We start from the raw sequence: 57,671 nt of genomic DNA, 5'->3' as shown, positions 1-57,671 counted from the left end.
GGTATCGCTTTTTATCTGATATATGTCACCAACTTTAGGCTTGTTAACATAACGACCAGTTTTATTAAACGCTGTAGCTACAACGATGAAAAGAATGAACAGGCCGATTATAATAAGCCCGGCAAAATATTTTAAGGGTGTCCTGATCGCACTTTTCTGAGTGTTCAAATAATTTCGGCTTTCGGGGGCAAGCTCATTACTTGTCAGAACCTGCTTGCAATGCGGGCATTGGGTCATTGCTCGTTTTTCAAGAGGAAACATGGGGATCCAAAATATATGAAAATACCTTATGGTATATACTAAATTTAACTTACCAGTATCACAGTGCCCGCAAGTTTGTCCGCTAACAGAGGCGGTTAAGAACTTAGTTCTTGCTCCAAAAATAATCATGTTGTTTTTCTAGATAGACATTTGCATTATACTTCTTTGGATATACATTTATAATCAATATCACAAATTATGCTTTTTATTATATTTGTTTCACTAAAATAGGAAATAAAATCATTATTCCTAATATTTGAGAGAATTTCATCCAAATTTATCGGCATTGTAATTTACCTATCTCGAATTGGAGTCCGCTTAACTAACGATAAAACCCATCCTTATTGTCCATGAATTGCAACTGGGTTCTGGATTCAGTTACCTGCCCTAAACGTTCTTATTTGGAATCAAGGGAAGAGGTGACGTCATCGAAAATCTCTAAGCACTTAAACCGCAGGTATTCGTTCTTTCCTCATTTACCATCTTATTTAGCGTCGCAAGGTTTATGCAATCTTTTAAAAATGACTCAATGGTATAGGAAATTTATGGAGATCATCTATTCTAAAGGCGGAAAAAACTTCTTAACATCAGAATTCGCAATACTATAAGCAAGTTGAATAGGACTGACACCATAATTATTTTTATGGTGAATATCAGCACCACAGTCTATTAATTTTTGAACAAAGCAATCATCCTCATTTCTATATCCCATCACTGCTGTTGACAAAATTGAATTCCCGTATCCATCGGTGGAATTTACATCCGCTCCCAATGCGATTAAATAGGTGGCTACATCTCGTAATTTCATTACTAAGGCAAGGTGTAATGGACATCTTCTGAAGTTTCCTTTTAATTGTTTTTGATTAATATCAAGATGCTTGCTTAAGATCAAATCAATTACCTCCTTGTAGTCAAATGACCAACCCCTCCGCATGTTTAATATAGTAATGTAAGATGGTATTACCGAAATTACCCTGCTCTTCAATATTAAAATCGGACAGCGCTTTACTAAACGCCATGATATCCGAATCGAGCAAAATTATTTTGAGGGCTTCTATATTGATCATAATGTTTTAAATTTACTGATATGCCGCCATAACGGAATTTATTTCAGGTAACTATTTACTATGGGAAGAATATCATCGTCATATTGGTGCTGAAAGACAAAGGGAAAATCATGTGCATCATAAAAATCAATTCCTATAAATTGTTTTTTAGCTTCCTCCAGAACTTTCTGTCCTTTAATTATGAATACTCTTTCATAGGCAGACTCTACCAAAACAAAAACAGCCTTATCTATGTCTTGCTTCAATTCCAGATCCTGATACAAATATTGCGTACTCCCATTAACTTTCGTTCTTATTTTAGATTCTTTATGAAAGTCGAAATGATCATTATCAAATTTTCCGAACCTTAAAGCATAGTAAGTTCTGTTGGATAATTTACTTCTGTCTTTATCTACCAAATCCAATTTAGACTTTTCATAGCTATTCTTATCCAAGCCATGTTTACAAAGAAAATCATAAAATTCTTTAGAAACTATCTTTATATGAAATCCATAATCAAGGTAGTCAAATAAAATTTCCTTCTCCTTCTTTTTAAGCAGGAGATACAATTTGGAGGGCATTTTAAATTTAGCCTCGATGGGCGGAAATGGAGAAGAAGAATGATGATAAGTCCGCCATTCTGATTCATTAAAAAACTTAGATCGTTTATTCGGATCATATGAATCAAAGAATACGATATCATCCGTCAATGGTGTTCCTTTTCTTTTTAGGTAATGCCGGTTAAAGGCTATATAGAGTTGTTGTTCCATTCGTGATTATTTCTCAGGAAGATTCAAACTTCTTCGAATCCGATGACCATTTGTCTCTTTCATTCAACAGTGCATAGATAGATTTTCTTTCATGGGCTTTTTCTATTATTGATTGATTATAATCATTTTGAACATCACCTGAACCTCTCATTATATAAAAGTGGCAATTCATAATAATAGATAATATCAAACCCGTACATCTTTCTGTTCAGCAATTCGGCTTTTACCTGCTCTGTACAAAAAACGTACCGGGCAAATGTGTTATCCAGTGGGATGAAAACTTCATTTGTGACATTTTTAAGAACAATCTTCTCAAACTTCTCAATCCCAAAACCTGCTTTCATCACTAAATCATTATTTGCAGACCTCTGAACAGTAAACTCAGATTCCTCATAATTGATCAAGTCATCTCTTTCAACAAACCGCAGGTAGAAATATTCTTTATCCGTTATTTTCTTCCCCTTAGCTGAGCAAACTTTTAAAGGAACATATTGAACTGTACCCGGCAAAATATACTTTTCAATTATTGATAAAAAACTGTCGGAAACCAGGAAACCTCCATCAAATGGATAATAATCAAATAAAAGAAGTCTTTCCTTACATATAAGCCAAAGGTGTTCCGGATAATCTACATATTTTTTTCCTCTCGTCCTTGCCCATTCATAGACACCACCAGCCATCGGGTCTTTGGCATCAAATTTCTCAGCCAATATTCCCTCCAGAAAGACTGGAACTCCTTTTTGTGGTTTGGGCCATAAACAAAATAAATCCTCCATGTTGATATCAAAAATTAACGTAATTGCTTAATCCCCTCTTCTATTGTTAATAATTTCATATTCGAGGATCAATCTATATTACACTTCATCTAAAAATGCATCAAAAGCACCATTTTCAGTAACTCCAATCAAAGGGCCATGTCAAAGACAAAAAATCTTTCATAAATGTTTATGAATATTGCCAAAAACCAGCAATCACTTCTCCCGTTGAATTATGTTTATACAAATACAAAGCGCCATAGGAAAATACATAATCGATGTCCAATGTGTCTCTATAACCTTCTTCCTCTATTTGCAAAAAAAACGAATAGTTGTCCTTTTCCAGTTCTTCATAATAATATTTTTTGAGCTGAATCAAGCGAGGTTCGCCACCAACTTTTATAAATAAAAACTCACTTTCCTGTTTGTTGCCATAATTACTTATAGAACTCAGTCCTAATGATAAAATTCGCTTATCAGTATTGTTTCCTGCCTCAGAATATTCGTGTTCTTTAACTTTGACTTCTATCAATGGATAAATGTTATTTTCCAGGAGGGTGTCAAAATCTTCATGAATAAGTATAGAAAGCATCATATTATCCTTTTCAGGATGAGTAATAGTTGCATAAAACCTATAGTTATCAGGTATTAATTCTTCAATTAAGATTGGAGGATTACCACCCATCCTACCTTTCAGGTTATTATCGAATGGGATACATAAAGCAAATTGTTCTTTCATCTTTTATTTCAATGACATTGACACGTGATCATTTAGTTTATCATGTTATTCTATTTACCAAATTACAAAAAAACACTTGCTATGCAAGAAACGAAATTAAGCAAGTAAAACAGCATATTTTATTCTATCGTAAAAAAAGAGAAATTCACAAACACAATCCGATCTAAATACCACATCACAATGTTGTTACCCTATAAATCAGCACTTGACAAATGCAATAAATTAACTTAATTTTAATATAACTATAATTAACCAAATATATCACACTTAAAATTAAATCATCCCATGAACACTAAACATTATCTCAAGAAAGTAAGCCTGCTCTCCTGCATCTTACTACTCTCCTCCATTGTCTCTTCCTGTAAAAAAGAGGAAGCCACTACAATACCAAATGCACAAGATGAAATTGCATCTTCAATAGCTTACTTTGTTAAACAAGGCTTCAAAGCTGAAGATGTAGTTTTTAAGGACGGGAAATTTATTCTTGACAAAGACATTGTAATCAGTGCCGAGGAAGTTGCCACAAGAATAAAAAATGAAACTGCTCCTGGCTCTCCACAGACAGAGCATTGGAGACACAATTACATTGTCAAAAACCCTTATCACAAGAATATCAGGTTGTATATCGAACCAAATGTACCGCTTGACTGGAAAACTGCTGTTCAGGGTGCAATTTCGAACTGGAACAATATGGATGGTAATGGTTTGAATATTGAACTCGGAATGTCTATATCAGGTTCTGCCTCTGCATCAGACACCCGGGTATTTATGGGCTACGAAAATGCAGATTGGATTGCACGCGCTTATCTTCCAACATCAAATGGCAGACCAGGTGTAAGTATTGAGATTAACAGCAAGTACAACGGTCTGATCAGCAGCGAAAAACTTTTTGCAATCACGCATGAACTTGGTCATACAATCGGATTTAACCATACTGATCAGAATGTTGGCATATTTATTCAAGGAACATATCCATGGCAAACCACTCCCCCTCTTGTAGATCCTAATTCCGTTATGAATTCTGTTGTACTATCATGGAATGGCTTTACTACAGGAGACGTACAGGCTACAAAAATTTTGTATCCACGTATACTGTAATTTCGTTCTATCTGCATTGCAGATAGAAACATATGTTTCGACTATAAAGAGAACAAAACAAACTGCTGATATTATCTATCAGCAGTTTGTTTAATAAGTTCCATCTCAGTATTAGCGGATGCTATCTTATTTTAAGAATCCCCTAAATTATATAATTCAAAAGACCGCAAAACAGTAGTAATAAAGACATCCTTTTGAAAGGATATTTTAACTGAGTTCAGTTTATTTTCCACGAAATCACTTAAGTCCAATAAAGATTGTTTCAAAAACTCAACAAACTGTAAATCTGCTTGATTCACTGAACCCTTATTCCAAAAATCCCGTGTTATACAAAACTCAGTTGATATCTCATTTTTAGCTTTCAGATATTTGCTCTTACTTATCCCTATTTTATCACAATATTCGGAAATGTCCCCGCTTATATATAGGTTGATTTTTATCTTCTGAAGACCAGCAATCTCAATTCCCTTAAAATTTTCTTTCAAAATTTTAGATATACCTATTTGGATATCCTTTAACCATTTATTGGACTCAACATCACTTAATACTTGCCCTCCAATTGCAGTACTTATTACAAAATCCATTTCTTATTTTAATATTAGCATTAATCTTTTTATTCTTGGTTTTACACCAAATTTGACTCCAAACAAAAATTAAATTGTTCTTTTTTACAAATTCATTTAAAATATCTTTAAAAGCAAGCATATCTTCTGACCAATAGAACTTCTCCAGATGCGGGATTAAATTTTGGTACTCACCCCATCCCCAATTAAATCGTCCTCAAACAGATTGTTGAATTCATCCAATGGATCTATTTGGTTATATTCAATTACTTCATCAACTTTTTTTAACAGCTCAATATGAATGTAAACATGAAGTCCTTCAAACTCCCGTAATCCAGATCTTCCGCCAGCTACATAAAAAGTAGTTAAATATCCTTGATGTTCTCCATTTTTAAATTGGCTTATAGAATGATCCAAACTATTATTTAGGCTTTCAAATATTCCACCAGGAATAATGTCATAGATCGAGCTAATTTCACTAAATCTGAATTGCCCTGTCTCATAGACTTTCTTTCCCACTGGCAATTGATAGTCCAGCTTTTCGGTGACAATAATCTTATAATACCATGGTCGAAAACCCCAAAAAATAGATAAAATGCCTTTTATTGGCAAATCATCTGCTTTATCTCCATTTTCAAGTTCAAGCAATAAATTATCAGCCAATTTGTTCTTTTTCACATATTCTTTAAGGCTATCCTTCTGTAATATAAAAAATCCCATTTCATCATAAAATCTAAATGACGTGTATGTTGGATATATTAGAATATTCTTCGATGGATTATCAGTTCTAATAAAAATATGCGTTGAGAGATAAGGCTCTTCATCAGTTCTATTCTCAATACCATACCTAGCTTTTTCAGCAAATCTGATTATTTCAACCCGGTTTACCACGACCGCCTCATCTTTAAAAATACTTTTAAAAGTATTCACCTTTGGATGGACGATTTTTAAGTCAGTGATTTTTTTATCCAGATCTATAATCTTCCTTGAAATCTCCTTTCCAAATGAAATTGGCAAATATTCTTCATTTACAGCGATATCAATATAGACGAACAACTGATTCCTTTTTACATCATTTTCTTCAGTATACTGTACGGGAAATTTTTCGTTATTGATTTCAATGACAAGATCATTAAAACCTTCTCCCCAGTAACAATATGTTATTAGATTCAATTTAGCTTGATGTGGTTTTATTGTTACTAATGTGTCTATATTAACCATTCTAGTTCACCTCAACTCAGACTTTCAACGGAAACACCTTCTCCAACAAATCTCGCAGAGCCATTTGCCGCCATAAACCCCGTTTTTCCATCGTATTTCTGAATAGCATCAGGTAATGCCACTAGCCCGTTTTCTGCTTTTACTTTGATTTCAGGTTTGCCTTCAAGATTAGTATAATACCAAAACACTTTATTGCTGACTTTTTTTAAATGACTATAAACAATACTCTTCCATTTCTTTTCTTCTTCATTCTCTGAATCATAAGAATCCGCAACTCTACCGTCTAATAAATTCTGAGGATTGAAAGGATCAGGTTTAGATCGCAAAAACTGAATTTGAGCTCTACCAATTTGCTCAAAATGGTAGAACTCACCATGCTTTTCGTAACTTTTTTCTAAGGTTGCTTTATCTATCAAATCAAAATTAACAATAGAAAAAAAAGGACTTTTTGATTCTACAACAGATGAAAATAAACGTTTTTCGATATTTGACTCTAATGAAGGACAGGTATCAAAAAAATAAACGTTAGGTAATTTGTCTCTTAAAGTTTCGCAAAAAAACTCCTCATCCTCAATCGTCATAAAAAATTGCAACTGTCTTGTCTTTTCCATATTTAAAACGTCAACTACTTCTCTTTTACTAAAGGTACAACTTGAATAACTCCTCCAGATTTATATAACCTATCTTTAAAAGCAAGTATGTCTTCTGACCAATAAAACTTCTCCAGATACTGGTCATAAGCGTGGTATTCTTCATTAACAACTTTCAATCCTTTATGGAAGTCGTTAACAATTACTTTTTTTTAAAAGACTGCCTATAGCATTGGCATCCTTATAAGTTGTTTTCCAAGTAATCAAAGAATTGACAATTTTAGATGAATCAGGAAGAGTTTCGTAATAGACGTCAACTAGCCCCATTGAATCTAATGGCTCTATATTCTCATTCGGAGATTCTATTATATCCTGTTTACCCAACCCAATTAAAAAATCCGTTACGTTTATCAATTCATCGGTAAGTTGTGAATAATATTGAAATTGATTCCCTTTCAATCGTTTTATAAAAATCAAATTATTTTTTTTACAAATTCATCTAAATAATTCCTTAGAGACTTCTTGGTTATAAACAATTCTATCTGCATATTAATGATGTTTTTTACATTCTGTTCAGAATATATGTAAATAATCACTGATAATGCTAAATGGTTCTTCTCCAACAGTTTTAATACAAGGTTCTAAGTTTCTTTATTTACAAAGCCTAGTTATTACATGTCGCTCATTTAACAGAAGCCAAAACCTGCATTGGATGAGAAAATTTGCAGCGGTACCAATAAAAAAACAGTCTACAAAGAACTATTGTAGAGACCAATGTAAATTAATCCATTGTAAGAATTTTTATATGGCTCTGATATTACAACAGATGAATCAGAAAGATAGAATACCGCATTAGCAAACTCCATACTTAGTTCATTGCATCTTTGCAATGCTTTCGGTATATCTTCTTCATCGATTGGCACTTCATCTTCCAATATTTGGAGTATCGGTAATTCTTGTTCAAAAAGTGGCAACATTCCTATAAAATCTTCATCATATTCCTCTTCGGTTCCGATATCTTTTGAAAACTCACTACTGCCATCTTCCTGATTAAAGTACTCAAAGTAGTCTTCCTCTTCTTTTTGAACCTGTCCAAGCCATATGTGGACTTTCTTCATTCTTTCAACCGCTTAAATACATATTTTTATTTTTTAATGATGACTAATTTTCATTAGAGCATCATGGAAGTCACATCTTTCATATTATTTTTAATATCAGCTACTGAAGCTTGATTAAACCATACATTAAAATTCATGTTTAAATCTTCCCAAGCTGTACCAATCATAACATTTAAGTTTAACTTACCCAATTCCAATATTCAAGAGAAAGTTCATTATCAATATTTTCCCCAACTAATTGAACTTTGTCAACATCATCATGAATTGACAAATCAAAGGAGTATTTACTTACTCCGCTTTCAACAGTGCTTATCAATTTGAAAAGTGACAGTTCTATACAGTATTTTATTCCTTTTTGTAATTGCTGAAATTGTTCACTATCTAATGTCTTTACCAATTCCATCAATGCACTTTGTTCTTCATCAGGAGTTTTTGGGATTTCAATATTATTTTTATAATTCGAAACAATATCTAATCCTGTATCCCTACTTGTTTCTACAATTTTCCCAAATATTTCAATTAAGTTATTTTCCATTCTATTTCTTTTTAATGACAATTTATACCGTACTTCTGTTGATTCATATCCTTTAGCTTTTCAATTGATGTTTCAGGTGCTTTAGTGTGTGTGCGCAACATATCAATGTCATCCTGCAGCAATTGGGAAGCCGTCATTTGAGAGCGTGAGACTTTATTTTGTGATTGTATTTTTGTTATAGTCGCGTGTTCAGCATCTGGCAACCTTATAGCTGGAGCATCTCCCGCCATTGCAGTTTGAGGATAACCTACAACTTGTGTTTTTGCCATTGCCTTTTGTGGTACGTGATGATTACCTAATTTGTCTCCAACTACATCCTTCGCTTTTAAGTTATCATAAGTATCTACCTCATATGCTGAAGATAAGCCAAAAATATCTACCCAAGCATTTGGGTCATGCACATAAGCATACACATTCAATCCTCCTACAATTGAAATGGGGTCTTGACTCAAATAGGCACCAGAGTCAGCATCATAATACCTAAACCTATTATAAGCCAACCCTGTCTCTTCATCAATATAATGCCCCTGATATAGCTGTGGCACCAACCCCTTAATCCCTGTCTCTTTCCTTAACGCACCATAACAATCCAACTCTCTTTCCCAAACCAAAGAACCTTTCTCATCATAAGCTCTTGTAGGAGTGCCCAGATGGTCAGCTAAAATACTGTATTTCTGATCTCCTTCCAAACGGGCAGTCGGCACAAAACTACCTTCTTCATAAACCCAGGTAACCGGGTTTTCCACCAACTCTTTCTCTTCTCTCAACTCACCAGAACCATCTACAGAACTTCCCGGAGGGAAATCTCCTTCATATTCCCATTCATGTAATGGCACATTGCCATCCCATACCCAACGGCGCGTACGACCTTTACAAGTCTTCGCAATGCGCCTTCCTAAAGCATCGTAAGCAAAAGAAACCACGTTTCCTGAAGGACTGCTGATTTTCTCTAACATTCCATTCCCTGCCCATTTGTACACCCAGCCGGTCTGACTTGCCTTTAGGGTTAACCCATAAGCTTTTGCCTGTTCTATTCTGTTAACCGCATGAAGGTTTACATTCTGTTTAAATTCCTTAAAGATCAGATTTCCTTCTGCATCATAATGGAAATGATATTTATCATCTTCCAGCAGCCTTCCTCCTTTTCCATAAACACGGTCTGATTTCCTCGGTGTTTTGTATAGATTCCCGATCTTATCCGGAACCCGGTATATCGTTTCCTCGATCGACTGTCCTTTTGTTTTATAGGAAGCGCTGATCAGGTTATCAAAAAGATCATATTTAAATAACGACTGCGCGCCAGAAATTTCATTTTCAATCAGCTTCAGTTTATTCAGGCTATCCCATTCATACCTCGTCCTACTCTGTTCAGCATTTCCTACTCCAATGCGCTGGCGAATTACCCTTCCCTGTATATCACGTTCCGTAAATTGTGATACCCCACCACTCATCACCTGTTGCAGCTCCAATCCTTCCTTATCACGCTTCCAGCTTGCACTCCAGGCATTTTTATCTTCTGTACTCCCCAGAGCCTCAACTCCCGTTAAATACCCCATTTTATCATGCTGCAAAGCAATAGAAGCACCTAAGCTACTTCCAATATGTTCACAATTCCCCTGTTCATCATAACTCCGGGTAATCTGGTGTTGCCCTTGTTGTTGTTCAACAATTCTCCCTGCCCTGTCTCTCTTCAAAAAGATGTGCGACTGGTCATTCAATGCTTCTTTCAGCAGTCCATCCTTAGTATATCCATAAGCCGCACCGGTTCCATCGCTATGGTCTTCTTTAACCACACTGCCAACACTATCATATTGATAAGTGGTCCAGCGTTCTGCCGGACGTAAAACCTTACGGACTCTTCCTACCGCATCACGTTCATACCGTTTCTGCAACCCATCAAAGCCCCACTCTCCAACCACGTCTCCTAATGGATCTAAAGCAAATCGATAGGCTTCGTCCCCCTCATTCGTAATTCCTTTCAGCTGAAGCTCTGTATCGTAGTGAAAACTGACTTTACGGTCTTCCTGTCTACGGGAAAGAAGCGTACCTAAAGCGCCATAACTAAAGTCCACCTCTCTCTTACCATCAAATGCCCGGATCATATTACCCATCCCGTCATAACTGAAACTATGGACATTCCCATTGGCTTCAGCCAAACTGATCAAATGATCTGCTGCATCGTAGGTATATTTTCTCCAGTATCCTTTTGAATCAATCTCTTCTATTAATCTTCCCAGGTCATCATACATCCAACGCTGCACTGCATCATTTGGCAGGCGCAACTGCGTAAGATTGTGCGACAAATCATAGAGGAAAGAATATTCATTCCCTTCCTGATCAACAATGCCGGTCAGCTCCTGATCACTATAGTGATAAGTTAAAACAGTTCCGTCTACATTCTTTTTGGAAACCAAGCGATCCTTTTCATCATATCCCCACTCTACTTGTGCTCCTTCCGGACTTCGTACCTGTTCCAACAATCCATTCGGACTATAAGTATAATTCGTATTCTCCCCGTTTCCATTTGTATATTTTACTAAAAGGCCATCTTCATTATAGCTCATTTTAGTGCTATTTCCCTCCGGATCTACCACCAGTTCCAGTTCCTGAACATCATTATAATGCTGATGGGTTACCCCTCCTTTTGCATCAATGACCTGATAGATCAGATGATCTTCATCATAGAGATAAGTGGTACTATGTCCAAGACTATCTGTAGCCGTCGTTTTTCCAGGTTCATATCGCGTCCAGTATTCCAGGATCCCACCATCTCCCCAGGTATGAATACAACGCGCATCATCCCCGCTTCCTTCATATTCCCAGTAAAAACTCATTCCTGTAGGACCAGTCAATTGTATCAACAAATGTCCGTTGTACAGGAAGTGTTTCGTATTACCTAAAGCATCACTCGTCTGGTTCATATTCCCCAGCTCATCGTAACCATAACTTACCAGGTTAACCTCTTCACCATTATGATGAGTATATACCCTGGTCACATATCCTTTTTGATTGGTATCCACCTGGATGGTCCGCTCTCCGCTATCTATGATCCTGCTCAGATCTCCACGGTTATCATAACTAAACCTGATCTGATGATCAAGGTTATCCACTATGCGCGAGACCATTCTGAAACCTTCCCTGTTCTTCGGCGAATTAAAATAATAGTAAAGTCCGCTGCTATCCTGTAAACAATATCCCTCCTCCGTATTAGACCATCGAAGTTGTTCTGTACGTGCAAAGAAAGTATCACCAATATCAAGTTTAGGCAAAGCCGTTTCCCGGCCATCACCCATCCGTAAAGTAAAGAACCCATCTTCCATATCATAGATTCCGATATGGTAACTATGGTGCCAGTTGTATCCCAGAGATCCTTCAACCTCCGCATTACTATAATACGTACGTTCCCAAACCAAAGGAATCGGGCCCGCTAAATCAAAATCCATATTATTGGCATATACTCTGCCTGTAGCTGCATCCACTGGTTCACCAAAAAGCCTGCACTTGGCTTTTTGCATAATCTTGCCCAACTTTGGGTTTTTCTTTTTGACTTTATTTACGAGTTTCTGAACGCCTTTCCCTCCCTTTTTCCATAATTTCCCCAGCCCCTTCAACCCAAGCTTAAACATCAATTGAAAAAGGTCTATCGTTGGAGGCCCTCCTACCAATACCGGTTTCCCGCCAGAGGTAAGAATAGACAATAACGAAGTCGGCAACATCAAAGAAACCTTTGCTTTCGGTTTGGTCATCCTGACCGGTGCCGGCATTCCCACCAGATTACAAGACAATGCCGGATGAAACTGACTGGAAAAAGGACTGGAATCTGCCAATACGGTAGAGCTTCCCATAAACATCTCTGAAGAGGCCATGGGCGATACCGAAGGTAACGCATGTAAAATAACCCCTGGTAAATGCTGTATACTTGTCCCCGCATTTGAAATCCATCTGCCATGAACCTGTACCGATGGCTTCATGGAATTTACAATCGCCGTTGCCACGCTCGCCAATGTAACCGGCGCTGGTGGAGGCGGTTCATCCCCTTCCGGTTCCGGCGGAGCCGGAGGCACAGGAAGGGCCGTTGCAATCGCAGCCATGATCATCCCCATAATATCAAACACCATCCCAATATGCGGTACGGGTAATAACGGACTCGGTGGAAATAGGGTTGGATGGGCATCAATTCCTATCCCCAGATCAAAAAACTTTGCCGAAGGCATCCCCGGAAATGCGGGAATAATACTCGCCAGCTTTTTCTGAAAATTATCAAGCTCACTTTTTTTCTCTGCAAACAAGTCCCCAAACCCCTTCGATGCTACTGCCATGATACTAGTTTATGTGGTTTCAAATAATGTTTTTTTTCTTCTGACCGTTGCTTTTTCCATCCCGTCCGACTGCAGTAATTCCTGCCAGTCGTCTCCAATCCATAAAGCCAACTGCTCTTCCAACACCAGCAACTCTTTCTTGCTTTTGATCTGTTTCCCGATATACAAAGCCAGCGCAGCAATCTGCATAAAGCTGGATTGACGGATCATTTCTTTGTCCAGATAGCTCCCACAAACCAATCCCAGTAATAGAGTTTCAAAAGCAAGGGGTAATTTGTCCAGCTCATAATACAGCTGTCCGCTAAAGCGGTTACCTTCCATAGCAGTGTAGGGGTCTTCATGAGCCGCAGCGGTAACTGCCAAACCATCATAAAGTACAATTCCTTCTTTCCTTTTCTTTTGGGCAACTAAGATTGCTCCCTTCTGCATGACACAGGTTTTCCATAGGTTATACCCCATAGACTTGTCCTTTTCCATCAGCACCGCAGCGCGGTTTACCGCCTCATCAGCATAACCCTCACTTGTTTTAAAATCCACAATCATGTAATAGGCCTGAGCGGCAACCATATATCCGGAAAGCACATGAGACTCTCCTCCCATCTGTCTTGACAATACAAAAAGTTTTTCTACTTCTTTACCCAGCAGATCGCTGTCTTTTTTAAGCGTCACATCCATCACCACACGAATCTGTTTGGTAAAACGGGCATCGATACTTGTCGTATCAGAATTGCCACTTCCTTTATCCATCTCGTTACTGATCGCGGCAAGCATGTTCAGCTTAGGAAACAACTCCTTCACTTTACCACTTGTCGCTTTTGTGGCAAGGTCAACCTTTCTGCTTTGCGCATAATCTATCGTGGCCAGCCTGATCCCTTTTGGAAGCTTACCCAAAATCGCATTGAACCATCCCCCCATCTTCGGCCCAGTGGGCAAGCTTGGTGGGAAATAAATACAGAAATTGGTTTTCTCCAGGTCCTTAATACATTTTTTGAAGGCCAGCATTTCCAGCCAAAGGCGATCGATGCTCTCCTCTATTCCCTCTGGAGGCGTATAATCTTCCAACAGAAGATCATCGTTTTTTAAAGCTTTAATAATGTCGTGTTTTTCTTGCGGAGCAGGCATAAACCAGGCGCGGAATTCCTGCCAGAGGTCTTTTACAAACTCTTTATCGTCTCCGGAATAGATCGTGTCAAAACGAAAGAATATATCGTCAAAGACACCCACCGGAGAACGTTCTGTTTCCATGAATTTATCCAGGACATCTACGTCCTGATACTCAGCAACCCATATCATCAGTTTCCATCCCGGTTGCTGATCTATGCTACGCCAGTACTCACGAATTTTATAAAATTCCTGAGCTATTGATGCGGATTCTGACATAACCTAGGAGTTTAACTTAATAATTCCACCCGTTACGCCAACTTCAAGGCTACCATCGATCTTCATCGTCGTGGCATTTAAAATCGCATTTGTAGCATCAGATTTTAGGTCTTTAGTTTTCAGGGTCAGGGCATCGGTTCCGTTTATTCCCACGGTCTTACTGGCAACTTCCACCTTTGTCGAACCTCTTACAGCAATATCTTCACCGTCGGTAATGATTTTCTTTCCTTTAATCACGATGTCACCGTTCTTGCTCAGTTTGATACTGCTCTCACCGCATTCTATCAGGATCGTTTCTTTAGTATTCATTTTTGCATTTCCGGCACCATCTAAAAACAACACGTTTTCATCTTTATCTTTTACCGTAATCCCACCTGCATCATCCAGCTGAACCGTATGCCCACTTTTTGAAGTCAGGCTTTTGCTGTTGTTACTGCTGCTGCCACCGCTTCCACTTTTGCCATGGAATACACTTCCCATCACCAGCGGACGGGCAATATTACCTTCCTCAAAAGCCACCACTACCTGGTCGCCAATTTCCGGAATAAACACAAATCCCCTGTTCTTACTTACTTTATCACTTGTCCCTGCATCAGGTGTAACCACCCTTAACCATTCCGTATCATCGTTCGTCTGACATTGCCATTTAAACTTCACCTTAATCCGGCCCTGTCCTTGCGGATCATTGTTGTCTACCACATCTGCAAGCTGCATATCCGGATTCGGGCGCTCAAAACCTTTAAAAGCAATACGTTCCGTAGTCGATACAATTCCTTCAAAAGTATTGTTGTAATGACCGCGTTCATCTATAAAATGATATACCGAAGTAATCAGAAATTTTCCCAGACTTTGGGTAGAGAAAGCAGTCTCTTCCTTTAAACTCATACTGACCTCAGCGATGCTGCCAATCCCGACCTCAGGATTGTCGCCATTCGCATTTATTTTCAGTAATCCACTCACATTTGCTTTTTCCTCGTTATCTACCAGCGATTTGATGTCACTTCCATTATCTACACGGATCAGTGAGGGCTGATTGAAGGTCTTGCTATACATCGAATTGGAAGCATTGATCGCATGAACCAGATCGGGCCTTCCATTGGCCTTTCCTGTGCTTTCGCTTTCCAGCATCTGATCCTGTTTCGGGTTATAAGCAAAACGTTTATTTTTTATCGGAGCCACTTCCATCGCATACTGCAGACTTTGAACATCTCTTCCGTAAAACAAAGCCACCTCTTTCTGTTCATCAGGTTTTCCGAAGTTGAGGTTCTCGCCATCATAGTAAAACCATTCATGGTATTCTCCGCTCAAGCGGTTTAGAAAATCGAAATCACTCTCCCTGTACTGAATCACATAGTCGATGGAGCTGCTTCGGGAGGCATTTGCCACGATCCTCAGGTCGTTGGCCGGAGTATCTTTAGTGGCCAGTTTTACGATGGAGTTCAAATCTTTATCCAGGTAAGAACCCAAATCTGGTCCCCTGTCTATTAAAATAGTCGGACTGTACCCGCTAACGATCAAAACACCATGGTATCCATTGCTCTGAGCCAGCTCTACTTTGGTTACCATCCCCGAAAAGCGCTGCATCTTTGAGTCCTCGTATCCAAATGATGCCGTGAGGGTTTGTCCTACAAAATCCCGGCTGGAATCCAAACTGATCAATCCGGGTTCTCCCATCTGATCGTGTTTAAATCTCAATTCAAAATAATGATGTGCATTAAAGCGCTGTTGAAGCGTAAAAGAGCTGAAATGTAATATAGGTTTATCACCTATACTGATTTCCTTAGTTAAGTTGTTTCCCATGATGATCGTTAATTACTGTTTTACAGACAATTGTCATAAGACAGCTGTAATTCTCCAGCCCAACAATCATTCCAATCGCCGACAAAAACGATAAATTATTATAATATTAATAAAAAATATACAGAAAATATACGTCAATGCCTGAAATCGGCATATTTTACAAAAAATAATTTTCCGACAAATACATCACCCGGAACTTTAGCAACCACGCAACAGCTACTTTAATTGATTTGCAATAAATATCCTTGCCAAGTTAATCTGCCATTTATTAGATACACTCAATTACAAAAACAGACCATAAGAAAAATACCTTGGACAGCTCGCTCCTTTTTTCTAATTTGTGTTCATGAAAAAGCCCAGCCGAAGAAAGTTTCTTGGAACAGCCGCATTAATTGCAGCTGGAACTGCCGTATCCGCGATGCCATTGTCAGATAAAAACAAACCTTATCCGGTGGTACACCATGTATTCTTCTGGCTAAAAAACCCCGATTCCCAAACTGATCGTGATCAATTGATCAAGGGCATAAAAACTTTAAAAAAGATAGAAACTGTTCAGGACATTCATGTAGGTGTGGTGGCCAGCACGGAAAAACGTGAGGTGATAGACAGCAGCTGGAGCGTATCAGAATTGTTGTTCTTTAATGACCTTGAAGGACAAGCCACCTATCAGACGCACCCTATCCATCTGGAATTTATAAAAAACTGCAGCCATCTGTGGAGCAAAGTATTGGTTTACGACATCTTGGAGGCCTGACCACACTAAATTCCATCTAAAACCACCTCAATATTATAAAAAGCCTTATAATACTGCTCAATAAGCCTGGAAATTCTGAGTCTTTCTTTTTTACCTATTTTTTCTCCGGTATTGTCCCAGACCTTAATACTTTTAGTATAAATAACACTGTGGACTGCATCAATTGAGCAGATTAAGCCCCTATTGTTTTCTTTGAAAAACAGGTGTTCTCCTCTTCCCCAGATCCTGAGACCAAATTCGTTTCCTTCCCCATCTTTAGCGAAATGAAGATCCGTAGCATTCATTAATTCTTCTATTAAATCCATCAACGTGTTTAATGAGTGTTTCCTGTTTAACGAGTAATTTAATATTTAATGATGATTTATCCGTTTTTACAAAACAACAAATAGCTGATCATGAGAAAGCGGATATCTTCATCCCATGCTAAACCGATCCTGGATCTGATCATCGCACCGGAAAAAGATATCCGCCTCCTCATTATATCATTTATCAAGGGTGTTAAGTATCCCCTAAAGGTCTCATTTATACCCCAAGGCTCCAGCCCTGCCGGTATTCTCTTTTCACAAACTGGTTTACCTCGTCGAAGTTAGTTACCCTCAGGTTTTGCTTGTCCCAAAGTAATTTAATGTCTCTTCCAGGATAGTCAAAACCATTGCCATCCGCTTTAGTTCTTCTGACATCCGTTCCCCTGATCGCCAGGTTTGCGATTAACAGCGTTTCTGTAAGCGGACCTGCGGTTTCAAATGGCGAACTCAGGTTGATCTTGCCATAACCTGCAATTGCCGCTTCTGCCCATTGTCTGTAATGGCCATCAACACCACCTTCTACCAAGGGCGTTTTCACTTTGGTCTGGTCTTCCGCATTGCGCGATAACGGCAATAACCTTGGATTAGCGCCATAAGTATCACACATCATTTTACCTTTTGTTCCAATAAACAAGACCCCATTTGAACCAAAAGCCTCATTGGCTTCGAGCTCTTCCGGACGTTCGGGTTTAATCCCCCCATCCATCCAATGGATCTCCAGGTTCCCTTTAGTTTTTTTCGTTTTTTCAAAGGTCATGATCACATGACTTGAAGGAGGGCAACTTTCAGGGAAATATCCTCTTTTAAATTCATCCACATATACGCTACCAACGCTGCACTGTACATCGATTGGCGTATCCAGTCCCAGGATTCTAAAAGGCGGCTCTACAAGGTGGCAGCCCATATCGCCCAGCGCTCCCGTACCATAATCCCACCAACCTCTCCAGTTAAAAGGAACCATTTTATCGATATAAGGCTTAAATGGCGCACAACCTAACCACAAGTCCCAATCCAGTTCCGCAGGAACAGCAGCTCCTGTAGTTGGCCAGGAAATTCCCTGAGGCCATACCGGACGATCCGTCCAGCAATATACCGTTTCTACTTTGCCAATGCGGCCGGCATCAAGCCAGTCCTGTAGTTTTCTCACTCCATCTCCCGATGCACCCTGGTTTCCCATTTGGGTAACCACCTTATAACGATTGGCTGCTTCAGTTAACTTACGTGCTTCGAAAATATCATGGGTTAAAGGTTTTTGAACATACACATGTTTACCAAGCTGCATTGCTGCCATGGCAATCATCGCATGGGTATGATCTGGTGTGGAGATCACCACGCCATCTATATTTTTAGCCTCTTTATCCAGCATCTGCCGGTAATCTTTATAGTATTTAGCTTTAGGGAATCTCTTCACCGATCCCGCAGCTCTTCTGTCATCTACATCACAGAGAAACGCAATTTCAGATTTACCACCGCTATAGATTCTTTCCAGATCACTCTCCCCTTTTCCACCTACGCCAACACCAGCAACCATCAGGCGATCACTGGGTGCTAAAAATCCTTTTCCGCCCAATACATGACGCGGCACAATCATAAATCCGGCCGCTGCCAGTGCGGTCGTTTTAATAAAGTTTCTTCTTGAACTATTTGCAGCTGAATCTTTATTTTCTTCAGTCATTTTCTTATTCTTTTGTATTACGATATTACCAAAATCTCCCGTTACACAGGTAAATATAAGACCTGTGTAACGGGAGATTGCCTTCTTTCAAATTATTTTACTTTACTTACTTTGCTCAGGTCTTTGATTCTGATGTTTCTGAACTGCACCGGAGAACCATGACCAAGGAAACCAATATGACCGCTATTGCGCATCAATCCAGGGTGAGGTTTGCCATCAGCAGCACCATTTTTTCTCGCATCAGTAATGTCGGCATCAAGAATTACCGTTCCATTCAGGATCACTTTAATTTTAGGACCTTTTACAATTACTTCCTCATAATTCCACTCTCCTACAGGTTTTAAAAATCCTCTTTTTGCAGGGATTGTTCCGTAGATAGAACCATGGTATTGGTAAATGTGTAAATCTTTATAGATTGGTGCTTCGCTGTCCAGAATTTGTAATTCCATCCCTTCATAAGCTGCATCACCTTCTAAAGGTGCTCTGATGCCCAGGCCATTATTCGCTCCCGGAGTCAGTTGAAATTCAAAGCGGTAAACGAAATCGCTGAATTCTTCCTTCGTAAACAGGTTACCACCAGAACCTTTTCCTGGTTTCGGACGAATGGCAATGTTTCCATCTTCGATTACGTAATCTGTCGTGTTACCCATCCAGTTGTGCATGTTCGTACCATCAAAAAGCACTTTATACCCTTCCTTTTTCTCCTGTGCGGACAACTCAAAAGGTTTTACACGTGGAAGCTCTTTGATGTAAAGGTCGCGGTAAGCTACCGGAGAACCATGTGCCTGCAATTCGATCTGCTCTTCAGCAAAAATCGCCATGTTTTTATTCCAGTAGTTTTCAAGGATCACATTATCTGTAACCAGAACACCGTTTAAATAAACCGTCACACGGTCGCCTTTCATCACGATGCGGAAAGTATTCCATTCATCCAGTTTATTATCGGCCACTTTCAGTGGTTTGCTTTCATTTACCTGGTTGTTGTATAAACCACCTGAACCTACCTGCGCACCCACCTTTGTACGGGCATTGTCCCAGATCTGAACCTGAGGTGTACCACGAAGGTAGATCCCTGCATCGCCCTCTCCTTTTTTATCATCGATGATCTTCCAGTCTACCAGCATTTCGAAATCGGCATACTTTTTAACGGTAACCAGGTTTTCACCATGACTTGCAAACTGTAATTCGCCATTTGCTACTTTCCAGCTTTCCAGCGCAGCCGCATCAGCTTTTGTCTGCTCTGCCGCCAATGTTTTGGCATCCATTTTCGAGCGTTTGATCGGATCTCCAACAAGACCTTTCCATCCTGTTAAGTCTGTTCCGTTAAACATAGAAACGAAACCTTCACCTGCTTTCATCTCAGCGATGTACTTGCGCATTCCTTCTTTCTGATAGCCACTGTCGGCACCAGTGATCACTTCGATCGTTTTGTTTAACAAACCTTTAACCAGGTCGCCATTATACTCACCAGCCAGGGTAATGTTCATCACCGCGTTTGCTGCTGCCTGTTGTAAAGCAGCATCATCTAAATATTTACCTGCAAAAACGATCGCATTGAAACATTTTGCCTGTTCAGTAGCTTTTAAGATCTGGTTTTTCTGTTCCGGAGTCTGCGCCACGGCCATTGCATTGCGAAGCAATAATAACTTCTGCTCAGCAGGATCGCTACTTTCGGCTATAGAACGTAAATAACCCGCAATAGCCGTATTCAAAAATGCAGGATTTTTTGTGGTACGTGCAATCTTAATTAATGACGGAGCTGCGCTGCCATCCACCCAGGAAGACAAAGCATCCAGGCTGGCTTTTTGAACCTGCTCGTTGCCCGAATCATAAGCATCATTTACCGCCTTTAATGATTTCTCTCCTCCTAAACCGGCTAACACTTTGTAGAAAAGCAGTTTTTTGTTTTCCGGAGCAGTAGCCATTTGTTGCAATACCGCGTCCACTTGTTGCGACTGATCACCAGGGCCGTTTACAGCAGCAATAATTGCAGCTTGTACCGCCAGTTCCTGCGCGCCTGAACTTTCATTCAGCAAAGTAAACAACTTAGGTAAATCATCCTTGATCACCACATGACTTAAAGCCGCATAAGCCGCTTGCTGTACTTCCGGATTTTTATTTTTCAGCTGAGCATACACTGTGCTTAATTCAGTATTTGCAGCACGTGAGGCCAGAATATTAATTAAAGCAATCTGAACTTCAGGTTTAGCAGAAGGAATCGCAGCAGCAACCTTTTGCGTAATTCCATTTCCTTTCATTCTATCGATAGCGCCTGAAATCGCCGCAACATCAGCTGCATCGCCTTTGCTTATGGTTTTCAAAAGCTCAGGAAGAACCCCCTCCTGACCAATAGTTGTAGCCGCATTGATGGCCGCAAGCCTCACATTCGGGTCTTTATCTTTTAACAACTTCAGGATTGCAGGGAGGGCTTCTTTAGCATTGCTTTCGCCAAGCATATAAACCACATCAGCTTTTGCCGCCTCATCAACCTGACCTAATTTTTTAACCCATGCCCCTGTTGAAGCAGCAGTTACATAAGGAACAGCAAATTTAAGTGCAGCAGCACGGTATTTCGCGTTCTTATCTCCCGCAGCATCCAGAAGGATTTGCTGGTTGTTGTCTTTATTGGCATCCACCAAAATCTTCAGCGCTCCTGTACGAACATTTACCAGTTCATCAGCAGTAGTTTTCTCCAACAGTTTTTTTCCAATTTGCGTTGCAAGTGTGGCATTGCCATTTTTAAGCAATTGCTCTGCGTAGATCAGGTATACTCCCGCCGCATTGGTATTTTCATATTTATATCCACTTTTGTCAGCAGCAGCAGCCAGAACACTTTCCGAAGAAGGATCTGCGATGTAGGCAAGGGCATATAATGATACTTTGGCGATGTTCAGATCAGTGCTTGTCGCCAGGGCATTAATTGCCGGAGCAGCACCATTAAAACGGCTATCGCCTAAAGATTCAATGACAGAAAGTTTCGCTGCGCCATTGGCCTGGGCCAAAGCATTTAACAAAGCCGTTTTTGAAGCCACAGTGTTGATTTTAACCAGAGCTCTGCCTGCAGGATCTGCCAGCAATGGATCAGCCAGAAAACCTTGCAGCGCAGCAACTGCATCATCTTTACCCACCAGCTCCAGCTGGCTGATGATGAATGATTTGTTTTGCGGATCTGTCAGTTTTGGTAAAGCTTTGATATAGGCATTGAGTGCCATTTTTCTCCAGTTCTCCTGACCCGTTTGGGTTACATAAGCAGAGAAACCGCCAATTGCATATTCCAGCAGCGAGTTATTTCCTTTGCCCGGAGCGGTAAGTCCGGTAATCAGGGTCACATATCCATCTTCTCCAAGCTGAGCGATGTCTGTCACATTATTTTTTAACAGTTTGCTATCAGCTGCCGGCATTTGGGCAAGCAGATCTGCAATACGGGTGGTGACCGTACGTTGGTCTTTTTTCTCCTGTGCCTGAGCTACATTTTGCAGCATAAAGACGGCCAGCAGGATAAAACATATCTTTTTCATCATTGTGATAGGGCGTAAAGTGTTCATTTGAATAGTCATTAAGGGGCAGATTAAATGGTATAAGGGGCACGCATTACAGGGTTAATCAACCTATTTGCTCCTTCGTCATCAATAAACTCCTGTTTTACCGGATCAAACTTCAATGAACGGCCTAATCGCAGGGCGATCAATCCCATATTTACAATGTTACATGAGCGGTGTCCGTTCTCTTCATTTAAAGCAAACTTCTGTCTGGTTTTAACCGAGGTCACAAAGTCTGTCATCTGTGGTGCAGGTTCAGGGAATGCGGCTAATTTGCGTTCCAGGTCCGGAATATCCGATTTAAATCCAGGATAAAGTTTTCCTTTAGGTCCTTCAATATAAGGCACATTGGTATCTTTTCCTTCGCCATCCAGAATGATCTGACAACCATCTTCGTAAGTATAAGTGATCCTTCTCCAGGTTCCCACTGCATCAGTATGTTGTTGTGGTGCATCGATCTCTACAGAAACCGGGCTGGTATGGTCTTTTCCTAAGAAATACTGGATCGGATCGATATAGTGTTGTCCCATATCGCTCAGTCCGCCTCCATCATAATCCCAATACCCGCGGAAAGTCTGGTGAACACGGTGTTCATTATAAGGTTTATACGGTGCCGGGCCAAGCCATCTGTCGTAATCCAGTTCTGCCGGTACAGGCTGAGGGGCAAGATTGTCTTTCCCTACCCAGTAAAACTTCCAGTCGTAACCGGTGTGTTTCCCTACCGTAACCTTTAAAGGCCAACCCAACAAACCACTGTCTACTAATTTCTTTACCGGTTTTACGGTCGTACCCATTCCGTAAAAAGTATCTTTAAACCTGAACCAGGTATTCAGACGGAACATGCTGCCATGTTTTTGTACTGCCTCCATCACGCGTTTACCTTCGCCAATGGTGTGGGTCATTGGTTTTTCACACCAGATGTCTTTGCCGGCATTTGCTGCATCCACAGACATGATCCCGTGCCAGTGCGGAGGCGTTGCAATGTGTACAATATCTACTTCGGGCAATTTGATCAGCTCGCGGTAATCGCTAAAGGTTTTCACGCCTTTATCTAACATCGATGCTGCTTTGTTGAGGTGTCTGGTATCCACATCGCAAATGGCCACCACCTGAGTACCATCATAGCCAAAATGACCACGGCCCATAGAGCCTACACCGATTACAGCTTTAGTCAGTTTGTCGCTGGGTGCGATAAATCCGGTTCCTCCTAATACATAGCGGGGCACTATAGTGAAAGCCGCCAGTCCGACGGCGGCCTTGGTAATGAAATCTCTTCTCGTAGTTTGTGTTGTTGGGGTTTTCGGTTCCATTGTTGTTTAGTGGTTATTATGGTCTTTATGTGTTAATTCTTTTAAATTGATTTACCCAGCCAAATTAAGCTTAAAAATGGTCTTATATCCATCCTCTTACAGAAAATTTCAGGTTTCGCGTCTGACTTAAGCATGGTCGTCGTTTCATGCAATTTGCAACATAAAACTGCTTAGTTTGTGGTATTTCGAAATAACGCTAACCTCAGAAAAAGAACTACAAGCTAAAGATTTGGTTTAGGGAAGATAATGACATTTTTTATTTAAGTTTAACAGAAATATGATTTTTTTATTAAAATAATATACTTTAATAAATATTTCACTAAAGCAAACTGACCTTATTCGAATAAATAAGTAAACACCATGAACCTTTCCTTATTAAAAAATATAATTCTCTCAGAGCATAAGAATGATAAACACCTCAACCATAAATACAAAATCCTAAAACAACTTTTCTCTGAAGGCGCTTCTTCTATTTCCACTTTGTGTGATGCGGTAGGTGTCAGCACTCCAAGTATGTTAAAGCTTTTGGCAGACCTCGTGAATATCGGCTGGATTGAAAAAAGTGGCAGTGGCGTATCTATTGGAGGAAGGAAGCCTGATTTATATGCTTTAAAAGACGAAAGGGCGCTGATCATCTGTGTGGATATAGAATTGTTTGACACCAGAATTGCCATTCTGGACAACAACTGCAATTTTATATCGGAGGTCAGGACTGTTTCTTTGCCGATTTCTAAAAGCAGGACAGATTTCTTCTCTATTTTACTCCCGCTCCTTGAGGAGGTATTACAATCCAATGGTATTGATAAAAGCAAGGTAATTGGTTGTTATGTAGGCATGCCTGGATTGGTTAACACAGAAAAGGGCGAGAACTACAGTTATCTGATCGACAATCTGGAAAACAGCTCTTTGGTGGAAGCCTTTGAAAAAGCTCTTGATCTACCCGTTATTGTGCAAAATGACATGGCCGGATCAGCAATAGCTGAATTTCGCCACGGACTGGCCAAAGGGAAAAAGAATGCACTCGTTCTGTTGATGGATTGGGGCGTTGGTCTGGGAATTATCATGGATGGCAAGCTCAGAAGAGGTGCTACAGGTTTTTCCGGAGAATTCGGTCACATCCCGTTTGTAGAAAACGGGGCGCTTTGTTATTGCGGAAAACATGGTTGCCTGGAAACCATCGCCTCAGGAAATGCTTTGTCGAAAACAGCGAGAGAAGGGCTTTTATTGGGTAAAAAATCCATGCTCAATGAGTTATCTAAAGAAGAACTGGAAAGGATTGAACCGGAAGCGATCATCAATGCCGCAAACCGGGGCGATCAATATGCCATCCAGCTCCTCTCTAACATCGGCGCAAACATGGGCAAAGGAATCTCGATCCTGATACAGTTGTTTAATCCGGAACTGATTGTGTTAACGGGAAAAATCGCAAAGGCGAAACAGTACATCACCTTACCGATGCAACAATCTATAAATACCTATTGCATGACACAGATCAGAGAAGAAATGGTGATAGAATCTTCTGTGCTTGGCGAAAACTCCCGACTGTTAGGTTATGCAACAGATGGAATAGACCGGTTTTTAGAGGCTTACCTCAGTAAGAAAAAACTAAAGAAATAAATCTTATAAGAAGCTGTGCTGTAGCGTTTAGTTCTGGTTTTACGTTTTATCAGAAAAACCAACTTACCATGTTAAAATTTAACACTATACCTTTCATTGCCATCGCTGCAACACTTGTTTTATCCTGTACTAAATCTACAGATTCTGACTGTCCTAAGGACCGGATGTGTACAGAGGAATTTCGTTCGCTAACAGTAAGTTTTACTGACAACAAAGGAGCGTCTACTGCAGCAAAAAATTACAGCGCGGTCCTTGTGAGAACCGGCGATACGATTAAATCAAATTTAAATGCGACTTCAAACATGGTACCAGGGGCATTCATTGTTATAGACGACAGCTATACCTCAAAGCTTTCAGAAACAGGAGATGAGATCAAAGTTAGCGCAACATCGGTACAAACAAATCAAACGAAATCAACGGTTATAAAAGTAAGTGGCGGAAAGTGTGCCTGTCATATCGAAAAAGTATCAGGAGCTGAAAAAGTTGCATTTGACTAATTCAAATGCTCTATACAAAACAAAGTTTTAAAGAAATATTAAAAATCATGAGAAGATTTAATACTGTTGCTTTTGTGGTACTAGCTGTAACGCTGGCTTTTTCCTGTTCTAAACCTGTAGACTCTTATTGCGAAAAGGAAAACATCTGTACCACAGACTTTCGTTCGGTCGGCATCAGCTTTACCGATAACAAGGGAGCACCTACTGCGGTAAAAGATTACAGTGCAATCCTGGTCAGAACCGGGGATACCGTTAAATCTTTACTCAGCACTGGCATAAAACCGGTACCAGGTGCTTTTATTGTGATAGACGACAGTTATACCTCAAAGCTATTGGAACAAGGCGACGACATCAAGGTTACCGGAACATCAGTACAAACAAATCAAACGAAATCAACAGTTATAAAAGTAAGTGGAGGTAAGTGTGCATGCCATATCAGAAAAGTATCCGGAGCTGAAAAAGTTGCATTTGACTAAACTGTAAATCCTTTCCCTAAGTTCATCATAAGGTTAGCATTTTTATTAAAAACCAAGTTATTATAGCACCTGTACTAACAGTTATCATACCACTTATATACTTGAATTTCTTCACCCATTCCCTAAAGAGAAATATGTTCAGCAGGCTTATTAGAAATGTGCCACAGATTAAAGCCATAACGGCATAAGTCCCCAATACAAATGGAACCTGAGCGCTGGTATGAGAATTGGCACTTAAAACCGGAATAAATAACCAAAAGATTAAGCACAGCCCAATCCAGCATAAATACAACCTTACAGGGCCGGTTTTAATGTTTTTCATATTTGACATCCTTAATTTGAAAGATCGGAAACTTACGCCCAAACAATTCTAACAGAACAAGCTTTTCTTTTTTCACCAGGTCTAACAAACCTGTGTGAATATCTTCTAAACTATAATTTAAATCGCTCTGCCTGTTACTGGTATTGATAAACTCAAGTATTTCCCAGCTGGAAAATTTTAGAGGGAAATCATTTTCGGGCAGAAAATCAAATTCACAAATAACACCTTCTCTTTCAAGTCTGCAACCGGCTCCATGATAAAAAAAATCATAGGGGCCAATTTTTCCATTTTTCATCTGTATCAAATCGATCTCCGTTTTATTTTGACTTCTTATCTCATCCTTATACCCCTCTATAAAATTGACATAATCAATCAAAACTTCATTTAAAAAATTCTCCATTATTTTCAGTAATGCTATTTAGCTATTCTTTTCATAAACTCCCGTTAAAACAATATTTAATTGACCTTAACTAACCGATAAAAATTTGTCTTTATCACTATTTTACCTCCTCCAAAGGTAGGTTCAGGTTAGGATCCAGCAAACTCGTCACAATGAATTCCTGACCATTCCTAATTTATCAATCCTTTGATTTTTAACAATAGCGGATCCGACTTTGCCTGAGACTGGCTATCCACCATCAAAGCCCCCCAATCCACCTCATAATCGGGCAATACACCTGTACCTGGTTTTGATGGACGTGATCCTATAGCATAGGTCCACATTAAAGGAAGCACCAGCTCCTGCCCTGTTGCAGGCAAAGGCACATTGACAACTGCGCCCCCATTACATCCCAAAGCACCACCACCGGTTTCTGTTCCTACCAGCAAACAATCTGTCTGACTTCTTAATGCAGAAGCCAGGAGTGCTGAGGTAGAATAAGTGCCTTCATTGATCAATAAAAACAGTTTCCCTTTAAATTGTATTTTGTGGATGTCCTGACGTTTATCACTGTCATATGTTCTTTGAAAAGGCCGATGAGGTAGTTGTTCCAAAAGGGATAAATCAGGACGTCTATTGCCTTTAAACAAAGCAGAAAATCTACCAAAATCGACTACACCGTCCGTGTTTTTGATAAAGCGAAATTTCTTACCCACTAAATATTTCATGAGGTCAATAGCGATATCCGACCTTCCACCGGGATTATTTCTGAGATCAAGGATCAAAGTTTCAATCTTCTTAGCCTCAAGTTCTCTGAAGATCATCTCATTCTTCTGTAAGAAATTACCATAACGAAATCCTTTAATTCTTAAAATTGCCACAGAATTCATATCTGTAGGGTAGCTGACTCCGATTAGATCCCGATCTTCATTCTGTTCTATTTCCTTATATGTCTTTGTGGTCACTCTGGAGCTGATTGTTGTTGTCCATGTAGCTCCCTTTCTGCGTAAAACCACTTTAAAGTCGGATGTGTTTTTGTTAAGACCAGCATAATTCAAATTGAATGACCCCATCTCGAGCTTATAGTCCCTATAGGCATTACTATAACCATCACTACTCACTAAACTCCTCATTTGGGCTAATATCAGGCGGGTATCCTGACCATTAACAGATAAAATTTCATCTTTAATCCTGTAATCAGATTTACCTGGTGATTGAATATACCTTTGTATAAAAAGCCTGTTGTCCTGAATAGAGATGTAAAATGGCAATAATAAATAATTATCCTCCCAGAGTCCTTTTCTAGCTTGCAGAGCGGGTATAATAGTGGTATGGCCACAGCCTATTTTTGCAACAATTGTCTGTGTTAACTGCCAGAACTTAAGTGCATCCATAGGCTCATTAAGCTTTAGCGAGGTCTGATCAAACATCTGGTCTAAGGAATCTTTTGAAACATATCGATATAAACTCGGGTGAGCTTTTTCCAGGACTACTTTAAGATAGGTCAGATCAGCACGTAGTTTACTGACATCGAACAAAGTGGAATCCTTATGATTTTCAAACGACCAGCTCTGCAAAGAACAGGTAACCAGGCAAAAAAGTAGGGTCAGCAATTTCCTCATTTATCTATTATTGATAACGTATTTTAAAAGTAAGAAAACCTGATCAATGATTATCTTAATTATAACACTATAAATTACAATGTTCCAACCAACCAAGAATTTGAAGAACCTTTCCTTTCCCTATTTCGTTGCGACCCTCATAAAATTTAAACTCAGTTCCAAAATCAATTTTTCCCAAAAGAGCATCAGAAACAAAACTAATCTCCACTCTGCCCAGATCTCCAGGCTTTAGGCTATCTTTTTCTAATAATTTAATTGAACCGGAAGTCTGTGATTCATTAATAAAGTTGAATCCAGGCCGATAACCATTTTTAATAGGCCAGGTTCGGACACTTTTTTCATCTACTTTAATCTCTGCCTTTATTTTAAATAGTTTTTCCATACTAATTTCGTTTACATCCAAATATTTCAAAAGAAATGTCCTGAGTACAGAATGTTCATCCAAAGCCGAACAATCGTACCCCCTAATGGTCCGCTTTAAGATACACTCGATTAAAATTACAGGCGGCTAAAACCACCATAAGCATTATTAAAAATGTAATTTTACTTTTTTATTATTCATTTGTTCCATTGGCAGGATATTGATTGTCAAATTCTATAACAGTACCACTATCTTTTTTAACCAACTTGTAAATTGTCGACCCCTTATACTTTACCAGAGAGTCTCCCCTTTCTATCTTGTGATCAAAATTGTAAAAGTTATTCAAGTAATATTCCTTACCCTGAACCATAACATTTGGAATCCCCTTTATATCATAAAGAACATTTTCTACAGTACCTCTAAATTCTCGTGAAATATTTTCTCGTTCAGATATTCTGCCTGAATAAATCATATAACAGAAAAATAACATCGCAATAGTGACAAACAATGCAATTAACGCAATTTCCCACTTATATTTTTTTAGATCAGTTCTTATTTTCGCCACTACTTAATACTTAAATTCGGATTCGTTACAGTCAAACTTAAAGATGATCCTATCGCTCACCATAATTTTGAAGTAAAAAGTCAACATTCCATAATTTCTTTAAATACATGCCCATTCAGGTAGAGAATTTTATGTAAAATAGGTATCATTAAAGCAAATGAAAAAACAACGGGCATAATTATATCATTTGTGTAGATGCCAAATGCACAAACTAAAATTACAAGAAAAGCAAAGTAAGAAAGCGATGTAAGATAAATTAACTCTACATATGTTTCATGATCAACTGAGTTGCTAAATACAAACTTACCTTCTCCTATCCTGGTATTGAAATCATACCTGGATTTTCTTCTGTCGCTAAATTCATCTTCAACAAAAATTATGTATCCTGAGCCTCTTTCAACAATTCGGTAAGAATTTTTCCTTAGGTATATGCTAATTTTCTCTTCCAAAACGTCAGCTCGCAGGCTGAGTGTTTCTTTTATTTTATATTTAAATTTCATTTACTTTTAATCTCCGCATTTATTTTAAATAGCTAAGCCACATTAGTCTGGTTTACACCCAAAGTCAACACTGCCGATCATTTTTTATTGATTAAGGATCATAGACCTTATTGATGTTTATAGTACACAACTTCCATTTGGTTCAAAAAAACATCATAGAGCCACCCCATAGCCCGCATTACATTATTTCTTTGAATTTACCTTTTCCCAAAATTTCTGAAGCTTCATTTATGGTGAAACTATTTTCAACTATCAAATCGCCATGAAAGTACTCTGGTTCAATAAAATCAACCCAAATATCAAATTCATCAGACTTATTTGTTTCCTGAAAATCATTTATCCTACCAGACATACATTTCTGTCCGCAGCAAAACAAGAAAACTCTCTTTCCTATTAAAACATTCCTGCTTTGCCATTTTACACATCCTTGGATATTAGTCATGATATATTGATCATTATATTTGCATGGGAATGTTCATATACTGAATTATTTTGTTAATAGCTCATCAGCAATAGCAGCCATCAAACTAATACTAAACAGCATAAAAACAGATCCCAATATCCTCCTTCTGTGATAAAAAAACAGAAGTAACCCAAGGATCAATAGTAAAGGACCGCTAAAAAAAACCTGAATATATCCCTGATAAGGAAAAACATTTTGTACAATCAGCAACGAACAGATTACAGGGAAAATTAAAGCTGCACCTAACACATAAACCAACCATAAACTTACCCGATAGGTATTATTTTGTTTTGTTATCATAAATTCCTACTTCAAGTCCATACCTATCCCCGGGACGATGATATCGAACTCATTACCTCTAACATCATTCGCTAAAAGTCAGCTCTAAATACATTTAATTATCTATTTCTTTACTCCTTATCAAACCGGTTTCCCAGGCATATTATCCAGTTTGTTCTTTAACACCAGATATTCCGTTTGAAGCGTCCTAAACGCTTTAGTTAACACTATTGCATTGCCACTTCCTTCAATATGTTTTAAATAACTTGCTGAAACCTCATCAAACCTTGTTTTCAAAGCCGTGTATTTCTCTTTTTGATATTGCTCCTCAGGGGTCAAAGCTTCTCCGTTCAGGTTTCCCAGATAGACACTGTTTGAAATCTCAGTGCCATCCGCAGCTTTAAAGCACATATACGCCTCTATCGGTTCATCAGCTAAAGTTCCTGCCAGTACAATGTTGTGTACTCCCGTTTCTCTTTTTGAAGCATTCAAATAGTGGATTGCTTCCTCTTGCCCCGGTAAACACAGTAAGATCATCACAATGTCGTCCTGATGTTGGCCTAAACCCGGCTCAGCAGGGTTCCAGCTTATTTCTAACCCATTACCTGTTTTGATCATTTTCGTGTCTTTAGGAGCAGATAAAGTGCCCTGACTTACCATTGCTTTACTATAATCCATTTTAACATTAGGGTACTCCCCTTTCAGCGCAAACTTTTTATTGTAAGACGTAGCCAGATTGTGTTGGTTTTTAGTCGTTCCTCTGGCCTCCAGTTCGAAACCTAAATTGATAAACTTCAATACGCTATCGGGCCTTAAAAAATCCATTGTAACTGCCATTTCCTGGCAATTGACCTTTTGTGCAGGGCTTGATTTGGTCCTCTTGCCTACCATTCGCGTAACAGGCTGCCCTTTTAACATGTAGTGTACCAGTTTTCCGATTTTTCCATTCGGATGGCCGTATGGGCCGTGCTTTGATATTGCCATAGTAATATGATTAAATAATTTAATCTTAAGGTACGGATAATTTTTGATTCGACACTAATCCAATATAAATGAAATACTTATCTTTTAAGGGATCCCAGGAGATGAGTTAACATACAGGGCACCCCGATCAAAGAACCGATTCAGCTCACATTTGCCCCCTGAAGGGCTACGGGCCTTTAAAGGCCCTAACAACCCTTTATAAATAGCTTAACAGCGCTCAATAGTATGGGACCGCATTGCGTACACATTGACCCGGCAATAAATTAACAAAAACAACACAACAAACAGAAATTGTAAATAATTTTATTAAAAACTAAATAATAATTATATTTAGAACCTTAACTGCATTCATCCCCTTAAATCCATCCCTATGTCGTTCGGCTATTTTCTAAATTATCTGCAAAAGAACGTTGATACTACTCATTTAAATGAAGCACAGCTAAAATCCCATGTGCATGAATTTAAATACAACAAAAAAGTAGAACTCCTGCAACCCGGCAAAATCTGTGAGCATTTCTATTTTATCAAGACAGGATTGGTTAGAACCTATGAAATAAAAAGCGATAGAGAAGATACTTTAAACTTTTACGGACCTGATCGTTTCTTCTCTTCATTCCTGAGCTTTTTACATCAAATCCCCAGCAGCGAAGGAATAATCTGTGAAAGTGAAGTCAGAGGAATCAGGATCAGTTATACAGAATTGAATGCGCTAAGAAAAAGTGATCCGTATTTCAATGAACTCAGCATTCAGATCTACGAAAAGCTGATCATTGATTTATATCATGAGCTGAATATTTACAGAACAAGCACAGCAAAAGAAAGGTATCATCTCATCAATTCCAGTTTACCTGAACTCAGCACGACTTCACTCCAGAAAGATATTGCTTCATTTCTTGGGATTTCAAATACCCATTACAGCACTCTCAAAAAAGACGCATTAAGAAAACGTTAGATCCTGGTCATTCTCTCAATTTATTAAAGTTATCTAAACTTTTATGACCCTCTTCGATCCCGAACTTAGGTTTATAAAGATTAACAATGACAACACTCACCTATAGAAACCGACTTCATGAGCTTTTGCGGCTTATTCGTAAAGAACGGATAAAAAGTTTATCGCAGGGCGCAATATTGATGCATTGCAGCAAAGCAACGGTTAAACGGATGATTGGAGCGTTACGGCATCAACATTATGAGATTGTTTATGATAAGAAATTAAAGAGATATACAGACCAAACAGGGGAAAGCTGAAAACCTGCGAAAAGAGTAAGCATATTTATTCAATTAGAGTTTAGCTTTTTAAGATTTATAAAAGCACCAATGATTATGGCATGGTTCATTTTTAACACCAATTCTGATCCAACAAATCCACTGAGTTATACCATAACTTCCGGAATTCCATCTTGTAATCTGGGCAATAATCTATGTGCAATTCAGACAGCTGAGGGGTCAGGAAATCGCCCCATATTAGACTGTAGTATCAGAGAAGAAATACTATGCGCATTAGCTAATGAAACGCCAAGTACAAACGTCAGATTAAAGGTATTATGAGATCTCTATGATAAGAGATTAAAAAGATGTATAAAAAAACCAGGGGAAGCTGAAAACCTGCGAAAAGAGTAAGCATATTTATTCATTTAGAGTTTAGCTTTTTAAGATTATAAAAAGCACCCCAATTATGGCTTGGTTCATTTTTAACACCAATTCGGATCCAACAAATCCAGCAAGTTATACTATAACTTCTGGTTTGCCATCATGTAATAATGGTAATAGTCTATGTGCCATTCAAACCGCGGAAGGGCTACCTGGCCGTCCGGTTTTAGATAATAGCATCAAAGATGAAATGTTGATCGCTTTGGTCGGCAGCTCACCGAGCGCCAACGTCAGGTTAAAGGTAATCTAATTTCCTTCTGGCAATTAATTTATGATTCAGTACCAGAACGTCGGGAGCCAAAACTCCCGACGTACAATTCCCAGGGTTATTTTTTTAATTCAGTTAAGACGAAAAAATACTCTTCACGCTCCTCTTCTCTTAGGTTAAGTCCATATTTCGAAAGAGATTTCTTCAATGCTGAAACCGAAGAGACCTCAAGATCCATGTCCACCGGATTAGTATAACCTGTTTCATCAAACATCAATGGATTCATAGCGTCATTATTCATCTGGTAAACAAAATTTCTAAGATCAGTTTTCCTGACTTTCAACTGCTCTTTGTCCTGTTTAAAAATAACTTCTTCTGATTTGGAAGGTTGTAACCCAACTTCCCCTATTTTATAAAGAATCAGACATTTTGCTTTCCTTTTCTCCCAACGACCTTTAAGGTTCAGAAAGCGGTCCATATCTGCAATCATACGCTCAGACCTCTCCTTAACACTTAACTGCCCTTTACTTCTCATCTCAAAGCAAATTCTATTTACTCTGTCCCATTCTGCCCGATAAGAAGTCTCGGTATTCTGAATATATTTGGAAGGGTCTTTTACTTCAAGAATAAGTCTGTTCGGTCTGGGAACTAAAAATGGGAGTTCTATCAGCTTGCTCCAGGAAATCAGGTAAATCGCAAGAACAGTAGAATTGATAAAATAGGTTCTTTCCATATTGCTCAGCGCATCGTACACAGTATTGATCTTACTATCCATCCCTTCTCTAAAATCGCTAATGGCGGTATACATTACATCATCATTTGTTATCTTATTCCCCCCAACTCCCAGGAATAATGGTTTCGTATAATCATGCACATAAAAATCATTTTTAACCGGCCATTTAGGTACTTCCCCATCCAATATTTTTTGGATATTATTCGCATCCACATATTCTGAGGAGGTCAGCGCGATTAGTTTTCCTTTATATATCCAGACTTCATGCGGAATATATTGATGTTTAAATAATGCAGACAATGCTTTATCCTCAACCACAGAGGCCACTTTAATCCCTTTTGTTAAATGGTTCTTCATTAAGAATGCCTGAACAATTTCTTCTTTCTCGTAGGTAACCGGAAGAATCGTCACCTGTTTTTTGAATTTCTCCTGAAGTGCCATCATTTTAGGCAAAGCTTCAACACATCCGCTACACGTGGTAGCCCAAAAATCCAGGATCAGCAATTGATCTTTATAATCGGACAATACCGCACTTGGCTTTTCTGTATTGATCAATTTCTGAATATATACCTCCGGCACTTTATCACCTACTGAAATTGCCGAAGTAGTTTGTCCCTTTCCGCAGAAATTAATAAGTAATAACAACGTAAATGTTATGGTGTATGCTCTTTTCATTATTGTAAATTCTATCTTAAATTCTGTTGAATACCAGTCTTGTTTATAATCTCCTGTGGGATAAGTAATGTATATCTGAGATCATTTGGAGGAAGGGTAAATTCCTTCCCATTGATTATACCCCGGGAGAGTGTTCTTTTAAATCTGGAATCTTTATTGAGCCGACGAAGGTCAGGCCAACGCAGATTTCGAAACAACAGCTCTTTTCTTCTCTCTTTAAGCACCATAGCTAATGCGACATCAGCATTATCCGCTGTAAATGGAGTAAATACTCCGTCCCATCTTTTTTCCATCAATGTATTGAGATCCTTCATTGCTCCGGAAACATCCCCGGATCTCGCAGCACATTCTGCCCTGATCAGATACATCTCATCCGTAGCCAGTCCACTAAACTGGAGTGAACTGAAGCTCCCGTTGTAATTCCCTTTGAAAGCATAGGATCCGTCGTCATTGGATTTGAAAAACACAATCCGGCGAAGATCTTTGAGCTCATATTCACGCATTAAATCCGGATCCACCTTCGCCGAATAGATGTCTAGTGTATTTCCATAAGTAGTAACAGATTGAAAGATCACCTCCTGATTGAATATTCCAAAAGGCGTATTCGAACTTGGGGAAATATTTTTGTAATCTATTAGCGTATTCGTGTACTTCAAACATGAATCGGCGTAGATTCCTGCCTTTGCATAATTCTCCATGGTCAGGTAAGTTCTTGCCAGCGCTGCAAATGTGGCTATTCTGGAAGGTTTAGACTGAATACCCGGACGTAAAGGAAGCAAGCTGGCAGCCTCCTGAAAATCAGTCAGAATTCTTTCATAGCTCTGTTGTACACTGGCTCGTTTCGTAACGACATCCAAATCCGGACTCAACCTTAACGCAATTCCTAAATCAGAAGAAGCAGTTGCAGGATCATAAGCCGGAGCAAAGATTTGTGCCAGCTGATGAAAGGCATAAGCTCTAAAAAACAAAGCCGCACCCTTCACTTCATTTCGGCTCAACTGGTCTGTTTCATTGGGTAAACCTTCTTCAGTTTGCAGGATCAGGTTGGCATTATAAACCACCTTATATGGATTTGCCCATTGACCCATCAAACGTTCTCCCTGAGGAGCCCAGACATAGGTATCTCTGTCTTCCGGACTTAAAGACTTCCACACCGATGGAAGCAGGTAATAATTATCAGATGCAGCCTCACCGTCATTTGGGTAACCGATATTCATTGTTCCATAATTATTAAGCAAAGCCTGACAGTCCTTAAGGCTGTTTATGATCATCAGCTTTTGATTGGGTTTGGTATCCAGAAATTTCTGACACCCCAGCTGAACGCCAACCACGCCGATCATTACGATCATTGTCAGGATGTGATATGGCTTGTTGTATTTAAGATTATTTTTCATTTCAATTAGGATTAAAAGCTTGCGGTGAAACCAAAAGCCTTAGTGAGTGATGGCCTGATCAAAGTCGACTGGGTAGCAAGCAGTAAGGGATCTATTCCTACTTTATTTGCACTCCACAGTACTCCGACATTGCTAAGATTAGCATAAAGCCTGATCTGTTTAAAGTACTTCCCCTTGTTGTTCAATAAGTATCCTGCCGTGATGTCATTCAGTCTGATGTGATCTCCTTTTTCCACCAATGCAGAAGAAGCCGCATAAAAATCTTCCCTCGATCTGTTTAAAGGGTAAATCATTGAAGGGACATTTGTGATCTTTTCATCGCCTGGCTTTTGCCAGCGCTTAGAAAAATCACCAGCCCCTTTTCCTGCGTTAAATAAGCTGGCATAATTAAGCGCCTCTCTTCGGAAATAGTAGCCAAACTGGTAGCCGATATTGAAAGAAACACTAAAATTCCTATAGCTAAAAGTGTTGATTAATGTTCCGAAATATACAGGTATAGCAGAGCCATGATATTCGAGGTCGTTAATTGATTTTGGGGAACGGATAGTGGCATAATCCTTACTGGCAACTCCATTTACATATCCCATCGGATCTCCCGTTGCCGGATCAAGGCCGGCAAACTTATAACTGAATAAAGCATAGGCGTGTTTTCCTTGTATTGGATTAGGAGCAAGTCCGCTATTAATGTAATTACTGATATTTGACTCCTCGAACAGATATTTGGCGACTCTGTTTTGATTGTAATTAAACAAAAACCTGGTATCCCAGCTAAACCTCCCTGCTGTCAGATTTTTTGTATTTAAAGACAGGTCAATCCCCCTTCCGTTCATGTTTGCACTATTGATCAGCAATCCGGCAAAACCAGTGGTCTGATCCAAAGAGCTATAGCTATATAAGTCTGAACTCCGTTTATCATAATATTCCAGACTTCCACTGATGCGATTATTTCTATTGGCAAAATCCAATCCCAGATTTAACATTGCTGTCTTTTCCCATCTTAAAGAAGGATTAGGAGCGTTACTGTTTGTTCCGAAAGGGAGCCCCGTAACATAATTGTCCCCCTGGTATGCGATAATGGCTTTGGCAGAAGGTGCACCGCTAATATTGCCACTATAACCATACGTGAGTCTCATCTTCAGATAAGGCAGCCACTCAAGATTATAAAAAGACTCCTTATTTATATTCCATGCAAGCCCCGCAGACCATAACGGAACTCCTTTTTTGTTACTCTTAAGTCCAAACAGGTTGGCCGCATCTTTCCGCACACTGGCAGAAAAAATATAACGTGAATCGTAACTATAGGCTGCATTGGCATATAAGGATACGTATCGATTATTCAATATCTCTATTCCGCTGGAATTTGGAATCTTAGCCGTTCCATAGCCAAATACATTTGCATACTGACCAGTGAAATCTATATCTGATACATTTAGAAACTCAGCATTGTAGCCAAATATTTTATAATATCTGAATGTGGTTTTATCTTCTCTGATCTCTGCTCCACCGATAGCACTCAGCTCATGAACTCCTTTCCATACCTTGTTAAGATTTACCTGTCCCCGCAAACCTGTAGCAGTAAACACCTGATTTTGCGGATTAATTATATCTCCCAATGGTATAGGGCGGCTGCCATCTTTCTGCGTATAACTATTGATGGTAAAACGTGTCAGATATGAGTTAGCTCCCTGCCAGTTCAAGTTCTCTGTTCCGGTATGCTCATACATATACCTCAGTTCAGCAGATAAGACAGGAGTTAATTTATATTTGAGTCCCAGGTTTACCAGCAAATCCTTTGCTTTACTGGTGAAACTATTCATCTTCATATCCTCCAGGGGTTTATAGCTCCAGTCCAAAAGTTTACCGGGAAGTAGCTTATCCATATACTCTTTCCGGAATCCTCTTTCTATTGCCAATGGATTTCCTGCATCGTCAGCCAAACGGGCATAAGGATACAAACTTTTACTTCCGAAAAGCATTGTGTTAAAGCCGATAGGACTCTCGGTGGTATTTGTAGCGGAATTGCTGAAGGTATACAACAGACCGGTTTCAATTTCCAATCCTTTCAAAGGATAAAATGTTGCAGAGGAACGCAAATTCAACCGATCGTTGGCAGAGACGCTCAGATTATTGAGGTTCTTATCGTAACCTGCTGAAAAATAATAAGCTACCTCCTTCCCCCCTCCACTTAGATTTAACGCATATTGCTGTTGCGTACCCTCGCGATAGACATAGTTGGTGTAATCTCTGCGAACATCTTCCGATCTGTAAGCGCCTATCATCTGTCCCGCCGCAGTTTCGGATATCTCATTTGCTCTTAATTTCGCCAAAACCTTTACAACCGGAGTTAACAAGGGAGGTCTTACGGTTGCTTTGATCTGTGCATCATAAAAGCCCTGATCAAAAAGATACTTCTCTACATCAATATAATCTGAACTTGAAATCTGGTTATAATAATACAAATCCGGTTTATTGATGAGACTTAAATTTGAATTAATGGTGAGCTTTAATGCTTGTTCCTTTTTTCCTTTTTTTGTTGTGATTACAATTACACCATTTCCTGCTTTAGCTCCCCAGATAGAGGCAGCTGCTGCATCTTTTAGAATGGTAATATTTTCTACATCATTTGGATTAAGGTTCTCCATCTTTCCTTCATAAGGGAAATTATCAAGGATGATTAATGGGCCAGGCAGTGTGTTCAATGTACTTAGTCCACGAACTGCGATGAAAGCCTTTCCTGTTAAACGAGGATCCCGTCGATCGAAAATGGTGCTTGAAGCTACTCCATCTAAACGATCTAAGACTCCCGTTCCGGTAGACCGGTTAAACAGCTCATTGTCGATCTGGTCAAATGAGCCTGTAGATCGTTCTTTAGGCAAGACCTGATAACCCGTGCTGATAGCTACTTCATTTAGTTGTTGCTGTGTTGGTTTAAGGAATACAATTATGGATTCATCACCTTCCTTGATAGAAAGCTCTTTTGGTTCATAGCCTATAAAGCTGACTTCAATGACACTTCCGGATGAGAGGTTATTCAAGGTGAAACTTCCATCATTGGAAGTGACCACCGCGACTTTGGTGTTTTTGACTTTTACGGAGGCGCCGGGAAGGGACTCTCCTTTTTCATCGAGGATTCTGCCCTTGATTAATGGAATTTTTAGTAGTTTCTGTTTTGTCGGCTCTTGTGCTTTGAGACTAAAATTTAGGCAAAGCATGGCCATTGCGATGGTTAGAATCGTTTTTTGCATATAAGAATGGGTTTATGATGATTTTGCCCTTTAACAGAATTTGCATTCTGAAATAAGACTTGTTCATCCGATGTACATGCCGAAACTAAACACTATTGAGATCGGGGTGGTAAAAAGCCAGACATGAAACGTTACACCCCATTTTGGGTGTATTTTACATTTCTATTTTATATGAAAAACACGCAAGAATGACATATAATACTAACGGAGATAATCAAGAAAAACTAAAAAACATATTCTATGGGAAGAAATAGTCGGATTTCCCGATTATTAAACCAGTAAATCACCAAGACTTACATGATGTACGCTGTCAGAAAATTACAAACACAATTCTGATAACATATGTAACTAAAATATTATCAGTTAATTTTAGATTTAAATCAGAATCTGATTTATCTTTGTGTTCACAAACACTCTGAGCTTAGGCCCGGCTATTGATTTGCATAAACTATCATAATTTTCGAAATCAAGTTTGTTAATGAAGAAGCCAGTGTTAGATCACTGGCTTTTCATTTGATAAGCACAAATTCAACCATTTTTCCTGATTTAGTTGTAAACGTCTCCAACAACGTTGGAAAACCATGAACAATTATTTTAGCAAATAACAATCCACATAAAGGGAGAATCTAAACTCCGCAAGTGGCTGACAAAACCCCTCATGCTCTGTCAATTGCAATAAAAATGTCAGCACTTCTCCTTCAGAAAAATCCGAAAAACATATTCTATAAATTACCGTCACATTATAACATAATTGAATATGAAGAAAACAAACATCCTTATTAAATTTCTTTGCATTGCGATGATCAGCACACTCGCAATTTCCTGTAAGAAGGAGAAAGAACAAACGCCAGGCTCCGAAACGGCAGCCAAGAGCGCAAATGAACTCAGCGTAGCAAATGATACCAGTATCCCACAGGTTACGATCATTCCTTTGCAACGTGGTGAAAGTGCACAAATGAAGGAAAAGAACAGCCTCTTTCAATGTCCGGCCAATACCGTCATAACTGGACGTTGGCATGCCGGAGATGAAAACGGACAAACAAAATATCAATATGCCAGCCTTCAGGCAATTGACAACACCGGGCAGCCTATAGAAGCAACCATCACTGTAGAAGATGGGATCTGGAGCAATTGGTTCAAAGAATCATCCGGTGCAGGATTTACAGCTTCGGTGGGAAGGGTGATCATTGGCAGACAACACAATGGTGATGAAAATGGTGATACGCGTTACTTAACAGGAGTAGTAAAGTTTAACGGCAAGCCTACACAGATCACGAATATTACCACAGCAGGTCCTTTTAAAGAATCCAGTGGCATCTACTACACCACAAATGCCCAACAAGTGATGATCAGCCGGATTCACCAAAAAGATGAAAACGGAAACACCACTTATCAGGCAGGTACGATCGTTTTCAATTATCAGAATCCAAATGCAAATTCCTTTCGGGTTGTAGTCAGATTACACCCAACGGAGGAGTACTTCCCAATGAATCCTCTCGATTTTATAAAGAAATCCAGGTTCAGGCACATGGTAGGTCTGGGATCTGACGGCGGGTACGACAAAACTTTGCCCGGATGGCGCAACAGCAATAATGATCATACCCCTCAGTTTTATGATATTCCTGTCTCAACGATAAACAGCTATGCCCTACAGAATGGAAAGAACAGACGCCCGAGAGACGATAATAAAGGAGACTTCAATGTTTTTTTAGAGCCTGATGATAATTTAACAGGTGATTCCAACCCGAACAACAATGTGGCATCCTATGTTTATGAACTTAATGACGGAAGAAAGCAATTCTGGTTATTCTACGGCTATAATTACTGGAACTTTGCAGGAATCAGCCAGTCGCATCAGGGAGATTGGGAAAGTGTTACCTTACAGGTGATTGACAATAACATTACCGGAGCCTGGTTAAGTGCTCATGGAAATGACACTTACTATCCTAAAAGCGAGTTGATTGTCGAAACCACAGGGAACATTCAGACACTCTATGTTTATAGTGCAAGAGGTTCTCATGCACATTACAGCAGCCCCGGCGATTATCATATTTTAAACAAAGACCATGCTGCTGATGGTGGATACCAATGGGTAGTAAGTGATAAAACAGAAAATCTAGAATCTCAGCCCTGGAGAGATTATGCAGGAGCATGGGGAGAAGTTGGAGAACAGGTTTCAACGACTGGTCCATTAGGTCCATGGTACAAAAAGATCAAATAAACCTGATAGTTATATTGGTTGCTTCTGAAGTTTTACGGAGCAACCAATCTTTTCAGCTCCCCTATTAGGTTAAAACAGGATCTTCCATTTCAACTTTGAAACCAGAACCCACTATTTATATTCCTGGAATTGAGAGAGTAGTAGCCTCAAAAAATATTATACACTTTGCAATATGTACTTTACACGATAATTTTATATATATTTGTTTAAATAAATTACCATCTTCAGAGCTATGGGAAAGACAACACATCTTGGACAGAATATTCGGTATATTCGTATCTTGCGAGGGATGAAGCAAGCTACCTTTGCAAAAGAATTTGGGATCGCTCAACAAAACGTATCAAAAATGGAAAACAGAAAAGCTATTAGTGATGAACAGCTGGAAAAGGCTGCAAAGATATTAGACACCACAGCGGAAGCTATTAAAGACTTTGATCAAACTACCGTTATTAATAATAACAATTTTCATCATGATCAGACAAATAACATTTTTCCTGTAAAAGATTTGATTGCTTATTTCAAAGATGAGCTATTAAAAAAGGATGAAGAAATTGAAAGTTTAAAGGCTGCTCTTGAACAGAAACAGCCTAAACAGGATGAAAAACCTGATTCACCTACTTTAAAAGCCCTAAGAAGCCAATAGGCCTTTAAGAATTAATCGGATATAACTGTTTCATCTGGTCCACAGAGACAAAAAGGGCTTTTTGCAATTGTAAAATACTATCCAGATCTCTGGGTATATGGTGCTCATGTCGATTCTGTAAAAGATGAACACAGTTTAATAAATGTATTAAATCCAGGTAAAGGTCTTCGACAAGGTCGTATTCAAAATGTTCGGCAACGGGAATTTCAATAATCACTTTTTCAGCTTCTATTCTTATCATTTTGTATTGTTAAGAGGCTAAACTATAGAACTTGAAGGTCTAGATGGTAACAATAGCCCGGTGTAAAATACGCTTAGCATTAATCTCTCACAATTAAATCTAATATATTTTCTGATTCAATAAACAATCTCCAGGTATTTCCATAATAAAATTAAGCAGTTAATTTTATCTACTCAATCACTTTTTTTTATTAACTTCAATTGCTCTTATCAAGATAAATTTGAAACCATTAAGATTTGCGACTCATAGCAGTCGCGTTCAAAACATTGCAATTGACCATGGTTGGCTACCCTCAGCAAGGTATACCAATTTAAGAGATATAAAAACATACAATAATATTGGTTTTATCGATATTGATTTTAAAAATTATTCGTTTCAAAAACATTTGGATGCAGTAAAAAAACATAGACCACATTTAACTGTCGCAAGGGATGTCTTTAATATAGAAGAACTTGATCAAATATTGGCAGAAGCAAGACAATTAAATCTATATTCTGAAAAAGTAATAATTGTTCCAAAAGACATACGATTTGCTGGACAAATCGAAAAACTAATTCCTCTTGAATTTATTTTGGGTTATAGTGTACCCACTAAATATGGCGGAACTCAACTTGATCCATCTGAATTCAAACGACCAACTCATTTACTTGGCGGTAGGCCAGATGTTCAAAGAGCACTTGCTGAAAAAATAAACGTTTATAGCTTTGATTGTAATAGATTCACTTTAGATGCTTCTTTCGGTGATTATTTCACTGGCAGTAAATTTATACCACACCCTTATGGCGGTTATGACAATTGCATCCACGATTCGATATTAAATATCAATAAACTTTGGATTTAACTTTAAAAAACATTAATTATGACAGATCGAAGTGATTTTTTATTAGCAATGTATAATCAACTATGCTCGGAAATGGATAGGCATATTAAAATTACTTGGCAAATAGTTGGAGTACTATTAAGTACTTTAGCCGTGTTTGCACTCGTCGATAAGAATATTATGCCCTTGGACATAGCTTGCAGCATAATTCTAGGCGTTTGTGCTTTGGCTATAGGAATTATAATAGAATCAAATTTTTGGTATAATCGAAATTTAGTTATTATCGCAAATATTGAACGTCAGTTTTTATTAGAGAGTGATTCAAAGGAGATCCAACACTATTTTACAAAACATAGAAGTGGTAACACCTACATTGACATGATGTTAATTCAGATGGTATTTGTTATCATCGTAGTGTTATTGATGTTTATTTACCATACTAGTCAAAGAGTCGTAAGTTCTTTTTCATTGTCTAATGACATAGATTATTCCAAGACAATGCCGACTATCGTAATTTTAACAACCATAATTTTAGCCTATTTGTTTCATAAAAAAAGGATTGAAAATTACAATACGTTCGTAAATAACTCACCTGGAAAAACTATGAGTCCAACAACTAACATCCCTTCGGATTCAGATCATATTACAACATAATTACATAAGTCAAAAAACATGAACATGATAGACATACGGCAGTGATTATGGAAGAACCTTTTTCTAAAAATTTTATTTTCCTTATTTTTAAAGGGTGATTAATTGGATCCTGTTTGCAATTTCCCATAGAATTTTATCTTAAAAATCTTATATTCACCTTGCTTATGACCTAAAAAAGTTATAAATGCTCAGTAAAATGCAACTTGATGCATTAGATTAAATCCCATAACCAGTAAGCCTATTAATCTTTGGAAAAACATCACATCGTTATCGTCTCATTTTCATAGCTTTTTAATAGTCGAAGAGCTGTTTTAGCTTGTTTAAGAGATAACGGCGCTTTCCTATTAGCTAAAACTCCAAAATTATAAATAAGTTTTCTATCAAATGGAGTCAATTTGTTATTTTCTTTTGCCCATCTGGAAATTGAAAACCATACTTCAGGTTTGATATCGGATGCTCTATCTAAAATTTTCTGATCAAATGCTGATATTTCATGACCAATATTATTCTTTAGAAGTTGTGATTCGGAATCTCTTAGAATCTCATCATTTAAACAATTAAAATCGACAAATTTATCTTTTAAGCTGATCCAACATTCTGGTTTTTTACACCATTCGCCAATATTAGTCCCTGGGATTAATGGAGAATTAATATGTTGCCAAACAATTGGAATCATATTTTGAAGTGCATTATTCACTCCCTCTGATATTCCCTGTTTATCCCAAATGTAATCCAATGAAAGTTTTTTATTTGTTTTATAAGATATCCATGATATAAGATATGTTACCATATTTGCCTTGTACCCTCCAAGCTTTAACCTGGCAATTATGGAATCAATATCCTTAAAAAGGATCGCCTTGGCAATTAAATCACGATAATAAATTTTATCAATTTCTGAGGCCCCTTTTTTCAGTTCATCTACGAAAATTTTAAAATTATTCTCCGCTCCTTTAGATACATCATACGGTCTTTGATTCCAACTCATTTCATATTTACCTATATCGGGAGTTGTAAATTTTTTGCTTTTTGGATATTCTTTATCGAATTTTTTAGATTCAGAAGTGTTTAGTCGAGATTTATCATCTAAATATTGGCCTCTTGTCCGTTCAAAATACCATTTCGAGGTAGCACGGCCACCAGTTAAAGTTGGAACCCATTCTAATCTTGATAATTTTTGAATAAATACAAAAAAATCAGAATTTACTTCAAAATCAGAATCTTTAATACCAGTTTGGCTATTAGCATACTTTGATATAAAAGGTACGATTAAATCCATTTCTTCAACGTTTTTAATCTTTGAGATTTTTAGCTGTACAAAAACATGCGATAAGTCAATTCCTTTTTCTAATGAAGTGGCGTAAATTGAGGCTGTAGTTTGACCACCATTTACAATTTGCCAATTTTCAATTCTTGTAATATAAGGTACATTGTCTTCATATTCGATATCGATATTTTCAGCTGTCGTTGAAATTCCATTATTGTATGCAAAAAACATATCTGGAGAATCAATGATTGTTTTTCTGATTCCCTTATTCACTTTAGTTTTAAACTGCAAAAAATTCCTTACATTCTTCTCTAGAATTCCCTGTCGGTACTTACCGTAGATTTTAGCAAGTATGCTTGCTGGCATTATAGCTAAATATGAATCTACTTTTTCACTAACTCTTTCCATCGATAAACATTTAAGCTTATGGTTGTAATCATTTAGAAAATCAATTTCAATGGGTTGTTTATCAGATCGTATTAAGTATTGTTGATATATTCTTTCTATATCCCATAATTGAAAATCCACATAAACTCCATTTTCTTCTCTCGCCTCTGGAACTATCTCTGCAGATGCCTGACCATTAGTAAAAACAAAGATTCTTATACTTTTAACTACGGATCGAGTTTCTTCAATTATTTGAACAAGGTCAAAAACAACAGTTTCAGACTCGTCAACTTTACCGCTAAGTTTTCCATCTCTTGCCGCCCAAAAAAAGTTAAGCGCTCTATTAAAAGAATCATCTATATCTTTATCGGAAACTTTCTGTAATCTCGATTCGCCTTTAAATATGGTTACAAAAAGATCAATAATTTCATTTTCCTCATCATAGTTCCAAGCATTAATTTTTATACCTCGAACCTTATAATGACATAACTCACCTGCAATTACTTCTCCTGAATCAATGGTATATTCTAGTATGTCTTTTGTTAAGGCGTCTTCTTGAGAGATCTTTTCATCTTCAACAGTGATCAATGCACTTTCTAAAAAATCTACGGCAAATTCTGATAATTCCATAATTAAATTAGTTTTAATGTAGCTGAATTAATTTTATAGGGTTCACATGCGGATAACATTACGGAGTATCTCAACTCACCGACCCCATTTGGTATGTTAAGATTAATTAATCTTGGAAACCCTTCGATAACCCTATAAAAAATTGTTTCTGTAATCGAAAATCCAAGACAATACTGATCAGCCTGCCCTATATTATAACCATATTTAAGAAGCTTCAAATAAAACTGATGACTTGCAATAGAATCGTCTTTAAGAATAAATAAAACATCTTCCACCAAGTTCTTCAATGTATTTGTAATAGTGTTATGATGAATATTTACGTTTAGAACAAATAGATATAGATTTGAGAGTCCAAGATTATCTAGTTGCTTCTCCGATGAGATTACAATACTTCTATGCTGTTTTAAGGAGGTAGTTTTCACCTCAACTGCTTGATCAAAAATTTGAAAGTCATGATTAGTTTTATCAGCACCAGTCCAATAGTTAAGAGATTCTGTTAAACTAAACTGATTGAATAAGTGATCTTTAAGAAAAATCAGTTCGCCAAAGAGTCCTTTTTGAGACGAGGTTGAGAGAATACTACTGTCTTCCATATCGAAGAACATCTTCCATTCGTTTAGAACCTTAATTAGAGTTGCTTCTAAACTACCTTCAGATTCAATAAGTACAATATGCTGGCAAATATCTGATATGACTGACTCAAAAACAATGTCAGTATTTGGAATAGATTGTTTTAATTTTAAAAACTCATTATTCTTAAATTCTCCGATACTTGTATTGACTACAGAAATCTCCAATCCTTTAAATCTAGGAAAAGAGCTCAAATTGAGATTATCATTTAAGTTTAACTTACAATACAGTAATCTAATTCCCTTATGAAAATCTGTCGACAGAAAAACTGAGTACTTCCCTAAAGATGGAATTTTCCGAACAATTTCTGCTTTAATAATAGCTTTTTCTGACTCTACATTTAGTGAGTTCCAAATGCTCCTATAATCAATCATAAATTTCAAATTCTAATTCCTGATAAACCCGATTTATATCATAAGTTGATTCTTTTAAATCATTGTTATTAGGCCAACTAATAGCGAAACCAAAAGGCATTCTTTCCAAAACTAAATCGACAGAGGCTTCATCTGTTCCAATTATTAGCGGATATATCATTAACAACGGACGGTTTAACCTTGGTTCAGTTGCTCGCAAGGCATGGCTAGTCAATTCAGTTTGCTCATTAAAATCAATTTTTTCATCGGAAGAACCGGGAATCCTTTTAACAAATAGTCGATTACCATACATTTCTTCCTTTAAACTTCTTCTATGGGGCTTAAAAGGCAATCCACCTATAGATAATTGATCCTCATCATTTCGTTTCAAAGACATTAATGAAACATTCCAAGTTTCTACAATCATTTTAGATTTAACGTCTTTATTCTGACCCTCTATAAATTCTATTATCCTCTTAGTATTAGAAGCAGGCGCACCACGATATGAAATATAAGAATCCAAGAATTCGACAATTACATTCTTACTAACATCTTTCCATAAATAATTATTATCCTTAATAGTGTAATGCTGAACCGTTAATTTTCGTATAAAATCGTCAACAGCTGAATAATTGTTGATTAGAATCGATTTTTCCGAAGATAGTGTGGATGTTTCTGTCAATTTCCCTTTGTATGTTAGAGGCAGCGTTGTTGTATGCCTCATCTTCATAGCATTGGTTGTCATCATATCCGGATGCGAAAGGACCCTAAGCCCAAACTCACTAGGGGTTGACTTCTGTCTACTCATTTCAATGAATTCCTTTCTCAATATTTCAAAGGCAGTAGAAATATGTCTATACCAACCAAATAGATCTGGGGTAGTATATATCCTACATAGATCTTCAAAACCACTTCGGTATCCAAACCAACGTCCCATTTGCATTAATGTATCATACAAAGTACTAGCTCTTGTAAAATAACTTATCGTTAAACCTTCTAGGGTTAGCCCTCGAGACAATTTGTCGCCTCCGATTGCGATTGTACTTAAACCAACCGTTTCTCGATTTTTATAGTCAAGAATATCACCTGCTGATCCATTTATTAAATGTGGTTTTCGCTCCATTTTTAAGATGGCCGGCTTTAGGCTTTCTTTAACCTCACTCCATTTTGCAACAGAGCCCCCCATAATTGTACTTACGCGAACGAAATCACGTTTCCAAAGTTCATAAAATGTAGCTAATATAGCTGCATCGTCATTTATCAAACCTTCTCTGAGTCTGTTAAACTCCTCCTCAACATATTTGGATATGGCATTCTGAATATCATTAAATCTTGTACAATGAATTAACATGGTATTATGCTTATTTCCATGCCCTCTCAATCTTCTAATAGCAGAACTAATTATAAAGGACATAATAGCTTCCTTCATTGATTCAGGGATATGATCAGGAATAGCATCAGATTTATGCTTTAGAGGAAGAAAAGAAGAAGTCAATTGGGAAGCATCGTGTACAGCAATATGAATAGGAAGTCCTTGTTCATCTATATCCTCATTAAGTCCGAAAACTTTAACAGGCCCGAAATAATTCGAAGGAGCCTCCATTGAGATGATAAAAGAAGAGGGAAATAAATCTTTTCCCAAAGTTGAATGCTCATTCTTAGGGTCAATAAAAATGTTAGCAAATGGTGTAGCTGTATATCCAACATAAGCCTTTTGATTAAACAAAGTCAATAACTCCCTAATGCACATGTTAATGGTTGTTGGATCAAGCTCAACATCATCGTTGCTAGTTGCTCTTGTATTTGGCGATGCTTGATCCGCTTCGTCATCTATAATTAGAAGAGGAAGATTATTTAGTATTGTTTTACCGTCAGTATTTTTTGCAATAAAGTTTGTATCTAGTGTTGATATACATTCATTAAAATACCTAATTAGATTCTTTAAAACAGATGAGTTTTTCTTAATTACAAAGAGCATTGGCCTATCTGACCCCGGTTGTATACCACCTAATTTCTGAGCAAACGTTCTGTTAAAATCACCTTTATCATCCTGTGTAGTAAACGTATCAATATTGATGTATTTTTCGTTGATTAATGTAGAGACTCCAATGCGTTTCACATTTGCTTGATCACTAGTGTCTCTACCGATTACCTCTTCATCTATTCTCATTTGGGTTTGACTCCGAAGATTTTTATGCAGGCCACTTAAAACTATAATTATTTTATACCCACTATCAATGCTTTTATTGATAAGTCCCGTAAAATTGGCAGTTTTACCTGATTGTACATATCCAACAACAAGTCCTTTACGATCAAATGACTTATTTAAAACGGATGGATCTTCAATCCTTTCCATTATATCATCAGTGACCTCATCCAAGCGATTGACTGTATCAAGACTCCAACCCTTGATGTTTAAGAGATACTTCTTATATCTTTTCCAAAAAACAAAATTTATACGATCATCTGAGACTTTATCCCTATACCATGGAGTGTGACCACTTTCATCTGTTAATGTTTGATACTCCCCTCCTTCACTGTCTTTGCTAGTATTAACTTCATATTGTAACTCAGCAAAAAGCAAATTTTCTAAATCCTTCATGGATATTAATTGCGCAGAAGGATGAATAATATCCCCAACATCTAAATGTTCAGTTATAACAAAAATTGCTCGATTCAATGATTCTGGATATGGGATAGTCGTTTTGAATAATTCAAAAGCATCTTTAACTATACTTTTTATGGCATTATAGTGTCTATTCATATGGCTTTAGTACTACTTTTTGAAAACATTCGATTTGATTAATTTGCTCAAGTGCATTTTGCTTAGAAACACCTGAGTCAATTAATGCTTTTAAAGTACTTTGATACATAGCTACTAATTCTAAATGAGCCTCTTCAAATGGCTCTTTCATAAGAATTCTAGGATCGGAAAAATCATTAACAATCAAGGCTATCGGGATAGTCTCAGATATTTGCTTTATATAATCTTTGAACAAATAAGAACCAGGGCCCAAGTTATCATGAATCAATTTGTAGATTGGGTGATCAACATTTATTTCGTAGAATTTTTTTCCTTGTTTGAGTTTAGCCTTCCAAAAAAATATGAGTCCTTGCTGTGAACCTTTTCGTTTTAAATACGCTCCTCTATGGGTATAAACTTTAACAGCCTTTTCAATGGCAACTATACAAATCTCTTTAATTCTTTGCCGTAATAAATCTGGGATTTTAGCTGACGCCTTTTTAACATCTATTTGCCACTCCTTATCTAAAGTGTTAGGAATATCTATTGCGATTCGGCACAGACGTTGATTTTCTTTTATTCTGAAGTTCAAATCAAGCCAATTACCATCTGAAATTAATCTCTTATTTCTATAAAGGTAAATGCCCTGATGTTCAGTCCATCCTCTCAACATTTGAAGCTGCTCTCGTTCATCTTTTAAAAGCTTGGTCTCATGGGGCAATATATAAGGCTGTATAGTTACTTTTTTTCCATTAATAGAAAGCTGTTCCTCTTGAAGCTCGGATGAAGGAGAATTTAAAGAAAGATGAAATGGATTAAGAGGTCTCACAGATTCATTAAGTACAGTAATAACGATTCCCTCGTCTTCAATAAATCGATGAAAAATCAACCCTAAGTGAATCTTTACGTTCTCAAATTTTCTGTAGAAATGTGTTTTATCCAAGTTTGATTCTTCTGACTCTAGGAGCCTATCTAACTTTTCCCAAAGAACGATTGTGCCCTTTGAATCTAATGTAAAAGTTCCAAGTTTTTCTTCAGATTTATTATCTGTACAACCCCTTAACAAAACCCAATCTTGTTCAATCTCAACCAAATCCAAGTCCCAACACTTTGTAGATACAGATTGGCTATCACTAGCCGATTTCACCGTTAATCTTCTACATTGAGAAAAAGAAGCCGTTTTTAGACCTAATCCAAACCGACCAAGATCGTGTGACTGTCGTAACTTATTTGGGTTAGAACTCCCTACCTTCATTGCTGTCAATAACTGTTTTTCATCCATACCTATACCGTTATCTTCAATTCTTAAATATGAGGTGAATTTATCTATACCATAGGTAATATGTATTTTAGTGGCTTTGGCTGTAATACTGTTATCTATTAAATCTGCAATAGCTGTTTCCAAGCCATATCCAAAAGATCTTGCTGATTGTAGAAAACTCTCAGGATCCGGCCTAACAATATCAAATTTCAAATTATTATCCTCCATAATTAATCTTTTATTAGGTTTTTCAAATCAGTTGAAGTAATAGCCGAATAGTATTTATCAATTATTTTATGACAATTACCGCAAACCAAAATAAAATCATCTAAATCAATTCTATCATATGAGTTTTTAGTGTCCAGATTTTTATCGAAATGAATTTCGATTAGGCCTCGTCCTATTTCCCCATAATACTCATGAAAACTAAATTTACAAATAGAACACTCTAGCCCACTACGAGTATTTAATGTCTCGTTAATTTTTAATTCAATGGTAAGGGGATTTGATTCTAAATTTTTATGATAGTTATAATTGAAGCTTAACCTATCAGCTCGTATTGGTAAATCTTCTTTTTTATCTTCCAAGTTGCTTAATTGCAAGACTGTATTTCGGATTAAACCAGCCTCCAACTTCAACTTTCTTTTGTCCTTTACAAATTCGTCCCAAATCTCTTTAGCCAATTTACCTGAGTTTGTCAACCCTTCACCACTGTATCCACTATCCATCGTTTTGAAATTTCCAAGACGCCTAGAAATACCACTTGGATTTCGAAATTTTTGAGGATCAGCAACTATTTCATGTGTATTTAAATCCCTTAAAAGCTTACTTAAAGCAATCACTTCGATATTACCTTTGTGCATTTGACCATGCTCCAAATTAAAATATAAATCTAACGCCAGGATTAATTCTTCCCTATTCCAATCAGGATTTCGACCTTTAATTTGTGTTAAAGCTACATTGCTAGATCTAGAGGAACTTATACTCAGCTTTAAATCACCGGATATCAAACTCTTTACTTGTTTCCATAAAAATTTTCTGTCTAATTCATTATATTTATTGTAGACAAATAAAGCTATATCTGGTAAATCAGAGCCATTACCACTTTTACTCTTCCATCCAATCCTATTAGAATCCTTTAAGTGGCTATCAAAAGAATCACGAGCATTTTTTAAGCTATTTTCGAATGCCTTAATTGATCTTCCATCTCCAAGGTTTTCAAAGAAAAGCGAATAAGCATTCTTCCAGTATTTAGTTTTCAGTTCAACCGGAGGTAAACACTTATTGTTTATGGTTGAAATTCCATACTTTGAAAGGTAAAAAGCTGCAAGCCAAAAGTTTTGAGAGCGTTTTATTATCATAAATCCTGAATTCTTAACTTTATAAATAAATAATGTAAAAGGGCATATCCTGTATTTACGCTAAGTGCATTTCCTGCTTGCTTGTAAAGTTGGTGTTCGCTCACACCAGCCGAAATAGCATTATTAAAAAAATCATCATTAAAACCTTGAAGTTTCAATGCTTCTTTAGGAGTTAATCTTCTAACAGGTTTCTTATACAAGACCTCTTTATGTGTTTCTTGATGAGAAATTCCCTTGTTAATAAAATCGTCTGAGTAATAATTATCTTGGCATGCCCTATGAAGTTTAACCATAGTAGCAGTCAATGTTCTCGCAACAGACAGGTCAATCTGTGATTTGCTCCAGAAATTTTTTGAACCACCGTCTAAAATCGTATGCTTTATTTTTTCCGATAAATAATATTTATCTCCTACATTCTTCTCTAATATATCTAATACACTCGAATAGCTTTGTAAGCTTTTATTCTTGATACTGTTGAAATTATCAATTATAGAATTCTCAGATAGATCGATATTTAGTTCTCTTTTACTACATACAAAAAATATCCGACTCCTTCTTTGAGGAAGTCCAAAATCCTTGGAGTCAAGGATTACATAGTTAATATATTTGTATTTGTGATCTTTAAAAAAATCAAGTATAAGGTTTAAAGTTTTGCCTTTATCATGCTTTATAATATTCCTAACATTTTCAAGAACAATAAATTCCGGATTCTTCTCCTTTAATAACTCATGAATGCTAAACAAAATTTTGCCTCTCTCGTCTTCTAAGCCAAGCTGCTTTCCTAAAAGGCTAAATGCTTGACAAGGAAACCCGCCAAGAAGTAAATCAAAGTCAGGAAGCTGATTAATATTATTCTCATCGGAAGTAAACTGAGTAATATCCCCCATTGCGATCTCACTATCTGCATTATAATTACTCTTATAAGAAGTAATAGCGTACTTATCTATTTCGGAAAATGCAACACATTCAAAGTTTTGATCTGTATCCTTAGCCAAATGATTGGCTGCATTTTTGAATCCGCCAATTCCAGCAAATAATTCTATATATCTCATTTATAAAAATTCTTTAACTCATTACCTATTACCTGAGCCAATTTTACAGGAACTGCATTCCCAATTTGTTTATACCAACTATTCAGTGCTCCCCGAAATACGTAATCATCGGAAAAAGTTTGAATTCTAGCAGCTTCCCGAGGGCTTAATCCTCTAGGTTGACTAGGATGTATGTACATATGACAATCATACTTCATATGAGACGTAATTGTTTTTGAAACTTCATCAGATTTAAGTTTATAATACTTATCAGAAAAAATATGATTTCTATTGGTGTATTTACTTAATTCCTGAATACTTTCATGAAGTGAGTTTCCTCCCTCAGGAAGTCTTTTAAAGATTTCCAAATCATTTTCATTGTTGTATCTTGACTTATGATTGAATAAGTAATTGCAGTTTTTATCATCATTTATCTCCCTCAAAAAATCATTCTGAGATACTGTTGTCTTCTTTAGAAAGAAACCATGTGCATCGCTTTCTGACTCTGTATCTCTTATAACTGGGTTTGTTTTAAGCATAGGTAATCCAAATAGCGCATCCTTCAGTTTATATGAGCTTTTATAGTATTTTTTCCTATTTATATTTGTTTTCACACTCTCGATAAACATAAAATTTTTACCTCCGATTAAAATATATCGTTGTCTACTTTGAGGAATATTAAAGCTTTGAGCATCAACATTAAAAGGAAAAAAAGAGTATCCCTGATTTGTTTTATTATTTATATCTTGCTCTATCTCTCGCTCAACGTTTTTCATTCCTTTTACATTTTCCATTATAAAAAAATCAGGTTTAATTGCTCCTAATAATTCCACAAAAGACTTATATAAAATATTTCTTTTATCTTCAATAAATCGCTTTTCTTTACTCTCAGAATCTATTACATAATTTCGTCTATTTGCCTTAGAAAAGCCCTGACAAGGTGGGCCACCAGCTATCACTTTTATATTTTTAAACAGATGCTTATATTTCTCAAAATTAGTACAAAGGTCTTGTATGTTAATATTGAAAAATCTGTCTAAAACTAGAAAATGATTAAAATAGTATGTTTCCAGGGCATCCAAGTAATTATCATTTACAAATGCTGGTTCGAAACCGGCATTGACTAACCCTTGCCCCAAACCTCCAGCTCCACTAAAAAAATCAGCAAACTGCATTTCTGACTTAGGTTCTTTTTTTAATTCAGGAAGGTATTTCCTAAACAAAAAATGATTTTCCCCTGAATTATCCCTTATGGAAAAATAAATATTACTGAGTCTGAAAAATAACTCCTCGCCAAGAACATCTTTAAACTCTAATGGTATACAAATATCATTTGATTTAGAAATAGAAATTCTTTCCTCAAAAAAAATAGACTCAATTTCAAAAGCGAGTTTTTTTGATCTGACTCGAAACTGTTGATTGTTATAAAATTTATAGTAAAATTCCAGCATTTTAGAATTAAGACGTTATTAATTTATAGGACATTATATTTTACAATAAGATAGAAATCGCGTAAATAAAAAAATAAGAGTTAAATCATTAGAACAATGACTATTTCATCCTGCTGTTCGAATAGAACATTTTTATTTCTTTTTCTCATCTTATCCAAATTGATCGCCTTCATCTGCTTAAAATGTAATAAGCCCCAATAAGTTTAAAGAAAAGTGAGGCGTAATCATTTGATATACAGATTTTTTTTCTTTTCTATATAAGCACGGAAAAGTAGGATTTTATTTTTTATAAAACAATAGTATTTTGTCAAGACCTATATCAGATAACGCTATTAATATCCCAAAGATCATTAGAAGGATAAATTTGAAAACATGTTAAAATTTTCTGTACACTCTATTTAATCCTAAAAAACAAAGACAAACTAAATTGAAGACATAAAACAATTACAATCGAATTGACTGACAAACATTTTTTAAAGTAATATGAACTACTTGATGTTTCAATTCACATTCCCATACTTCAATCACTTTCCAACCTTGGCTAATTAGAAGTTTTTGGTTTTTTATATCAGAAAAAATATTCCTATTGATCTTATTTAACCACCAATCGGTTCTTGTTTTAGGAACAACATAATACCGACAGTTTTCATGACCATGCCAAAAACAACCATGAACAAATAATACTGTCTTATATTTAGGCAAAACTATATCCGGTTTTCCAGGAAGATCTTTAACGTGAAGGCGATATCTGAATCCATTCTTATGAAGAAATTGACGTACTAAAAGTTCAGGCTTAGTATCCTTCCCTTTAATTTTACTCATGTTATACGAACGTGTTGCTTTAGAATGCACATCTGTCATAATGAATAATAAAACACTTTATTTGGAAAAATGTTCATTAGAGTACCAACTCTGTAGTATTTACACAAAAAATAAATTACGGCAATTTTTAAACGACCCTTCAAATGGATTTAAATACAATAAGGCTAAGTTTAATCAGTTTGATGATTTTTTTGATGTTTGCATGCACCAGTAATAACAAGGAGCAGCAAAAGGGTTTGAAGGAAAAGACAGACCCTTGTCGACTTTATCTTTATGAGGGGAATACCATACTCTCAGAAATAGGTTGTAGAAACTGTCATTTAAGAGCAGGAACCCAGAGGCTGGCTCCAAACATACCTTTGTTTAAAGAATTGTCAGCCATGGATAGTCTAAAATTAAAAGACTACATCTTCAAATCTAAACACAATGGGATGTATTCCAATGAGCTAAAATCTTCTGGTGAAAAACTTGATAGTTTAACAGAATGCCAGATTCGTAACCTGACCCATTACATAAAGAATTTTAACCGTAATATTCCGAAAAATTAGGCTATTCTTCACAAACCTCCCCTAGGATCTCCTCATATTCTTTTTTAAATCTTTTTGAGATATAAAACCAGGACATGCCATATAGTGCTATAAAACAACCATAATATACTCCCAAAATCCCAAACAGAATATCCTCATTCATAAAGCTAAATATCAACAAGTGTAAACCAGTAGATAAAAAAACACCATACAATAAAGAATTAACGATTAGACTGTTCCGCTTTACATAAATCTGCTTCCTGATCGACTGTACATAGTCCATTGCCGAATCAGTAATTCTCTCATAAAAGTCAACTTGTCTTTTCCCAAGACGATTATATCTCATTAAGAATACAGTCCCAATGAGTATGTTCAATACTCCAATAATGTAGCTTGGACTTCTTAATGAAAAGTCAAGTATGTACTCCTTTAAGATCAAGGTCATTATCAGGATGCAAACCAGAACCAGTGGGATAGTAACCCATAAATTTAGGATATGCCTATTTCTTATCGAAGAAAACACACTGTTTGTTCCAGCATTAGTAATGCTATTTGATTTTTTCATGATTGAAATTTATGTTAAGTTTTATTTTGGTTCTTATTCTGTTAATCCTCACCCCTACATTATTTACAGTAATGCCTAGTATATCTGAAATTTGCTCGTATTTATGCCCATTTAAGTATAAAATGATCATCAATCGATCAAAAGCATTGAGTTGTTTAATGCTCTGATATAATAATTTAAATTTTTCTTCTTCTATCGAAGATTGATCGTTGTTGAAGCTATCATCAGAAAAATCCGGAATTGAATCAATTGGCAATCTGTGTTGAAATTTATTTTTTCTTTTGTGCATCAAACAAGCATTTACACTTATTCTGAAAAT

General features: G+C 37.3%; 50 protein-coding genes and 1 pseudogene (2 of these 51 running past the window's edge). 11 read left to right on the top strand and 40 right to left on the bottom strand.

Annotated elements, in window-relative coordinates:
• From BUC20_RS26420 to BUC20_RS26400, 5 genes are all read right to left on the bottom strand, one after another.
• A protein-coding gene (locus BUC20_RS26420; RefSeq protein WP_073235291.1) for a zinc-ribbon domain-containing protein crosses the window boundary here: on the bottom strand, positions 1 to 390 show its 5' portion. Its footprint begins 222 nt before the window's first position; only the first 390 of its 612 coding nucleotides appear in the window; it begins with the start codon at positions 388 to 390; its stop codon lies beyond the left edge, outside the window.
• Between the two features lie 427 nt (positions 391 to 817).
• On the bottom strand, positions 818 to 1,195 hold the full coding sequence (locus BUC20_RS26415; RefSeq protein WP_073235288.1) for an ankyrin repeat domain-containing protein: 378 nt from the start codon (positions 1,193 to 1,195) through the stop codon (positions 818 to 820).
• A gap of 171 nt (positions 1,196 to 1,366) precedes the next feature.
• On the bottom strand, positions 1,367 to 2,077 hold the full coding sequence (locus BUC20_RS26410; protein ID WP_073235285.1) for an Imm43 family immunity protein: 711 nt from the start codon (positions 2,075 to 2,077) through the stop codon (positions 1,367 to 1,369).
• A 134-nt stretch (positions 2,078 to 2,211) separates the two neighbouring features.
• The gene (locus BUC20_RS26405; protein ID WP_073235282.1) at positions 2,212 to 2,853 is read right to left on the bottom strand and encodes an Imm43 family immunity protein; all 642 of its coding nucleotides are present in this window, start codon (positions 2,851 to 2,853) and stop codon (positions 2,212 to 2,214) included.
• 169 nt (positions 2,854 to 3,022) lie between these two features.
• Positions 3,023 to 3,571 (bottom strand): hypothetical protein, encoded by a 549-nt coding sequence (locus BUC20_RS26400; RefSeq protein ID WP_073235279.1) that lies wholly within the window; start codon positions 3,569 to 3,571, stop codon positions 3,023 to 3,025.
• 285 nt (positions 3,572 to 3,856) lie between these two features.
• Between BUC20_RS26400 and BUC20_RS26395 the strand changes: the two genes are divergently transcribed.
• Positions 3,857 to 4,669 carry a M57 family metalloprotease gene (locus tag BUC20_RS26395; RefSeq protein WP_073235276.1) on the top strand — a complete coding sequence of 271 codons (813 nt, stop codon included), beginning with the start codon at positions 3,857 to 3,859 and terminating at the stop codon, positions 4,667 to 4,669.
• 131 nt (positions 4,670 to 4,800) lie between these two features.
• Here BUC20_RS26395 and BUC20_RS26390 read toward each other — a convergent pair whose 3' ends face one another.
• From BUC20_RS26390 to BUC20_RS26350, 9 genes are all read right to left on the bottom strand, one after another.
• Positions 4,801 to 5,253 carry an Imm12 family immunity protein gene (locus tag BUC20_RS26390; RefSeq protein ID WP_073235273.1) on the bottom strand — a complete coding sequence of 151 codons (453 nt, stop codon included), beginning with the start codon at positions 5,251 to 5,253 and terminating at the stop codon, positions 4,801 to 4,803.
• 156 nt (positions 5,254 to 5,409) lie between these two features.
• Complete coding sequence (locus tag BUC20_RS26385; RefSeq protein WP_073235270.1) at positions 5,410 to 6,453, bottom strand: hypothetical protein; 1,044 nt, start codon at positions 6,451 to 6,453, stop codon at positions 5,410 to 5,412.
• Positions 6,454 to 6,464: 11 nt separating this feature from the next.
• A complete protein-coding gene (locus BUC20_RS26380) occupies positions 6,465 to 7,064 on the bottom strand; it encodes a hypothetical protein (protein ID WP_073235267.1) in 600 nt (199 codons plus the stop codon).
• A 174-nt stretch (positions 7,065 to 7,238) separates the two neighbouring features.
• On the bottom strand, positions 7,239 to 7,502 hold the full coding sequence (locus BUC20_RS26375; RefSeq protein ID WP_143166927.1) for a hypothetical protein: 264 nt from the start codon (positions 7,500 to 7,502) through the stop codon (positions 7,239 to 7,241).
• Positions 7,503 to 7,792: 290 nt separating this feature from the next.
• Positions 7,793 to 8,161: an immunity 22 family protein gene (locus tag BUC20_RS26370; RefSeq protein WP_073235261.1), complete on the bottom strand. Its 369-nt coding sequence runs from the start codon at positions 8,159 to 8,161 to the stop codon at positions 7,793 to 7,795.
• Between the two features lie 178 nt (positions 8,162 to 8,339).
• The gene (locus tag BUC20_RS26365) at positions 8,340 to 8,696 is read right to left on the bottom strand and encodes a hypothetical protein (protein WP_073235258.1); all 357 of its coding nucleotides are present in this window, start codon (positions 8,694 to 8,696) and stop codon (positions 8,340 to 8,342) included.
• Positions 8,697 to 8,707: 11 nt separating this feature from the next.
• Positions 8,708 to 13,015 (bottom strand): DUF6531 domain-containing protein, encoded by a 4,308-nt coding sequence (locus BUC20_RS26360; protein ID WP_073235255.1) that lies wholly within the window; start codon positions 13,013 to 13,015, stop codon positions 8,708 to 8,710.
• 9 nt (positions 13,016 to 13,024) lie between these two features.
• The gene (locus tag BUC20_RS26355; RefSeq protein WP_073235252.1) at positions 13,025 to 14,395 is read right to left on the bottom strand and encodes a hypothetical protein; all 1,371 of its coding nucleotides are present in this window, start codon (positions 14,393 to 14,395) and stop codon (positions 13,025 to 13,027) included.
• Between the two features lie 3 nt (positions 14,396 to 14,398).
• Positions 14,399 to 16,195, bottom strand: coding sequence for a type VI secretion system Vgr family protein (locus tag BUC20_RS26350; RefSeq protein ID WP_073235249.1), 1,797 nt, complete (start codon positions 16,193 to 16,195; stop codon positions 14,399 to 14,401).
• Between the two features lie 346 nt (positions 16,196 to 16,541).
• On the opposite strand from BUC20_RS26350, the gene BUC20_RS26345 reads away from it, so the two are divergent.
• On the top strand, positions 16,542 to 16,949 hold the full coding sequence (locus tag BUC20_RS26345) for a Dabb family protein (protein ID WP_073235246.1): 408 nt from the start codon (positions 16,542 to 16,544) through the stop codon (positions 16,947 to 16,949).
• A 5-nt stretch (positions 16,950 to 16,954) separates the two neighbouring features.
• Here BUC20_RS26345 and BUC20_RS26340 read toward each other — a convergent pair whose 3' ends face one another.
• From BUC20_RS26340 to BUC20_RS26325, 4 genes are all read right to left on the bottom strand, one after another.
• The gene (locus BUC20_RS26340) at positions 16,955 to 17,254 is read right to left on the bottom strand and encodes a hypothetical protein (RefSeq protein ID WP_073235243.1); all 300 of its coding nucleotides are present in this window, start codon (positions 17,252 to 17,254) and stop codon (positions 16,955 to 16,957) included.
• A gap of 217 nt (positions 17,255 to 17,471) precedes the next feature.
• Positions 17,472 to 18,929, bottom strand: a complete 1,458-nt coding sequence (locus BUC20_RS26335; RefSeq protein ID WP_073235240.1) for a Gfo/Idh/MocA family protein — start codon at positions 18,927 to 18,929, stop codon at positions 17,472 to 17,474.
• A gap of 92 nt (positions 18,930 to 19,021) precedes the next feature.
• A complete protein-coding gene (locus tag BUC20_RS26330; RefSeq protein ID WP_200801040.1) occupies positions 19,022 to 22,450 on the bottom strand; it encodes a 3-keto-alpha-glucoside-1,2-lyase-like domain-containing protein in 3,429 nt (1,142 codons plus the stop codon).
• Between the two features lie 47 nt (positions 22,451 to 22,497).
• Positions 22,498 to 23,778 carry a Gfo/Idh/MocA family oxidoreductase gene (locus tag BUC20_RS26325; protein WP_073235237.1) on the bottom strand — a complete coding sequence of 427 codons (1,281 nt, stop codon included), beginning with the start codon at positions 23,776 to 23,778 and terminating at the stop codon, positions 22,498 to 22,500.
• 360 nt (positions 23,779 to 24,138) lie between these two features.
• Between BUC20_RS26325 and BUC20_RS26320 the strand changes: the two genes are divergently transcribed.
• The 3 genes from BUC20_RS26320 (at position 24,139) to BUC20_RS26310 (ending at position 26,368) form a co-directional block, all read left to right on the top strand.
• Positions 24,139 to 25,395 carry an ROK family transcriptional regulator gene (locus BUC20_RS26320; protein WP_073235234.1) on the top strand — a complete coding sequence of 419 codons (1,257 nt, stop codon included), beginning with the start codon at positions 24,139 to 24,141 and terminating at the stop codon, positions 25,393 to 25,395.
• Between the two features lie 68 nt (positions 25,396 to 25,463).
• Positions 25,464 to 25,892 carry a hypothetical protein gene (locus BUC20_RS26315; protein ID WP_073235231.1) on the top strand — a complete coding sequence of 143 codons (429 nt, stop codon included), beginning with the start codon at positions 25,464 to 25,466 and terminating at the stop codon, positions 25,890 to 25,892.
• 47 nt (positions 25,893 to 25,939) lie between these two features.
• On the top strand, positions 25,940 to 26,368 hold the full coding sequence (locus tag BUC20_RS26310; RefSeq protein WP_143166926.1) for a hypothetical protein: 429 nt from the start codon (positions 25,940 to 25,942) through the stop codon (positions 26,366 to 26,368).
• 308 nt (positions 26,369 to 26,676) lie between these two features.
• On the opposite strand, the gene BUC20_RS26300 is transcribed toward BUC20_RS26310, so the two are convergent.
• The 8 genes and pseudogenes from BUC20_RS26300 to BUC20_RS26270 all read right to left on the bottom strand — a co-directional run bounded on the left by BUC20_RS26300 (position 26,677) and on the right by BUC20_RS26270 (position 31,843).
• A complete protein-coding gene (locus tag BUC20_RS26300) occupies positions 26,677 to 27,090 on the bottom strand; it encodes a DUF6896 domain-containing protein (RefSeq protein WP_073235222.1) in 414 nt (137 codons plus the stop codon).
• A gap of 170 nt (positions 27,091 to 27,260) precedes the next feature.
• Complete coding sequence (locus tag BUC20_RS26295) at positions 27,261 to 28,691, bottom strand: S41 family peptidase (protein ID WP_073235219.1); 1,431 nt, start codon at positions 28,689 to 28,691, stop codon at positions 27,261 to 27,263.
• A gap of 67 nt (positions 28,692 to 28,758) precedes the next feature.
• Positions 28,759 to 29,073, bottom strand: a complete 315-nt coding sequence (locus tag BUC20_RS26290; RefSeq protein ID WP_073235216.1) for a hypothetical protein — start codon at positions 29,071 to 29,073, stop codon at positions 28,759 to 28,761.
• Positions 29,074 to 29,155: 82 nt separating this feature from the next.
• Positions 29,156 to 29,236, bottom strand: a pseudogene (locus BUC20_RS34470) (lipoprotein); the annotation flags it as partial.
• Positions 29,237 to 29,245: 9 nt separating this feature from the next.
• Positions 29,246 to 29,617, bottom strand: a complete 372-nt coding sequence (locus BUC20_RS26285) for a hypothetical protein (RefSeq protein ID WP_073235213.1) — start codon at positions 29,615 to 29,617, stop codon at positions 29,246 to 29,248.
• Between the two features lie 80 nt (positions 29,618 to 29,697).
• Positions 29,698 to 30,117, bottom strand: coding sequence for a hypothetical protein (locus tag BUC20_RS26280; protein WP_073235211.1), 420 nt, complete (start codon positions 30,115 to 30,117; stop codon positions 29,698 to 29,700).
• Positions 30,118 to 30,295: 178 nt separating this feature from the next.
• On the bottom strand, positions 30,296 to 30,559 hold the full coding sequence (locus BUC20_RS33795) for a hypothetical protein (protein ID WP_143166925.1): 264 nt from the start codon (positions 30,557 to 30,559) through the stop codon (positions 30,296 to 30,298).
• A 441-nt stretch (positions 30,560 to 31,000) separates the two neighbouring features.
• Positions 31,001 to 31,843 (bottom strand): DUF6266 family protein, encoded by an 843-nt coding sequence (locus BUC20_RS26270; RefSeq protein ID WP_073235205.1) that lies wholly within the window; start codon positions 31,841 to 31,843, stop codon positions 31,001 to 31,003.
• A gap of 370 nt (positions 31,844 to 32,213) precedes the next feature.
• On the opposite strand from BUC20_RS26270, the gene BUC20_RS26265 reads away from it, so the two are divergent.
• A complete protein-coding gene (locus BUC20_RS26265; protein WP_073235202.1) occupies positions 32,214 to 32,795 on the top strand; it encodes a Crp/Fnr family transcriptional regulator in 582 nt (193 codons plus the stop codon).
• A gap of 1,024 nt (positions 32,796 to 33,819) precedes the next feature.
• On the opposite strand, the gene BUC20_RS26255 is transcribed toward BUC20_RS26265, so the two are convergent.
• The 3 genes from BUC20_RS26255 to BUC20_RS26245 are packed head-to-tail and all read right to left on the bottom strand — an operon-like array spanning position 33,820 to position 39,748.
• Positions 33,820 to 35,109, bottom strand: a complete 1,290-nt coding sequence (locus BUC20_RS26255) for a TlpA family protein disulfide reductase (protein WP_073235197.1) — start codon at positions 35,107 to 35,109, stop codon at positions 33,820 to 33,822.
• A gap of 11 nt (positions 35,110 to 35,120) precedes the next feature.
• Positions 35,121 to 36,503: a RagB/SusD family nutrient uptake outer membrane protein gene (locus tag BUC20_RS26250; protein WP_073235194.1), complete on the bottom strand. Its 1,383-nt coding sequence runs from the start codon at positions 36,501 to 36,503 to the stop codon at positions 35,121 to 35,123.
• 11 nt (positions 36,504 to 36,514) lie between these two features.
• On the bottom strand, positions 36,515 to 39,748 hold the full coding sequence (locus tag BUC20_RS26245) for a SusC/RagA family TonB-linked outer membrane protein (protein WP_073235191.1): 3,234 nt from the start codon (positions 39,746 to 39,748) through the stop codon (positions 36,515 to 36,517).
• Between the two features lie 757 nt (positions 39,749 to 40,505).
• Between BUC20_RS26245 and BUC20_RS33635 the strand changes: the two genes are divergently transcribed.
• Both BUC20_RS33635 and BUC20_RS26235 read left to right on the top strand, forming a co-directional pair.
• A complete protein-coding gene (locus tag BUC20_RS33635) occupies positions 40,506 to 41,969 on the top strand; it encodes a hypothetical protein (RefSeq protein ID WP_084529290.1) in 1,464 nt (487 codons plus the stop codon).
• Positions 41,970 to 42,201: 232 nt separating this feature from the next.
• Positions 42,202 to 42,612 carry a helix-turn-helix domain-containing protein gene (locus tag BUC20_RS26235; RefSeq protein ID WP_073235189.1) on the top strand — a complete coding sequence of 137 codons (411 nt, stop codon included), beginning with the start codon at positions 42,202 to 42,204 and terminating at the stop codon, positions 42,610 to 42,612.
• 4 nt (positions 42,613 to 42,616) lie between these two features.
• Here the strand turns inward: BUC20_RS26235 and BUC20_RS26230 are convergent, their stop codons facing one another.
• On the bottom strand, positions 42,617 to 42,853 hold the full coding sequence (locus BUC20_RS26230; protein WP_073235186.1) for a hypothetical protein: 237 nt from the start codon (positions 42,851 to 42,853) through the stop codon (positions 42,617 to 42,619).
• Between the two features lie 220 nt (positions 42,854 to 43,073).
• Between BUC20_RS26230 and BUC20_RS26225 the strand changes: the two genes are divergently transcribed.
• Both BUC20_RS26225 and BUC20_RS26220 read left to right on the top strand, forming a co-directional pair.
• Complete coding sequence (locus BUC20_RS26225; RefSeq protein ID WP_073235184.1) at positions 43,074 to 43,694, top strand: DUF6610 family protein; 621 nt, start codon at positions 43,074 to 43,076, stop codon at positions 43,692 to 43,694.
• An 18-nt stretch (positions 43,695 to 43,712) separates the two neighbouring features.
• On the top strand, positions 43,713 to 44,327 hold the full coding sequence (locus BUC20_RS26220; RefSeq protein ID WP_073235181.1) for a hypothetical protein: 615 nt from the start codon (positions 43,713 to 43,715) through the stop codon (positions 44,325 to 44,327).
• A gap of 259 nt (positions 44,328 to 44,586) precedes the next feature.
• Here BUC20_RS26220 and BUC20_RS26215 read toward each other — a convergent pair whose 3' ends face one another.
• The 8 genes from BUC20_RS26215 to BUC20_RS26180 all read right to left on the bottom strand — a co-directional run bounded on the left by BUC20_RS26215 (position 44,587) and on the right by BUC20_RS26180 (position 56,299).
• Positions 44,587 to 46,608 carry an AIPR family protein gene (locus BUC20_RS26215; RefSeq protein ID WP_073235178.1) on the bottom strand — a complete coding sequence of 674 codons (2,022 nt, stop codon included), beginning with the start codon at positions 46,606 to 46,608 and terminating at the stop codon, positions 44,587 to 44,589.
• Between the two features lie 2 nt (positions 46,609 to 46,610).
• On the bottom strand, positions 46,611 to 47,612 hold the full coding sequence (locus BUC20_RS26210) for a PD-(D/E)XK motif protein (RefSeq protein WP_073235175.1): 1,002 nt from the start codon (positions 47,610 to 47,612) through the stop codon (positions 46,611 to 46,613).
• A complete protein-coding gene (locus BUC20_RS26205) occupies positions 47,605 to 50,355 on the bottom strand; it encodes a Z1 domain-containing protein (protein WP_073235171.1) in 2,751 nt (916 codons plus the stop codon). The genes BUC20_RS26210 and BUC20_RS26205 overlap by 8 nt, the downstream gene beginning before the upstream one ends.
• Positions 50,348 to 51,823, bottom strand: coding sequence for an ATP-binding protein (locus tag BUC20_RS26200; RefSeq protein ID WP_073235168.1), 1,476 nt, complete (start codon positions 51,821 to 51,823; stop codon positions 50,348 to 50,350). Before BUC20_RS26200 ends, BUC20_RS26205 begins: the two co-directional genes overlap by 8 nt.
• A 2-nt stretch (positions 51,824 to 51,825) precedes the next feature.
• On the bottom strand, positions 51,826 to 52,956 hold the full coding sequence (locus tag BUC20_RS26195; RefSeq protein ID WP_073235165.1) for an HNH endonuclease: 1,131 nt from the start codon (positions 52,954 to 52,956) through the stop codon (positions 51,826 to 51,828).
• Positions 52,953 to 54,008 (bottom strand): DNA cytosine methyltransferase, encoded by a 1,056-nt coding sequence (locus BUC20_RS26190; RefSeq protein WP_073235162.1) that lies wholly within the window; start codon positions 54,006 to 54,008, stop codon positions 52,953 to 52,955. The genes BUC20_RS26195 and BUC20_RS26190 overlap by 4 nt, the downstream gene beginning before the upstream one ends.
• Positions 54,005 to 55,438 (bottom strand): DNA cytosine methyltransferase, encoded by a 1,434-nt coding sequence (locus BUC20_RS26185; RefSeq protein WP_084529288.1) that lies wholly within the window; start codon positions 55,436 to 55,438, stop codon positions 54,005 to 54,007. Before BUC20_RS26185 ends, BUC20_RS26190 begins: the two co-directional genes overlap by 4 nt.
• 444 nt (positions 55,439 to 55,882) lie before the next feature.
• On the bottom strand, positions 55,883 to 56,299 hold the full coding sequence (locus tag BUC20_RS26180; RefSeq protein WP_073235160.1) for a very short patch repair endonuclease: 417 nt from the start codon (positions 56,297 to 56,299) through the stop codon (positions 55,883 to 55,885).
• Positions 56,300 to 56,403: 104 nt separating this feature from the next.
• Here BUC20_RS26180 and BUC20_RS26175 point away from each other — a divergent pair, with 104 nt between their 5' ends.
• The gene (locus tag BUC20_RS26175) at positions 56,404 to 56,808 is read left to right on the top strand and encodes a hypothetical protein (RefSeq protein WP_143166924.1); all 405 of its coding nucleotides are present in this window, start codon (positions 56,404 to 56,406) and stop codon (positions 56,806 to 56,808) included.
• 1 nt (position 56,809) lies between these two features.
• On the opposite strand, the gene BUC20_RS26170 is transcribed toward BUC20_RS26175, so the two are convergent.
• Together BUC20_RS26170 and BUC20_RS26165 are read right to left on the bottom strand one after the other, a co-directional pair.
• Positions 56,810 to 57,352, bottom strand: coding sequence for a hypothetical protein (locus BUC20_RS26170; RefSeq protein ID WP_073235154.1), 543 nt, complete (start codon positions 57,350 to 57,352; stop codon positions 56,810 to 56,812).
• Positions 57,336 to 57,671 carry the 3' portion of an RNA polymerase sigma factor gene (locus tag BUC20_RS26165; RefSeq protein WP_073235151.1) on the bottom strand. Its footprint extends 180 nt past the window's final position, so the window shows 336 of its 516 coding nt (coding positions 181–516); the start codon falls outside the window, past its right edge; its stop codon occupies positions 57,336 to 57,338. Before BUC20_RS26165 ends, BUC20_RS26170 begins: the two co-directional genes overlap by 17 nt.

Source organism: Pedobacter caeni (assembly GCF_900129215.1).
Taxonomy (GTDB): domain Bacteria; phylum Bacteroidota; class Bacteroidia; order Sphingobacteriales; family Sphingobacteriaceae; genus Pedobacter; species Pedobacter caeni.
This window is presented reverse-complemented; position numbering and strand designations above follow the sequence as displayed.

Excerpts from the sequence above, each read along its gene's own strand:
- BUC20_RS26415 (WP_073235288.1), bottom strand. The coding sequence starts at position 1,195 with ATGCGGAGGGGTTGGTCATTTGACTACAAGGAGGTAATTGATTTGATC.
- BUC20_RS26410 (WP_073235285.1), bottom strand. The coding sequence starts at position 2,077 with ATGGAACAACAACTCTATATAGCCTTTAACCGGCATTACCTAAAAAGA.
- BUC20_RS26405 (WP_073235282.1), bottom strand. The coding sequence starts at position 2,853 with ATGGAGGATTTATTTTGTTTATGGCCCAAACCACAAAAAGGAGTTCCA.
- BUC20_RS26400 (WP_073235279.1), bottom strand. The coding sequence starts at position 3,571 with ATGAAAGAACAATTTGCTTTATGTATCCCATTCGATAATAACCTGAAA.
- BUC20_RS26395 (WP_073235276.1), top strand. The coding sequence starts at position 3,857 with ATGAACACTAAACATTATCTCAAGAAAGTAAGCCTGCTCTCCTGCATC.
- BUC20_RS26390 (WP_073235273.1), bottom strand. The coding sequence starts at position 5,253 with ATGGATTTTGTAATAAGTACTGCAATTGGAGGGCAAGTATTAAGTGAT.
- BUC20_RS26385 (WP_073235270.1), bottom strand. The coding sequence starts at position 6,453 with ATGGTTAATATAGACACATTAGTAACAATAAAACCACATCAAGCTAAA.
- BUC20_RS26380 (WP_073235267.1), bottom strand. The coding sequence starts at position 7,064 with ATGGAAAAGACAAGACAGTTGCAATTTTTTATGACGATTGAGGATGAG.
- BUC20_RS26370 (WP_073235261.1), bottom strand. The coding sequence starts at position 8,161 with ATGAAGAAAGTCCACATATGGCTTGGACAGGTTCAAAAAGAAGAGGAA.
- BUC20_RS26365 (WP_073235258.1), bottom strand. The coding sequence starts at position 8,696 with ATGGAAAATAACTTAATTGAAATATTTGGGAAAATTGTAGAAACAAGT.
- BUC20_RS26360 (WP_073235255.1), bottom strand. The coding sequence starts at position 13,015 with ATGGCAGTAGCATCGAAGGGGTTTGGGGACTTGTTTGCAGAGAAAAAA.
- BUC20_RS26355 (WP_073235252.1), bottom strand. The coding sequence starts at position 14,395 with ATGTCAGAATCCGCATCAATAGCTCAGGAATTTTATAAAATTCGTGAG.
- BUC20_RS26350 (WP_073235249.1), bottom strand. The coding sequence starts at position 16,195 with ATGGGAAACAACTTAACTAAGGAAATCAGTATAGGTGATAAACCTATA.
- BUC20_RS26345 (WP_073235246.1), top strand. The coding sequence starts at position 16,542 with ATGAAAAAGCCCAGCCGAAGAAAGTTTCTTGGAACAGCCGCATTAATT.
- BUC20_RS26340 (WP_073235243.1), bottom strand. The coding sequence starts at position 17,254 with ATGGATTTAATAGAAGAATTAATGAATGCTACGGATCTTCATTTCGCT.
- BUC20_RS26335 (WP_073235240.1), bottom strand. The coding sequence starts at position 18,929 with ATGACTGAAGAAAATAAAGATTCAGCTGCAAATAGTTCAAGAAGAAAC.
- BUC20_RS26330 (WP_200801040.1), bottom strand. The coding sequence starts at position 22,450 with ATGATGAAAAAGATATGTTTTATCCTGCTGGCCGTCTTTATGCTGCAA.
- BUC20_RS26325 (WP_073235237.1), bottom strand. The coding sequence starts at position 23,778 with ATGGAACCGAAAACCCCAACAACACAAACTACGAGAAGAGATTTCATT.
- BUC20_RS26320 (WP_073235234.1), top strand. The coding sequence starts at position 24,139 with ATGAACCTTTCCTTATTAAAAAATATAATTCTCTCAGAGCATAAGAAT.
- BUC20_RS26315 (WP_073235231.1), top strand. The coding sequence starts at position 25,464 with ATGTTAAAATTTAACACTATACCTTTCATTGCCATCGCTGCAACACTT.
- BUC20_RS26310 (WP_143166926.1), top strand. The coding sequence starts at position 25,940 with ATGAGAAGATTTAATACTGTTGCTTTTGTGGTACTAGCTGTAACGCTG.
- BUC20_RS26300 (WP_073235222.1), bottom strand. The coding sequence starts at position 27,090 with ATGGAGAATTTTTTAAATGAAGTTTTGATTGATTATGTCAATTTTATA.
- BUC20_RS26295 (WP_073235219.1), bottom strand. The coding sequence starts at position 28,691 with ATGAGGAAATTGCTGACCCTACTTTTTTGCCTGGTTACCTGTTCTTTG.
- BUC20_RS26290 (WP_073235216.1), bottom strand. The coding sequence starts at position 29,073 with ATGGAAAAACTATTTAAAATAAAGGCAGAGATTAAAGTAGATGAAAAA.
- BUC20_RS26280 (WP_073235211.1), bottom strand. The coding sequence starts at position 30,117 with ATGAAATTTAAATATAAAATAAAAGAAACACTCAGCCTGCGAGCTGAC.
- BUC20_RS33795 (WP_143166925.1), bottom strand. The coding sequence starts at position 30,559 with ATGACTAATATCCAAGGATGTGTAAAATGGCAAAGCAGGAATGTTTTA.
- BUC20_RS26270 (WP_073235205.1), bottom strand. The coding sequence starts at position 31,843 with ATGGCAATATCAAAGCACGGCCCATACGGCCATCCGAATGGAAAAATC.
- BUC20_RS26265 (WP_073235202.1), top strand. The coding sequence starts at position 32,214 with ATGTCGTTCGGCTATTTTCTAAATTATCTGCAAAAGAACGTTGATACT.
- BUC20_RS26255 (WP_073235197.1), bottom strand. The coding sequence starts at position 35,109 with ATGAAAAGAGCATACACCATAACATTTACGTTGTTATTACTTATTAAT.
- BUC20_RS26250 (WP_073235194.1), bottom strand. The coding sequence starts at position 36,503 with ATGAAAAATAATCTTAAATACAACAAGCCATATCACATCCTGACAATG.
- BUC20_RS26245 (WP_073235191.1), bottom strand. The coding sequence starts at position 39,748 with ATGCAAAAAACGATTCTAACCATCGCAATGGCCATGCTTTGCCTAAAT.
- BUC20_RS33635 (WP_084529290.1), top strand. The coding sequence starts at position 40,506 with ATGAAGAAAACAAACATCCTTATTAAATTTCTTTGCATTGCGATGATC.
- BUC20_RS26235 (WP_073235189.1), top strand. The coding sequence starts at position 42,202 with ATGGGAAAGACAACACATCTTGGACAGAATATTCGGTATATTCGTATC.
- BUC20_RS26230 (WP_073235186.1), bottom strand. The coding sequence starts at position 42,853 with ATGATAAGAATAGAAGCTGAAAAAGTGATTATTGAAATTCCCGTTGCC.
- BUC20_RS26220 (WP_073235181.1), top strand. The coding sequence starts at position 43,713 with ATGACAGATCGAAGTGATTTTTTATTAGCAATGTATAATCAACTATGC.
- BUC20_RS26215 (WP_073235178.1), bottom strand. The coding sequence starts at position 46,608 with ATGGAATTATCAGAATTTGCCGTAGATTTTTTAGAAAGTGCATTGATC.
- BUC20_RS26210 (WP_073235175.1), bottom strand. The coding sequence starts at position 47,612 with ATGATTGATTATAGGAGCATTTGGAACTCACTAAATGTAGAGTCAGAA.
- BUC20_RS26205 (WP_073235171.1), bottom strand. The coding sequence starts at position 50,355 with ATGAATAGACACTATAATGCCATAAAAAGTATAGTTAAAGATGCTTTT.
- BUC20_RS26200 (WP_073235168.1), bottom strand. The coding sequence starts at position 51,823 with ATGGAGGATAATAATTTGAAATTTGATATTGTTAGGCCGGATCCTGAG.
- BUC20_RS26195 (WP_073235165.1), bottom strand. The coding sequence starts at position 52,956 with ATGATAATAAAACGCTCTCAAAACTTTTGGCTTGCAGCTTTTTACCTT.
- BUC20_RS26190 (WP_073235162.1), bottom strand. The coding sequence starts at position 54,008 with ATGAGATATATAGAATTATTTGCTGGAATTGGCGGATTCAAAAATGCA.
- BUC20_RS26185 (WP_084529288.1), bottom strand. The coding sequence starts at position 55,438 with ATGCTGGAATTTTACTATAAATTTTATAACAATCAACAGTTTCGAGTC.
- BUC20_RS26180 (WP_073235160.1), bottom strand. The coding sequence starts at position 56,299 with ATGACAGATGTGCATTCTAAAGCAACACGTTCGTATAACATGAGTAAA.
- BUC20_RS26175 (WP_143166924.1), top strand. The coding sequence starts at position 56,404 with ATGGATTTAAATACAATAAGGCTAAGTTTAATCAGTTTGATGATTTTT.
- BUC20_RS26170 (WP_073235154.1), bottom strand. The coding sequence starts at position 57,352 with ATGAAAAAATCAAATAGCATTACTAATGCTGGAACAAACAGTGTGTTT.